Raw genomic sequence first — 57,671 nt, 5'->3', positions numbered from 1 at the left:
AATTGTGGTATGGTTACTTTTATGTTTTCACCTAATTCTACCTGAAAAGGTACATAAATCTCTTTTGACTTTGAATGGAATCGTTGTCTGATTTCTGTAATCGCAAGTTCCAGTAATTCTTTATCGGTTTCGTCTAATTTCTTTTTAATTTCTAATGTATGTGAGCGAATAATAGAACCATAAGAGAGTTGTAAAAAATTAACATAGCCATAGCTTTCATCGCTCATTATCGAGAATACATCTACGTTGCTAATTTTGGGGTTTACAATAGTAGATTTTGCTTGATAATTCTCTAAAACCTCAACTTTCTCCTTTATTTTTTGAGCCTCTTCAAACTGCATGTTTTCAGCATAATCTCGCATTTGTTGTTTAAATTGAGAGAGTGAATCTTTAAAGTTTCCTTTTAGAATTTGTTTTATGGCTTTAATATTTTCGTTGTACTCCGCTTCTGTTTCAAAACCTTCACAAGCACCTTTGCAGTTTCCTAAATGATACTCCAAACAAACCTTATATTTCCCCGCTTTTATCTTTTCTTCGGCTAAATCGTAATTACAGGTACGTAAGGAGTACAATCCTTTTATAAGACTTAGCAAAGTGGAAACCGTTTTCATGCTTGTGTAAGGTCCAAAATAGTCTCCGCCATTTTTAAAAACTCGACGTGTTGAAAATACTCTAGGAAATCGTTCGTTTTTAATGCAAATCCAAGGATATGATTTGTCATCTTTCAGCAACACATTATATCGTGGTTTGTGTTTTTTTATAAGATTATTTTCCAGCAATAAAGCATCCGTCTCTGTTTCAACCACGATATGCTTAATGCTGGCAATTTTTTTTACGAGTACGCGCGTTTTACCATTATCGTGAGTTTTTGTAAAATAAGAACTAACGCGCTTTTTTAAATTTTTTGCTTTCCCAACGTAAATAATCATGCCCTCTTTATCAAAATATTGATATACTCCGGGTTGATTTGGTAAGGTTCGTAATTGTATTTCTAAAGCAGGGATATCCATTAAACCAAAGGTATATTAAATTCTAGATAATGTAAAAATTAGCCTTCGTTTTTTAGTATCTTGCACATAACTAAATGAATTACATCCCTCTTTACAATGAAAAAAATAATCCTTTTTGTTACAATTGCTTTACTCTCAAAATCCACTTTTGCACAAGATAACTCTGATTTTTCTATGAGTTTTGATCATTTAGCTCTTTCTGTGAAGGATGTAGATATATCGGCTGAGTTTTATAAATCTATTTTTAACTTAAATGAAATTACCAACAAAGGCAAAACTGATGGTGTACGTTGGTTCTCGTTAGGTGATGGAAAAGAACTCCATTTAATCTCTATTGTTGAAGGCGATATTAAACTTAATAAAGCCGTTCATTTTGCAGTAACTACTTCTAGTTTTGATGCTTTTATTCAAACGCTCACCTCAAAGAACATAGGTTACACAAGTTGGACCGGAGAAGACAATAAAATTACTTTAAGAGACGATGGAGTGCAACAGGTTTACGTGCAAGACCCTGATGGTTACTGGGTTGAAGTAAATAGTGTAATGCAAAAAAAATAATCGCTTTTCTTTCAACTAATTTACTACCTTGCGCCACTTTTTAAAATAGAAAATGAGTAAACATATTATTGGTAGAGTTGATAAGATTGACTTCCCAAAATTGGGTCTATTTAATATTGATGTAAAAATTGATACAGGCGCATACACCTCTGCTATACATTGTTCTGAAATTATTGTTGAAGACCATAGTTTACGATGTATTTTTAATAGTGATGTGCATCAAAATTTTGGTAAAACAGAAATTGTATTTAACGAATACTCGAGAACCAATGTAAAAAGTAGCAATGGCTACAAAGAAAACCGATACAAAGTAAAATCCGAAGTTGTATTTTTTGGAAAAACATACAAGATTAACTTAACTTTAAGCACCAGAGACGACATGAAGTTTCCTGTACTAATTGGCAGGCAGTTTTTAAAACAAAAATTTATAGTTGATGTAGATTTAGAAAACGTTTCTTATTTATATAAAATACACAATGAATATAGTAATACTATCTAGAAACGCAAATTTATACTCAACGGCACGTCTTATAGAAGAGGGCCAAAAGAAAGGACATAAAGTAGAAGTTATAGATCCTCTTAAATGCGATATCATTATTGAAAAAGAGAAACCAACTATCTATTTTAACGATCGTTATTTAGATTATGTTGATGCTATTATACCTAGAATTGGCGCTTCTGTAACCTTTTTTGGTTGTGCTGTAGTTAGACAATTTGAAATGATGGGGGTTTTTACTACCGTTACTTCGGATGCAATAATACGTTCCAGAGACAAATTACGTAGTTTCCAAAGACTGTCGAAAGCAGGTATAGGTATGCCAAAAACTGTATTTACTAATTATTCTCGAGATATTGAACAAGTACTTTCTCACGTTGGAGGTGCTCCTGTTATTATAAAATTATTAGAAGGTACTCAAGGTTTAGGGGTTGTTTTAGCCGAAACTAAAAATGCTGCAGAATCCGTTTTGGAAGCCTTTAATGGTTTACAGGCTCGAGCCCTTGTACAGGAATATATTTCAGAAGCTAAAGGTGCTGATTTACGTGCTTTGGTGGTAGACGGACAAGTTGTAGGCGCCATGAAACGCCAAGGAAAAGAAGGTGAATTTCGTTCTAATTTACATCGAGGAGGTTCTGCAAGTATCATTAAACTAAATCATGATGAACTCAAAGTTGCCATGAATGCAGCGCGAGCCTTAAAACTACCCGTTTGTGGTGTAGATATGTTGCAATCTGCAAGAGGACCTTTGCTTTTAGAGGTTAACTCTACACCTGGTTTAGAAGGTATTGAAGGTGCTACAGGAAGAAATATTGCAAAAAGCATCATTACTTATATTGAACGTAACAAGAAATAAATGCCAGAAAAAAAACAGGAAATACTAACAATTTTTAATGAGCAGATAAAACCTGGAGAAAGTAAAGAAGTTAATTTTGATGTGGCTAATTTACATACTTCATCGTCTGTAAATGTTCCTATTATTGTTGAACGTTCAAAAAAACCAGGGCCCACTGTTTTGTTCACGGCAGGTATTCATGGTGATGAAGTAAATGGGGTTGAAATTGTTCGTCAGCTTATCGCCAAAGGCATCAATAAACCCAAAATTGGCACTATTATTTGTATGCCTGTTATCAATATTTTTGGATTTATAAACTTAAAACGTGAGTTTCCCGATGGCAGAGATTTAAATCGTGTTTTTCCTGGGAGCCCCTCTGGTTCTTTAGCGGGTAGAGTTGCACATAAATTGGTAACTGAAGTTATTCCTCATGCCGATTTCATTATTGATTTTCATACTGGTGGTGCTGGTAGGTTTAATTCACCACAGCTTCGTTATTCAAAAGATAGTAGGAGTCTTGATGTATTGGCTAAAGTTTTTGGAGCTCCTTTTGTTTTGTATTCCAAAAATCTCTCAAAATCGTTTCGAACCACGTGTTATAAGTTAGGCAAACCTTTGTTACTTTTTGAAGGTGGAAAATCGTTTCACATTGATGATACCGTAACAAATTCTGGTGTTAATGGCTCTAAACGAATTTTAAAACATTTAGGCATGTTGAAAACTACCTTTAAAGCATCAAAGCCTAAAAAAGATTGTATTTTTATAAACGAAAGTAAATGGATTCGTGCTAATTATTCAGGCATGTTTAAGCCGTCAATTGCCGTTGGAAATCTTGTTAAAAGAGGCGATGTTTTAGGTAATATAACCGATCCATATGGGAAGTTTAACTTTTTTGTAAAAGCTCAAAATTCTGGTTATATCATTAACGTGAATGAATCCCCTATTGTATATCAAGGTGATGCCTTATTTCATATTACAGCCAAACTAAAACGATAATCTGTAATGACGAAAGCTGAGTTACGAAAAACATATAAAACACGTCGTAGTCATTTATCTTTATCAGAAATTGAAGATTTAAGTATATCCATAGCAAATCAACTTTTAACACTGCCTATTTGGGACTTTACATTTTATCATATTTTCTTGAGTATTGAAGAGCAAAAAGAAGTGAATACCGATTTTATATTGAATATTTTATCTGGAAAAGACAAAAATATAGTAATCTCTAAAAGTGATTTTAATACTGGAAATATGACGCATTTTCTTTTGACAGATAGCACCAAGATAAAGAAAAACGCGTATAACATTCCAGAACCTGTTGATGGCATAGAAATATCGAATGATAAGATTGAAGTTGTTTTTATTCCACTTTTAGCTTTTGATGAGCAAGGAAATCGAGTTGGTTATGGCAAAGGGTTTTATGATCGGTTTTTAGGGAAATGCAACCCTGAAATTTTAAAAATAGGTTTATCGTTTTATCAAGCTGAAAACGAAATTGTCGATGTTTTTGAAAGCGATATTAAACTAGATTATTGCGTGACGCCAGAGCGAGTTTATAGGTTTTAGTTAATTGGTCTTTTTGGGAAACGCCCTTTTATTAAATACAATTAGCATGATGAATCCAGTGCTAATTGCCATATCGGCAATATTAAAAACTGGTTCGAAAAAATTAAAACGTTTACCTCCATAAAAAGGAAACCACTGTGGTAAGTCAATTTCAAATAAAGGGAAATATAGCATATCAACTACTTTACCATGCAACAGGCTATCATAGCCTCCGGTTTCAGGCATAAAAACAGCCACTTGATTGATACTGTCTTCAAATAGCACACCGTAAAAAACCGAATCGATAATATTGCCTAAAGCACCTGCAAATATTAATGCAATAGCCAATATTAATACTCTTGAACTTTTGTTTTTTGTAGCATTATGTAACCAGTACCCAATACCAAAAATAGCCACTACTCTAAATAGTGTTAATATTACTTTGGCGGTTCTATCAGATATAAACGATACAAAATCGCTGATTTTTGTTCCCCAAGCCATTCCATCGTTCTCAATAAAATATATTTTAAACCAACTAAAAACATCAAGACTTTCATAAAGTGTAAAGTGTGTTTTTATATAAATTTTACTTATTTGGTCGATTAACAAAATAAGCGCTATGATAATTATGGATTTTTTTAATGACATTTTTACAAAATAAAAACGTCTCGCATAAGGAGACGTTTCAAATATATAATTAAAATAAAATTATTGCATGTTTTTTGCTTCAATACTTAAAGTAGCGTGTGGTACTAATTTTAAACGCTCTTTGTTAATTAGTTTTCCTGTAACACGACACACCCCGTAAGTTTTATTTTCAATTCTTATTAATGCATTTTTTAAGTCGCGGATAAACTTTTCTTGACGAATAGCAAGTTGTGAATTAGACTCTTTACTCATTACTTCACTTCCTTCATCAAAGGCCTTAAACGTTGGCGATGTATCATCGGTCCCGTTGTTATGATCATTCATATAGGCACTTTTAATAAGTTCTAAATCGTGCTGTGCCTTTTTTATTTTATCTTGAATTAATGCCTTAAATTCAGCTAAATCCTTATCCGAGTATCTTACGTTTGCATCTAAACTCATAATTTTAATGTTTTTGTATAAATAGCTTTGTGTTTACATCATCAAAAGCAATTTCTATACCATGTTCTAAATTATCTTTTATCTCTAAATTGTTTGTTAATGTTTCTGATTTAATATACGAAATATTTGCCTCAACTGCACTAATTATATGTTGATCTTTTTGAAACGTTACATCAATTCTGTCTGTTACTTCAAAACCAGAATCTTTTCTTAAGTTTTGAATACGATTGATGAGTTCTCTGGCTATCCCTTCTTTTCGTAATTCGTCAGTTATTGTAACATCTAAGGCAACCGTTAAAGCGCCTTCATTTGCCACTAACCACCCTTCAATATCTTGCGAGGTGATTTCTACATCAGAGCGTTCTAAAGTAACGTTTTTTCCATTAATAGCAACGTCTAAACTCCCTTTTTGTTCTATTTTGTTAATATCTTCTGTTGTAAAGTTAATTACTACATTGGCTATCGCTTTCATATCTTTTCCAAAGCGCGGACCTAGTACTTTAAAGTTTGGTTTTATTTGCTTAACCAATATCCCCGAAGCATCATCTAATAGCTCAATTTCCTTAACGTTAACTTCATGCTTTATCAAATTAGAGACCGCTAAAATCTCTTCTTTTTGTTGATTATTGTTAACAGGAATCATTATTTTTTGAAGTGGCTGACGTACTTTTATTTTCTCCTTAGCTCTTAACGACAAAACTAATGAAGAAATTGTTTGAGCACTTTCCATTTTGCGCTCTAAACTTTTATCAATAAGGTTTTCATCAAAAACTGGAAAATCTGCCAAATGCACACTTTCAAATGATTCTTTTTTGGTAACAGCATTCAAATCCAAATACAATCTATCCATAAAGAATGGTGCTATTGGTGCACCTAACTTTGCAACGGTTACCATGCAGGTATAAAGTGTTTGATATGCTGAAATTTTATCTTCTTGATAATCGCCTTTCCAGAAACGTCTTCTACTTAAACGTACATACCAGTTACTTAAATAGTCTTGAGTAAAATCGGAAATAGCACGTGCAGCTTTCGTAGGCTCATAATCTGCATAAAATTCATCTACTTTCTTAATAAGCGTATGCAATTCTGACAGAATCCAACGATCTAATTCAGGACGTTCTGCTACAGGAATATCAGATTCCGTATAACTAAACTTATCTAAATTTGTATATAAACTAAAGAAAGAATAGGTGTTGTAAAGCGTTCCAAAAAACTTACGTTTTACTTCTTCTACACCTTCTAAATCAAACTTTAAATTATCCCAAGGGTTTGCATTAGATATCATATACCAACGCGTAGCATCGGCACCATATATTGATAGCGTTTCAAAAGGGTCTACCGCATTTCCTAAACGCTTAGACATTTTTTGTCCATTTTTATCCAATACTAGTCCATTGGACACCACATTTTTGTAAGCTACAGAATCGAAAACCATGGTAGCTATAGCGTGAAGTGTATAAAACCATCCACGTGTTTGATCAACACCTTCTGCTATAAAATCGGCCGGATAAGACTCGTGCTTATCTATTTTTTCTTTATTCTCAAAAGGGTAGTGCCATTGTGCATAAGGCATCGAGCCAGAATCGAACCAAACATCTATTAAATCGCTTTCGCGGAACATTTTTTGTCCTGAAGGTGAAACTAAAATTATTTCATCAACAATATTTTTATGTAAATCGATTTTAGCATAGTTTTCTTCTGAATTGTTTCCAACTTCAAAATCTTCAAAAATATCTTTAGCCAAAACACCTGCTGAAACTGCTTTATGCATTTCAGCTTTCAATTCTTCAACAGAACCTATACAAATTTCTTCCTTACCATCTTCAGTTCTCCAAATTGGTAATGGAATTCCCCAATAACGCGAACGCGATAAATTCCAATCGTTGGCATTTGCTAACCAGTTACCAAAACGACCCGTACCAGTTGCTTTTGGTTTCCAATTAATGGTTTCGTTTAGTTCGAACATTCTGTCCTTAACATCGGTTACTTTTATAAACCAAGAATCTAATGGATAGTATAAAATTGGTTTATCTGTACGCCAACAATTTGGGTAACTGTGCTTATATTTTTCAACCTTAAAGGCTTTATTTTCTTCTTTTAATTTAATGGCTATTTCAACATCAACCGAACGCTCTGGTGCTTCACCATCGTTGTAATATTCGTTCTTTACATACTTACCAGCATGTTCTCCCATTTCTGGACGGAATTTACCTTGTAAATCTACCAAAGGCACTAAGTTTCCGTTTTCATCTTTCACCAACATTGGTGGCACTTCTGGTGTTGCTTGTTTTGCAACCAAAGCATCATCGGCTCCAAAAGTTGGTGCGGTATGCACAATTCCTGTTCCATCTTCAGTGGTAACAAAATCTCCAGAAATAACTCTGAAAGCATTTTCAGGGTTGTCGTTTGGAAGTGCATAATCTAAAAGTTGTTCATATTTAATATCAAGAAGTTCTTCTCCTTTAAATTTACCTAGAATTGAGTAGTTTGATATTTTACCTTTGCTTATCAATTCATTAGCTGCCCAACTTCCAACATCAATTTGTTCTTTGTTACTTGGTAAGTCAAAATATTTACCAAATAAGCTTTTAGCCAAAACAACATTTATTTCTTTTCCGGTATATTGATTCTTTGTATTGACTAAAAGGTATTCTATATTTTTCCCTACGGTTAATGCTGTATTACTAGGAAGTGTCCAAGGTGTAGTTGTCCACGCTAAAAAATAAACATTATTACCTACATCTACTTTAGCTGAACCCACAAAATCTCTTCCCATTGACCCTTTATCTCCATAAAACGGATTTTTAAAAAGGCTTAAGGATTTATCATCTCTCTTTATTTTAAATTGTGCTATTACAGTAGTATCAGTTACATCTTGATAGGTTCCAGGTTGATTCAATTCATGTGAACTTAATCCCGTTCCTGCCTTTGGGGAATATGGTTGAATCGTATAACCTTTATAAAGTAAGCTCTTATTGTAAATCTGTTTTAATAACCACCAAACAGACTCCATATATTTAGGTTCGTAGGTAATGTATGGGTCGTCCATATCTACCCAATAGCCCATTTTTTGAGTCAGGTCATTCCAAACATCGGTATAACGCATAACGGCTTTTCTGCAAGCAGCGTTATAATCTTCAACCGAAATAGTTTTACCAATATCTTCTTTTGTGATGCCAAGTTCTTTTTCAACACCTAACTCAATAGGCAAACCATGGGTGTCCCAACCCGCTTTTCGCTTAACTTGGTAACCTTTCATGGTTTTGTATCGTGGAAAAATATCTTTAATAGCACGTGCTAAAACATGATGTACTCCAGGAAGTCCATTTGCAGATGGAGGTCCTTCAAAAAAAACAAACGGTTTGCTGTCTTCACGAGTAGATACACTCTTTTCAAAAATGTTATGTTCTTGCCAATAGTTTAAGATATCATCTGCCACTTTTGGTAAGTCAAGTCCTTTATATTCAGGAAATTTCACACTCATTATATCATATTTCTTTTCGATGCGCGAAATTAAGAATTTATCCTGAAATGATTGATTTTTATCATAAAAAAAGCCAAAACATTAATTTTGGCTTTTTTCAAACTAATTCAAATTATTATGAAAACTAATTAATAATAATTTTTTTAGTAAATACTTCTCCTGTTTCTGCTCTAAACCAAGCTACATAAGCACCTGTTGCCACATTAGATATTTTTATACCGTTATTCAAAGTTTCTTGTGATACTTTGTCAAACTCTTGAACGATTTGTCCACGCATATTTACGATAGACAGTTTATCAATAACTGTATTTAATTTCTTTCCGTACAAGGTATTGGTTGTGTTTTGGAAATAAATATAGTTTTCACTAATTATTGCCTCTTCTGTGCTTAACACTTGGGATTTATTCTGAAATACAATTGCAAAGCGTTCATTGAATTTGCCTTGTGATGCCGTAAAACTATAAGCCTTATCTTTAGTTAAATCAAAATACTCATCTGTTAAATTATCTCTTAAATAAATCTTTTGGCTTTTTTCAATGTTCTCTGTTTCCGTAATTCTTATTTCAAACGCATTATCGCCTGATGACTTAAAGTTTAAAGGCACTACCTTATCGTCCGTTATAGAACTATAGGCTTGTATGTTCATGTTCTTGCCCTCTAAGTTCAAATTCAAATCGTTGTTGTTTGAATCTGTACATAAAGCATCATAACCATAATCAAATCCATCACTGGTATGCTCACTAAATCCTAACAGTAATTCGCGACGTGTTGCTGGACCCGAGGTGGAACTAAACTCCAATCGAATCTTCTTCATTGCATCACTTGCAATGTTATTATTTGAGGTATTGCTCTTTGACGATTTACTATCTGCTGTTTTTGAAAATACTGAGCCATTGTTGTAAGTACCATCAGCATCTGATTCTTTTACAAAGACACGCTGACTGTTATTAAACTCGACTTGTCCATCGGCTATTATTTCAGTAATAAAGCCTTGCCCTACTGGTAAGTAACGTGTTGGAACTATCGTACCGTCTTGTGACCCATTGTTTGCACCATAGAAGCCTACAAATTGATACGCTCTGGTTGATCCTGTTTTATTTACTTGGGCATAACCGCCATTGTATTCATTCAGGTTATGTGAGCTTCCGCTCCATTGTTGCCATAACTGTAAGGTACCATCTATAACACCTACATTATCATCAATAAACTTATGAATGTCTAGTGCTGATGGATAGGGGTTTCCTAATAAAAACTCTGTCTTGGAAGCATTGGGTACTGAACCTGCTCCGCCTCTATCTACAACATCTACCAAGATAGTCCCGTTGTTAGGCTTACCTTCAAATATATATTGTTGTTCTGAACCTGCTATCCCCGTTCCTTTTTGGGTATAGCCAATCCCCGGTGTTAATGCCGTTGAGGTATTTATCTGTGCCCAATCCCAATAGGTTAAACCGTTTATAAAAGTATATAACCAATAGGTACTTACCGTTCCGTTACCTGTATAGCCTGAAGTGAATATACAGCTGTTCCCGGTCTCGTCTTTAAGCATGTTTAAAGAGAAACTCGTGTTGTTTGTGTTGTTGGTTGCGGCATTGTTATCGGTTAAACTGGTCGCTCCTAATGCACCCACTGGTGAGGCCCAATAGTTATACCAATACGGACTCGAAGTCCCTTCTTGTCGTCTTAAAACCTTGCCCGTAGCTGAGGTAACTAAATCACTGTTTACCGTCTGTATTAACTGTGAATCGTCCTCTAAATCTAACGTGCCATTTAACTCTAAATACCAAGTGTTTTCTATAGAATTATCTCCACTTACTTCAAAAGTCCTGTCTGCATCTATAATTAGACCCAAATTGGTATGCGAATTTGTGGTACTTATATTATGTGATACTCGTATAATGCTCCAATCTTTGTTGTTAGCGGTGTTCTCAATATCCCATACATCGCCATGCAACCAAGTTCCTTCAGCACACCAACAACCATTAGCACCTGTTAAATAAGGCATAGGAGCCGTTTGTTCTTGAACTGTTGTTATATTATATAGAAATGCAGCATTTCCATTCCCAGAAAAATCTGAAGTGGTTGATGTTAATATATCAGTCATTGGATAATAGGCCTTCAAATTACTCCATGATATTGTGCTACTTGTAGCTGTATCTTCAATATTTTTTTCAACTATGGTTCCTTTTACATTTCCAGAGTTATTTTCAATCTCTTGATACACCATTTTTTGCATTTGATCTTCAGTGAGTGCAGTATTAAATACACGTACTTCATCGATATTCCCGTAAAACAATAAGGTATGATCTAAAGCTCTGGCTCCTATGGTAAACTTATCTGTAGAACTTGCTATTGCATTTGACAATGAAGCCTCATCACTTGAGCCTGAAAGCTCCCCATTGATATAGGTCTTTAACTTTCCTGATGATAACGTATTATCAAAAATCAAGGCTACATGCGTCCATTCGTTCTTATTAATTTTTGTGGCTGGTTTTACCGTGGCATCATTCACTCTCGTCCAAATTTGTCTTGAACTATGTGCCTGAATATGCAAATTCCCAAAATTTAAAACATACGATGAATTTGCAAAGTTTTCATCCAATTTTATCCAAGCCATAATCGTCGCTTGATTATATCCTGTTAAATCTAAATCACTATCCAAATAATCATCAACGCCATCAAAATCTATTGTGGCAGATGTTGGTGGATTTGGGCTAAATAAATCCCTGTAATCTAAATCACCTCCTGAAAGCAAATCACTATCAGAATCTGGTAAAATAGATAAATCCGTAGGATCTTCAATGTCTTCGTTTACATCCCAAGTTGCATCAAATACACCATTGGTTTCAAAGGCATTGTTTAAACCATCACCATCTACATCGGCAGCGGTAAAAGTATTTGCCATACCGTTTTCCTCAATATCTAGTAAGCCATCATTATCAGAATCTGTATCTAAAAAATCTGGAATTTTATCTCTATCGGTATCAACTACCACTAACCCTGTACCATAATTTATATCTATACCATTAGTTGACACTGAACCACTTGGTAGAATATAGCCGATAGTTAATTGTGCTTCTACATTGTCTGGAATCCCGTCATCATCAGAATCAATATCCAAATGATTATATATTCCATCGTTATCGTCATCTTCTCCCGTTACAATGTTTAATGAATTAGAGTTAAAATCTAAAAACTGACATTGAGTAAAAGACATTCCAAATTGTCTGGTTGAAGAACCTGATGACGTTTTTAAAGCTTGCATACGCATTGTAAAAGAGTTACCAATAAACTGGTAATACGCTCGTAATACTTTTAATGTTGAAAAACCTGGTCCTTCTTGTAATCCGGAGGCACTGATTTGAATATCTCCCGCTCCTAAATCAAGCACTTCAAGTGAAGTGGGGTTTTCAGTTCCATAAGCTGCAGCATCATAATATACTACAGATTCTTTTAAACTACCACTACCATCGCAATCCCAGGTAATACCATTTACTCTAAAAATCTCTGTTGATGGTATTGTTGTACCTGCGTTAACAACTGTAAATTTAAAAGTAGCCCCAGGCGTACCAACACCTGAAAGCGTTAATTCGGTTTGTAAATATGTAGGATTATCTATAGTGTCATTATCAATATTAGCAATAGTTGCATTTGTTAATTCTGTTATTTCCATAAGTACATCATAGCCTTGAATAGAATTGGCAAATCTATAAACAGCTCCAACCGTTCCAATTGAACCGGTACTTGCAGCAGCATCATAAGTGCCATTTTCAAAAGCTAATTCGGGAAGTGTACACTCAAATCTATTAGCACCTAAATTCTCTATACCATCTGGGATGCCGTCGGCGTCATCATCATAATCTAAATTATCAATAATACCGTCGCCATCTGTATCTGGTTGCGTGTTACAATTTGCATCACCACCAGAAACATTAAAATACATAGTTTGTCCTGTTGTATTGGCCCCACTACCGTTGTTATTTATAACCTCGACGCCGGCTACGACTACTGATACAGAACTGGAACCAGACCAGCCATCATTTGCAATATCATATAGTTTTATGTAATAATTATTACCATTTGTAACACAACCTAAATCATACTTTGAACCGTAACGATCAGTGACTCCAACCTGGGCGGATACATAACAATGATTATCATCACAAATAGTTGCAATTAAATCATTTGCGGTGTTATAAACCTCAAGTTTATTCTCAAAAGAATCATCTGGCCAAATAACCGTTATACGGACATCAGAATATTGTGAATAAGAAAAATTAAATGCGCTTATGGCAATTAAAAATGCTAAAAGTAGTTTTGTTCTCATAAGTTGATAGATTTGGGTAAATCAAAATTAACTTGTACTTATTTTAAAATCTTAGTGGCTTTTTCCAAAGCCACAATTTGTATTGCTATTATTATTTAATTAATTATAACTTTTTTAGTCAGCACTTCGTTTAGCTCTGTTCGTAAACAAACTACATAAGCTCCTGTTGACACATTTTCAAATGTTATACCATTATCTAAAGTTGACATGGATACATCTTCCATCTCTAAAACCGTTTGCCCACGCATATTTACTAAGGCTAAATTTTTAACCTCGCTATTTAATTTCTTTGCATAAAACGTATTCGTTGTATTTTGGAAATAAATATAGTTTTCACTCGCTATAGCCTCTTCTGTGCTTAACACTTGGGATTGACTTTGGAACACTATCTCAAAACGTTCATTGAACTTACCTTGTGACGACGTAAAACTGTAAGCTTCGTCATTCGTTAAATCAAAATAGGTATCTGTTAAATTATCCTTTAGGTAAATTGCTTGGTCTTCATCGATGTTCTCAGTCTCAGTAATTCTTATTTCAAATGCATTATCACCTGATGATTTAAAGTTTAAAGGCACGACCTTATCGTCTGTTATAGAACTATAAGCCTGTATGTTCATGTTCTTGCCTTCTAAGTTCAAATTCAAATCATTGTTGTTAGAGTCTGTACATAAAGCATCATATCCATAATCAAACCCATCACTGGTTTGGTCGCTAAATCCTAACAGTAATTCGCGACGCGTGGCTGGACCCGAGGTGGAACTAAACTCCAAGCGAATCTTCTTCATTTCATCACTTGCAACGTTATTATTTAAGGTATTGCTCTTTGACGATTTACTATTGGCTGTTTTTGAAAATACTGAGCCATTGTTGTAAGTACCGTCAGCATCTGACTCTTTTACAAAGACACGCTGACTGTTATTAAACTCTACTTGTCCATCGGCTATTATTTCAGTAATAAATCCTTGCCCTACTGGTAAGTAACGCGTTGGAACTATCGTACCATCTTGTGACCCATTGTTTGCGCCATAGAAGCCTACAAATTGATACGCTCTGGTTGATCCTGTTTTATTTACTTGGGCATAACCGCCATTGTATTCATTCAGGTTATGTGAGCTTCCACTCCATTGTTGCCATAACTGTAAGGTACCATCTATAACACCTACATTATCATCAATAAACTTATGAATGTCTAGTGCTGATGGATAGGGGTTTCCTAATAAAAACTCTGTCTTGGAAGCATTCGGTACTGAACCTGCTCCGCCTCTATCTACAACATCTACCAAGATAGTCCCGTTGTTAGGCTTACCTTCAAATATATATTGTTGTTCTGAACCTGCTATCCCCGTTCCTTTTTGGGTATAGCCTATCCCAGGTGATAATCCTGAAGCAGTGTTTATCTGTGCCCAATCCCAATAGGTTAAACCATTGATAAATGTATATAACCAATAGGTACTTACCGTTCCGTTACCTGTATAGCCTGAAGTGAATATACAGCTGTTCCCTGTCTCGTCTTTAAGCATGTTTAAAGAGAAACTCGAATTGTTTGTGTTGTTGGTTGCGGCATTGTTATCGGTTAAACTAGTGGCTCCTAATGCACCTACTGGTGAGGCCCAATAGTTATACCAATACGGACTCGAAGTCCCTTCTTGTCGTCTTAAAACCTTACCTGTAGCTGAGGTAACTAAATCACTGTTTACTGTTTGTATTAACTGCGAATCGTCCTCTAAATCTAATGTACCATTTAACTCTAAATACCAATCGTTCTCAACTAAACTGTCGCCATGTGACGTTAAAGTGCTTCCTGAATCTATAATTAATCCAGCAGCTACTAAATCATGACACGCAGTAACTTCATTAGATATCCTCACTATACTCCAATCTTTGTTGCTAGCAGTATTCTCAATATCCCATACATCGCCATGTAACCAAGTGGATTGTGCCGTCCAAGCTCCATCGTTTGCCGTAACATATGGCATAGGTGCGGTCTGATCTTGTATCGTTGTAATGTAATTGATATAAAGGAAATTATTATTGCCAGAATAATCTAAAGTTTTTCCCATTTTAATATCAGTCATAGGGTAATAACCAATCAAATTAGTCCAAGGAATCGTATTACTTGTAGTAGTATCTACAATATCTTTTGGAATAATTTTTCCGCGAATATTACCAGAATTGTTCTCAATCTCTTGATATACTAATTGCTGAATTTGAGTGTCTGTTAAAACCGTATCAAAAACTCTAACTTCGTCAATGCTCCCTTTAAAATATTCGCTACCTGCTCCAGTAGATTTTCTTCCTACTTCAAAATTATCATTACTATTGGTTGTGTTTTCTATAGCCGCTCCAGTAGATGAAACCGTTGATGAAACCACCATAACCCCATCTATATAAAGTTTCATCAGTCCTGTTGAACTTGTGTAAGAACCTGTAATATGATGCCACTCATCAACATTAATAAAACTTGGAGATACAATAGATTTTTCTGAAATACCTGAACCTTTTATCGTAAAAGCCGGAGTATAACCGTTTTTAAGCCAAAGTCTACATCCTGTATCTTCACCTGCTACAGTCCAATGACTCCCGTTCGGGTCATCGCGCTTAACCCAGCCCATAATGGTTACATCATTTAAACCATTAATAAAAGTTGGCCTAGATAAGTAATCATCAACACCATCAAAATCAATAGAGGCATATGTTGGTGGATTAATATTGTATAGATCTCTATAGTCTAAATCTCCTCCTAATGTAGCATCAAAATCTACATCACCGAAAGAGGCGGTTAAATCTGCTACATCTCCAATAGTTACTTCATCGTTAACATCTAAATGGGTCGTAATGGCATCAAAAATATCATCTAACCCATCATTATCTAAATCTATCAAACTCAAAACACTAGCTTGTCCATTTTCTTGAATGTCAGGTACCCCATCATTATCAGTATCACTATCTAAATAATCTTTTAATTTGTCGCCATCTGTATCTTCTAGATTAAACAAATCGGTTCCACCCATGGCAGATTCGTAAACATCATCCAATCCATTATTATTAGCATCGGTAATACTAGCACTAACACCACTCGGTGGAATGTACCCTATGGTAGGTTGTGCTTCCACGTTATCAGGAATACCGTCATCATCACTATCTATATCTAATGTATCTAATGTCCCATCACCATCAAAATCGCAATCAGAACTTACACCAAAATTGGTTAATCTTGTACTTGTTGTTTCAGTTCCTGTTGCTCCAAATACTAAATCTACATGTGAGAAGATATCAAATTCCATGTATAAATAAAAGTCTGGGTCATCTCCGTGAGTACCTCCATCATCTGGTTCGTCTTCCCAATCAGTAGGTCCGCCAGCAATGGTAGGGTCTAGCCTATAATTAGTATAGCCCGCAGGTCCGCCTCCATTAATAAAGCCCGCTTGCTCCAAATTGGTTGTTGGAGATAATGAGCCTGTTACAGAAGATGTTACTGTTGATGGGTTAAACCCAGCTATTTCGGTAAAGTCGTCACCACTTCTGGTATCAATATCTCTTGATTCTAATATAATACCATATAAAATTGCCGGTATACCAATAGGGTTTGTTGGAGTTGCAGTTCCCGCTTCAACCAAATCGAAAGAATAAGTTACATATTCGTCTGCACTAGCATCAAAACCATCTACTCTTAATTCGTTATTACAATCTACTGTAAATGAACCGTTTATTTCAATAATTGTTACAACAATATCATAATATTGATTTTGAAATAAAAGCGCGTTAGAATAAATTACTTTTTCGCCTTCTTGTACATCATCTAGATCTGTAGCAGTTAAAACGGCAGCATTATTAAATTGAATGGCAGCAGAACACTCATAAATGTCTATAATACCATCATTATCATCGTCTATATCTACAGAATCAGGAATACCATCTCCATCACTATCTTGAGCGTATATATTGTTTGCATATAAAAACGCAATGACAAACAATACTTTTAAAAGTAGAAATTTTTTCATAGGTTAAAGTTTAATAGTTGGGACTATTTAATCTCTAAAAGTACTAGTACAATTTTTAGTAAAATGGATTATTAAATCTTTGAGGGAAGATTATAGTTTGCTAAAAGCAGGTTATAAACCTTGAAAATCAATTATATAACAATATTAAAGCATATTCTTTCTGATTGAACGAATGATATTTGTTTTTCGTTAAAACAATCAAAAAAACCAATTAAATGCATCTTAAAAAACATGAAATGCATAAAAATTGGATGAATTGTGCTTCTGTTCTACATAAAAAACTTCGTATTAAATTGGTTATTACTCGTTTAAATTAAAAGCAATATTAATTTAAAAAATCGATAAAACCTAATAAAAATCAGATAAAATGTTGATTTTAAACGATGAAATACGTTTTTGTGTTATTTTAGGAATTACTATCCACCAAAAAATCAGGTTAATTCAAAAACTAAATCTTCAATTTTAGAAAGTAGTTTAATTTTAATCGCCGTGTTTTGAAGCGAAATTTTGTTGTATTTAGATACAAAAATGGTTGAAAACCCTAATTTTTCAGCTTCTAAAATACGTTGTTCCACGCGCTGAACGGGGCGGATTTCTCCAGACAAGCCAACCTCAGCAGCAAAGCATATATTTTTTTGTAAAGCGGTATCTTCATTTGATGATAATATTGAAGCCACAACTGCCAAATCTATAGCAGGGTCATCAACAGTTATTCCTCCTGTAATATTCAAAAACACATCTTTGGCTCCTAAACGAAAACCTGCTCGTTTTTCTAATACCGCCAACAACATATTAAGTCGTTTTGCATTAAAACCAGTAGCACTGCGCTGCGGTGTTCCATAAACTGCTGTACTTACCAAAGCTTGTACTTCAATCATTAAAGGCCGCATGCCTTCTAGCGTTGCTGCAATCGCATTGCCAGATAATTCTTCATCCTTTTTAGAAATTAAAATTTCTGATGGGTTTGATACTTCACGTAATCCCGAACCCTGCATCTCGTAAATACCTAATTCGTTGGTCGATCCAAATCGATTTTTGTTAGCCCTTAAAATTCTAAAAACATGATTTCGATCGCCTTCAAATTGTAATACGGTATCAACCATATGTTCTAAAATCTTAGGTCCAGCAATGTTTCCGTCTTTAGTAATATGACCTATTAATACAACAGGAGTTGCTGTTTCTTTTGCGAATTTTATAAGCTCTGTTGTACACTCTTTAATCTGTGAAATGCTCCCTGAAGACGACTCGATATAATCGCTGTGTAAAGTTTGAATGGAATCGATTATAACAATATCGGGCTCTAAAGCCTCAATTTGTTTAAAAATATTTTGAGTTTTAGTTTCGGTTAAAATATAGCAATTACTATTATCAGGATTGATGCGTTCCGCACGCATTTTTATTTGTTTTTGGCTTTCTTCACCAGAAACATAAAGTGTTTTATAAGGTAACTTTAATGATATTTGAAGTAATAAGGTGCTTTTACCAATACCTGGTTCGCCTCCTAATAACGTTAAAGACCCTGGTACAATCCCGCCACCTAAAACGCGATTAAACTCGGCATCTAACGTGTCTAATCGGGTTTCTTTTGAAGTGTCAATTTCATTTATTCTTAAGGGTACTGAAACTCGCTTTACTGTTGAATTTGGTGATTTCCAATCGCTTTTTTCAGGTTTTTGAATAAGCTCCTCAACAATGGTATTCCATTCTTTACAAGCGTTACATTGTCCTTGCCATTTGGCATATTGTGTGCCACAGTTTTGGCAAAAAAAAGTGGTTTTTACTTTTGCCATTAATATCCGAAATCTGCTTTTATTAAATCTGCCTTTTCAAGAACATCATCTTTTGTAATTCCTGCTATTTCCTTTAGAGTGTAAGCCGATTGATATGTACGCATTGCTTTTTTAGGTTCGCCAGTTTCTTCATAAAAACGTCCTAAATAATACCCTCCAAGTAGCGTTTCTGGGTATTCTTTTCTCGCAATTTTACCCAATTCCTCATAATATTCGTAGGTTTCATTTTTTTCAATAGCAGCAGAAATTGCCTTAAAATCATTAATTAAAATTTGTTTCTGAATACCAAACAAATCGCTTATAGTTTGATATTTCTCTTCAAGATATACTACGGGCGATGTGTCTAATTCTAAAATAACTTCAAGATATTCTTTTTTAGAAATAGGTTGAAACACTTTAAACATATACTCAATGGCATTTGGTATTGCATGTGTTGGTGCTGAATAATGTGATGGCCCTTCAAAGCCATTAAATTTATAATGTAAATTATCATTATCTATGGCAGATAAATCTTTATTCAGCACATCTATCATTTGTTTTATTGAGGATGCGTCGTTATTAGTATTAGACAGATAATAGAACGTTTTTGATTGTTTTTTGGCTAATACTTCAGGCAAATAATCTATCATATTGGGGGCTAATTCTGGGCTAATAGAAATATACCCCTGAAATAAAGGGTTAGGTTTTAATAGGTAATAATTTATAAAATTAGCCGTTTCACCATGTCCAACGGCTACTCTAAAATTACCTGCTCTATAATTCTGTTCCATATAAGGAACAAGCTCCATACCTATAAACTCAAAAAAGGCTGCACCTGTTTCAATAGGCAATGAGTTTTGTTCAGAATACATACAATCATCAAAGCGTTTATCGAACTGATTAACTCCAACGACAATAGATTCTGGCATGTCTTCCCAATATGAAAAATAATCAACATTTCCCGCAACAGCTTCAAACATATAATCACCATCTAGAACCACAAATAATGGGTATGTTTTATCTTCATTGGATGCATATCCCCTTGGTAATTGAATTTTCAATTCGCGCTCCTCTCCTAATTTTGAAGATTGAAAGGTTTCATACTTAACTTGTGCATGAACAATATTTAAAGTAAAAAACAAGAATAGAAGTAAAATGATTGGTTTTTTCATTTTTAAAATGATTTGAGATTTAATACTGGCAAGGTAATAAATTAACCGAGAGATTAAAAGCAAAGTTTTAGCAAGCTGTAAAGAAGTTTTAAACCTTTATTTTGACTTTCTTCTGTTATAAATAGGTAGATAAAGTAATGAAAGTCCTCCAAAAATAATAACTAACAGGGTTTGTGATGACCACATAATATATCCAAAGCCAATGCTTGGTTCTTTTGCAATTCCAAAAAGTGAAAAAGCGGCATAAATAGCTAAAGGGTAAGAGCCAATTCCTCCATTTGTAGCAGCAATACTAAAACTTGCTGCTATAAATCCAATTAATATAGCTGCAAAAGGAATATTAGTTGTTTGCTCTAGAGAAAATGTAGTTACATAAAACATAAGTAGGTACATCCCCCAAATAAAAAGCGTATGAAAAATAAAAGCCCACTTCTTTTTCATTTTAAAAATACTTAATGCGCCTTCTATTAATCCGTTTACAAAATCTTTAATTTTTATTGCGATTTTAGAACTACTCTTTCTTATATACAATGAAAAAAAGGCAATAACTACAGCCAGTCCAATTAAGGCAACTATAATTTTTAAAGGCTCAAATCTTTCGATTAAAAATCCGTAAATAAAATCGAATTCAAGAAAAAGCGTTACTATAATGATTCCCAACATAACAATCATATCTGCAATACGTTCAGCCACAATAGTTCCAAAACCTTTTTCAAAAGGAACGCCTTCATAATTAGCTAAAATAGAGGCTCTTGCAATTTCGCCTGCTCTTGGTATGGTATAATTAATTAAATAGGTAGCAAATACTGCCATAATACTATTGCCTAATTTAATATTGTAACCCATTGGCTCTAGCTGAAAACGCCAACGATAGGCACGCGATAAATGACTTAACAAGCCCAAAAACACACCCAATAAAACCCAGCTATAATCTGCTTTTTTAAAATAAGAAACTAATTCTTCAACTGATATTTGAGAAAGTGAAAACCAAACCAAAAAAACTCCCAGCAATAATGGGAGTGATATTTTTAATATTCTTTTTATTCGGATTTTCATCAGATTTTAATTTCGTAAACCATCTGTAATTAGAGTTAAACTTAATGGGCGATAGGTTTAGAATCTTTAATGCTCTTTTGAGCAACCAAAGAATTATTTCAACAAGTTTGTGGCTTCGTCTGGAAAAACTAAAGAGGGTTTAAACACTTTAGCTTCTTCAATATCCATAAACGCGTAAGTAATTAAAATAAGCGTGTCGCCCACAGAAACTTTTCTGGCAGCAGCACCATTAAGTGTTATTTCTCCAGTTTTACGAGGCCCTGGAATACAATAGGTTTCTAAACGTTCCCCATTATCATTATTAACAATTTGAACTTTTTCTCCCTGTATAATGTTTGCAGCATCCATTAAGTCTTCATCAATGGTTATACTACCTATATAATTGAGTTCTGCACCAGTGCATTTAACTCTATGAATTTTAGATTTTACTACTTGAATTTGCATGTGGCAAAGATAATTAATTTAAAGCGATATTGTCTATGAGTCTAATATCATCTGCATATACTGCTATAAATGCTCTATATGATTTTTTATTTGATTTTCGTTTCATCGGTTTTAGAGTTTTGGTGTCTGCAATTATGAAATATTCTAACTCTAATAAATCATGATTATTGAACTGTTTTTCAACCCATTCCGAAACTTTACTAGCACTTTTTGTGCCAAAAAGTGTTTTGGCAGTTTTTAAGGTTTTATAAATAAAAGGCGCTGCTTTTTTGTACTCTGGTTTAAGTCGGGTATTACGCGAACTCATGGCTAACCCATTGGATTCTCTGTGTATTTTACAGCCTACAATATTTACTGGAATATTGTGTTTTTCAACTAATTTTTTAATAATTGTAAGCTGCTGAAAATCTTTCTCGCCAAAGTAAGCATTGTTAGGCTTTATAATCTCGAAAAAACGTTTTACAATAGTGCCAACACCATCAAAATGTCCGTGCCTAAATTTCCCTTCCATTTCAAATTCTAAACCATCAAAATCAAAATCTTGAGAAATGGTGTTTCCTTCGTAAATATCATCAACAGTAGGTGCATAAACCAAAATATTACTCTTACTTACGGTTTCTAGTAAAGCGACATCTTTCTTAAGTGTTCTTGGATATTTTATTAAGTCTTCCTGATTATTAAACTGCGTTGGATTTACAAAAATGCTTACAACCACTTTATCATTGTTTTCTAAGGCTTTTTTTACCAATTGTAAATGCCCTTGATGTAATGCACCCATTGTAGGAACTAAGCCTAGGGTTTGGTTTTTTGCTTTTAAAGCATCCAATGCGGCAACAATTTGTTGTTTTTCAGAGTAAACTTCCACTATTTAATAAAAAATTAACGCGTGCAAACTTAAGATTTTACAACCAATTAGCATAAATTTTTGTAGTTTTGCATGTTTTTTATTTTGAATTTTTCAAAAGCACAACCTTTACAGAGTAAGCTTTACAAAATTTCTCTTTAAAAGAAATTAATAACTGCTAATGATGTAAAGTCATTAAAGTCAACAAAAACAAACATATGAAAGATAAGAGGATATTATATGTATCATCTGAAGTAGTGCCTTATTTACCTGAAACTGAAATTTCTTCAATGTCTTTTGAAGCGCCAAGATTGGTGAATCAACAAGGTGGACAAATAAGAATATTTATGCCTCGATATGGTAATATAAACGAAAGACGACACCAATTACACGAAGTTATAAGATTATCTGGAATTAATTTAGTTATTAACGACCTCGATATGCCATTAATAATAAAAGTGGCATCCATCCCAAAAGAGCGTATTCAGGTTTATTTTATTGATAATGATGAGTACTTTAAAAGAAAGGCTACTTTAACCGATGAAGATGGTAATTTGTTTTCTGACAATGATGAACGTGCTATATTTTTTGCAAAAGGAGTTATTGAAACGGTTAAAAAATTAAATTGGTCGCCCGATATTATTCATGTTCATGGTTGGCTAGCCTCTTTACTTCCTGTTTATTTAAAAGAATTCTACAAAGACGAACCGTTATTTAACGAAAGTAAAATTGTAACCTCCATTTATAATCAAAGTTTTAACAATACCTTAAATAAAGATATGGTTAATAAGATTAAATTTGACAATATTAATGAGGATGCTATTAAATCGTTGGAAGAACCATCTTATAATAACTTAATGAAAGTTGCCATTGACTATTCTGATGCGTTAATTATTGGGTCGGAAAATATTCCTGAGGAATTAGTTAAACATTTAAAAGCATCTAAAAAACCTATTTTAGAATATAAAAGTAAAGATGAATTTGGTGAAGCTTATACAACATTTTTTAATAATAGCGTTTTAAGCTAACCCATTACATTCATTCAATCATATATGAAAAAGACGATTAAAGCCTTTAAATTTCCCATTGCCTTTCTACTAATTTTATCATCATTCATTGCTTGCGATAAAGATTTTAACGTTATTGAAAGCGATGTTTTAGGAAAAGAAAATTCAAATTTTACTACTGGTGAAACCTTGCTACCAATTGTAGCTTACAATAAAAAACTAGATTCTTTACAAGTAAATAATTTAGCTTCTAACTTATTAGGCGTTTTTAACGATCCTTCTTATGGCTCTACAACGGCAAGTATTGTTACACAAGTCACTCCAACATCCTTTAATCCAGATTTTGGTGTGGATCCGGTTATTGATTCTATCGTAATAAACATTCCATATTTCAGCTCTCAAGTTGGTACAGATGATAATGGTAATACAACTTACGCTTTAGATTCTTTGTATGGAGATCCAACTGCACCTATTAAACTTACGCTTTATCAGAATAATTATTTTTTAAGAGATTTAGACCCAAATGCAACGGGAAGTAGCTCACAAATCTACTATTCTAATTCTAATAGCACTACAAACTCTGTACTGAACGGAACTAGTACAATCAATTTTGATGATCATATTGTGGTAACTATTCATGAAGATAACAATTTTATCCCAAGTGAAGCCGCTATTGAAATTTGGAATATAACCGATTCAGATACTACAACAACAAGGTCTGTGCCTGCATATCGAGTGGTTTTAGAAGACGACGCTGATAAGTTATTTTGGAAAAACACCATAATAGACAAACAAGATGACCCTGTGTTAAGTAATGCTAATAATTTTAAAAATTATTTCAGAGGTGTTTATCTTAAAGCAGAAGCTTTAGTAGGTAACGGAAATATGATTTTACTAAATTTAGCATCTTCAAATGCCAATATTACCATAAATTACACATCTGGTGAAACAGATTCAAGGACAAGATCTACCTATGTAATGAGTTTTACTGGTAATAGACTAAATACATTTATAAATGATTTTAACCTCGTAACGCTTCAAAATGGCAATAAGCAATTAGGTGATGATAAACTTTATTTAAAAGGTTCAGCTGGCTCAATGTCTGTTGTTGATTTATTCCCTAATGGTTTAGATGATTTTCTTGATACGTTCAGAGTTCCTAATGGTAGTGGCGGATATGAAAAAGATAACGATGGCAACTACATACTAAATCGCTTAATCAATGAAGCTCATTTAGCTATATATGAAGATGAAAACATCTATAACGAACTTGATGAAAATGGAGACGCCTATCATAAATACGACCGTATTTTTGCTTATGATATAAAAAACAATTCTCCAACTATTGACTATTTAATAGACGTAACTGAGAACACTCAAAACCCAATAAGCTCAAAAGTTATAAGCTTAAGCCAAAGAGATACAATTACAGCTAAGTTTAAAATTAGACTTACAGAGCATTTGAATAATATTTTGCTTCGTGATTCAACAAACACTAAAATTGGCTTGGTTACTTCGTTCAATGTAAATTATAATAGCACGGTTCAAATTTTAAATAGTAATGATGAAGTAACTCAAATTCCTGCTGCTAACATAATAAGCCCAAGAGGAACTATTTTACATGGAAGTAATTCAAATGTTCCAGAAGGTAAACAACTAAAGTTTAAAATATTTTTTACCGAACCTAATTAATTGATTTGCTTTGTTTTCTATAAATGAAGCTAGTATTATTGTTGAAATTGAATTTCGTCGTATAAAACAATAGGTTCATATAATAATTATAATTGATTAGTAATTATTTTACATATTTGCCTCTAATTAATCACCCCAAAATCAAATTTAAGAAATTATGTGTGGAATTGTAGGATATATTGGCCCTAGAGAAGCTTACCCAATAATAATTGAAGGTTTAAAAAGACTTGAATATAGAGGATATGACAGTGCTGGTATTGCGCTTTTTGATGGAACAGACCTTAAAGTATCTAAAACCAAAGGTAAGGTAGTCGATTTAGAAAATAGAGCAAGCACAGAAATTACAAAAAATGGTAATGTTGGCATTGGCCATACGCGTTGGGCTACGCATGGTGTACCTAATGACGTTAACTCGCATCCACACCTATCAAATTCAGGCGATTTAGTTATCATCCACAATGGTATTATTGAGAATTACGAATCGCTTAAGCAGGAGTTAATTACAAGAGGTTATACATTTAAATCCGATACAGACACCGAAGTTTTAGTCAATTTAATTGAAGACGTAAAAAAACAAGAAAATGTTAAACTTGGTAAAGCTGTACAAATAGCGCTAAACCAAGTTATTGGCGCATATGCAATTGCTGTTTTTGATAAAAATAAACCAGAAGAAGTTGTAGTAGCTCGTTTAGGAAGTCCATTAGCTATTGGTATTGGCGAAAACGACGACGAATTTTTCATTGCGAGTGATGCTTCTCCTTTTTTAGAATATACTAAAAACGCTGTTTATCTTGAAGATGAAGAAATGGCAGTGATTAGGTTTCACAAAGGTGTTAAAGTAAGAAAAATAAAAGACGACTCTTTAGTTGACACTTACATTCAAGAGCTTCAAATTAATCTTGAGCAAATAGAAAAAGGTGGTTACGACCATTTCATGCTAAAAGAAATTCATGAACAACCTAAAGCTATTACCGATACTTACAGGGGTAGATTGTTACGAAACGAAGCCATTATAAAAATGGCAGGTGTTGAAGATAATATGAAAAAATTCCTCAATGCCAATCGTATTATTGTCGTTGCTTGTGGAACATCATGGCACGCAGGTTTGGTTGCCGAATATATTTTTGAAGACCTGGCTAGAATCCCTGTTGAGGTAGAGTATGCTTCTGAATTTAGATACAGAAACCCTGTAATTAATGAAAATGATGTAGTAATTGCTATATCTCAGTCAGGTGAAACCGCCGATACACTTGCTGCAATTAAATTAGCAAAATCCAAAGGGGCATTTGTTTTTGGAGTTTGTAATGTAGTAGGATCTTCCATTGCAAGAGAAACTCATGCTGGAGCTTATACACACGCTGGTCCAGAAATTGGAGTGGCTTCAACTAAAGCCTTTACAACGCAAATCACCGTTTTAACTTTAATTGCATTACGTTTAGCTCGTGCTAAAGGTACTATCAGTAGTTCTGATTTCCGCACACATCTTTTAGAATTAGAAATGATTCCTAAAAAAGTAGAAAAAGCCTTAGAGTCAGACGCCCATATAAAAATGATTGCTGATATTTATAAGGATACCCGCAACTGTTTATACTTAGGTAGAGGTTATAATTTCCCAGTGGCATTAGAAGGCGCTTTAAAATTAAAAGAGATTTCTTATATACATGCCGAAGGTTATCCGGCAGCTGAAATGAAACATGGACCTATTGCTTTAATTGACGAGAATATGCCAATTATTGTAATTGCCACTAAGAAAGGGCATTACGAAAAAGTAGTAAGTAATATCCAAGAAATAAAATCCAGAAAAGGAAAAATTATTGGAATTGTTACTGAAGGAGATACTCAAGTTAAAGAGTTGGCAGACCATGTTATTGAAGTGCCAGAAACCTTAGAGTTATTGTCACCTTTATTAACTACCATTCCGCTTCAACTATTATCGTATCACATTGCAGTTTTGCTAGATAAAAATGTTGATCAACCGCGAAACTTAGCAAAATCGGTTACGGTTGAGTAATCTTGCGAAAATTTTAATGTAAATATTATTGTTGATTTTGTCAAAAAATAACAATATCTCAGTTTTTTCATTTAATTTTATCAATTAAACAAACTTTTAGGCATAATTTTTTTAAATTATACTATGCGTGCATAATTTTTTTATAAATTTATGCCCAAGTAATATTTTATATACATATATTGCTAAACTAAAATTAAACTAACTTAGATTAAATGAAAACAATTCTCCCCTTTTTATTATTGTTTTTTTGTGGAATAACATATTCCCAAACAACAATAACTGGTTCTGTTGTTGATGATAATAGCCAACCCATACCAGGAGCAAACATTATTATTTTAGGAACCTCAACTGGAACAGTAACAGATTTTGATGGTAATTTTACACTTACCTATAATCAAGACCCTCCGTTTTCGGTACAAGCAAGTAGTGTAGGATTTGAAACTGTTACTATGGAAGTAACAACAAATAATCAAACATTAAATTTTGTATTAAAGGAAGGTACCTCTTTAGATGAAGTGGTTATTTCTGCTTCAAGAACACCTGAGCGTATTTTTGAATCGCCCGTAACCGTAGAACGATTAGGACTAAAAGAAATTAAAAACACGGCTTCTGCCGATTTTTATGATAGTTTAGAAAACCTTAAAGGTGTTGATGTAAACACTAACAGTTTAACTTTTAAATCCGTTAATACACGTGGTTTTGCAACCTTTGCTAATAACCGTTTTATGCAACTTGTTGACGGTATGGATAATTCAACTCCTGCGTTAAACTTCCCAATAGGAAACTTAGTTGGTATGACTGAAACCGATGTTTTAAGCGTAGAGTTACTACCAGGAGCATCTTCAGCATTATACGGAGCTAATGCCTTTAACGGTATATTATTTATGCGAAGCAAAAACCCATTTGATTATCCAGGAATTAGTACCTCAATAAAAAAGGGGATAACATCGCAAGAAGCTGCTGGAGATAATGATTACGTGGATATTGGTTTCCGTGCTGCCCACAAATTCAGTGAAAAGTTTGCTGCTAAAGTAAATTTTGGATATTTAAAAGGAACGGATTGGGCTGCTAATAGCGAAGTAGATAAAAATTCTGATGGTGGTACAAGAGAATCAAATTTAAATTACAATGGTGTCAACGTATATGGTGATGATTTTAGTGCTAATATAAAAGACGTTGCCGTAATACTCGAAGGCAGAGGGATTTTACCTGCTGGAGCAAATGCTTTAGTGCCTTCTGAAAGGGTAAGTAGAATTGGATACAATGAAAGAGATTTAACCACTTATAAAGCTGAAAGTGTTAAAGCGGATTGGGGCTTATATTATCGCCCTTGGGAAAACGACTTAGAGTTTTCTTATGTTGGTAAAGTTGGAACAGGAACTACAATCTATCAAGGGTTAAACCGATATAATATTGATGGTTTTTTTCAGCAACAACATAAATTGGAAATAAGAAATGATAATTTCTTTGTTAGAGGTTATGTAGTTTCGGATAAAGCTGGTGATTCTTATGATATGGTTGTTACTGGAATTCAAATCTTAAATGATTGGAAAGACCATAATACATATTTTGGAGAATACGCTGGAACCTATGTCCAGGCATCTCTTGGAGGCGCTACTAATGAACAAGCACATGCGGCCGCAAGAGCGCAAGCTGAGTCAGGGCGTTTTGAACCAGGAACTCCAGAATATCAAACCGCTTTTAATAGAAGTATTAACGACCCTAACTTAATAACAGGTTCAAAATTTCAAGATGCCTCAAAGTATTATCATTCAGATGCTAACTATAACTTTAGTCATTTAATTGATTTCGCCGATATTCAAGTTGGAGGTTCATACAGACAATACAGCTTAAATTCATCAGGAACTATCTATACGGACACTCCGGAAAATGGACCTATTAATTATTCTGAATTTGGTGTTTACACTCAAATTCAGAAAAACTTTGAGCTTAATGATGCTTTAGAATTAAAACTTACTGGTTCCGTTAGATATGATAAATCAGAATTCTTTGATGGTTTTTATTCTCCAAGAATATCAGCTGGTTTAACAGTTAACAGAAATCATAATATAAGAGCTTCTGTGCAAACAGGATTTAGAAACCCAACAACTCAAGATTTATTTATTGGTCTAGATTCAGGACAAGGGTTCTTAGTAGGTTCTTCTCCAGATAACTTAGCAAGATGGTCAAGAGATTTAGATGTTAGTGGAGCAGGTCAACTATTAGGTCAACCAGCTACTATTACGCAAACTGGTGCTGCGCCTTACACAAATTCTTATACTGCCAGTTCATTATTAGCTTTTGGAGCTACTGGTGATCCTACGGTTTTAGTAGTTGCGAACCCAGATTTAATAAAACCTGAACAGGTAACTTCTGCAGAGGTTGGATATAGAGGGAAACTGAATAAATTAACTATTGACTTTAGTGTTTACTACAATAGCTATAAAGATTTTATTTCGCAACAACGCGTTGCTTCGCCTTTATATGGAACAGCTGGTGATGGTGGTTTATCAGTTGCGGCAATTGCAAACGGAGATTGGCAAGGATATAGTGCTTATACAAATGCTGAGGCTGAAGTAAATTCGTATGGAGCTTCCATTGGTTTATCAACGAAAGTATTAGGTAATTTTGATTTAAGCGGAAGTTATACCTACGCTAAATTAGATTTTGATCAAAACAAATACCCAAACTTTCAAACAAATTTTAATACGCCAGAACATAAGTTTAAGGCGGCTTTTGGAAATACCGAGTTATTTAAAAATTTTGGATTTAATATAGCCTACAGATTTAGCGATGATTACTACTGGGAAAATACTTTTGCAACAGGAGTAGTTCCTGAGTATCATGTAGTAGATGCTCAAGTGAGCTTAACAGTTCCAAGTTTTAAATCAACTTTTAAAGCAGGTGCTACCAACCTTTTAGGCGATGAATATTTTCAAGCCATTGGTACTGGTTTTATAGGATCGATGTACTACCTATCGTGGACAATTAATAACTTATAATTATTATGAAAAAGACAATTATGAATACAAAATATATATGGCTGATACTAATCCTGTTAGGGTTTGCAGCTTGTAATGAACCAGAAGATGTTCTTGCAGATTATAATGCACTGCCAGAAATAGTAGAAGAACTTCCTGAATTAAGTGCAGGAAGTGTAAACTTTTCAAACTATGTAGCTTTAGGAGCTTCTTTTACGGCTGGATTTACTGATAATGCTTTATTTATTGCTGCTCAGGAAAATTCCTTTCCTAATATTTTGTCAAAAGCATTTGCAAAAATTGGAGGTGGTGCTTTTACACAGCCCTTAATGAATGACAATTTTGGCGGTTTAGCTGTTGGTGGTTCTAGAATTTTGGCTCCTAGATTCGTTTTTGGTGGTGCTGGACCTGTACCTTTAGAGAGTGTAATAGGGCCTGTAACTGTATCTACAGATTTATTATCTAACCCAACAGGGCCATTCAAAAATTTAGGAGTACCTGGTGCAAAAAGTTTTCATTTACTAGCTAATGGTTATGGAAATCTGGCTAATTTTCCTGCTGCTGCTAACCCTTATGCAGTACGCTTAACGGGTTCAACACCAAATGCATCAATGCTTGAATTAGCCATGGCTCAAAGTCCTACATTTTTCACTTTATCTGAAATTGGAGGCAATGATGTTTTAGGTTATGCAACTTCTGGAGGAGATGGCTCAAATACTATAACAGCTACTCCTACATTTGATTTTGCTTTTACAACTTTAGTTACTACCCTAACTTCAGGAGGTGCTAAGGGTGTTGTAACCAATGTACCATATATTACCGATTTACCTCATTTTACTACGGTTCCGCATAACCCTATCCCATTAGATGCCGCTACTGCCGGATTCTTAAATAGTGCCAGTGCATACGGAGCATACAATGCCGGAATAGTACAAGCCTTTGCCTTTTTAGTTGCTAATACTCCTATGACGCAAGAAATGGCTGACGCAGAAATAGCAAAAAGAACTATTACGTTTGCTGCAATCCCTAATAATGCAGTGGTGATTATGGATGAAAGTTTAACAGATTTAACGGCGCTAAATCCCGCTTTAATAAGTATGAGGCAAGCCACTTCTGCTGATTTATTTGTTTTAACATCATCTTCATTTATAGGAACCGAAGCTGTTCCTGGAAACCCTCAAACAGTAAATGGTGTTGCTATCCCTCTTGCGGATAAGTGGGTATTAACACCTGAAGAGCAAGCAGAAATTAAAACGGCGACGGACGCGTACAATGCAACCATTTCAAGTGTTGCTGGTGCTAACCCTAACGTAGTTTTAGTAGATTTAAATGCTATTTTACAAGACGCGACAGTTAATGGTGTTGTGTTTGATGATTATACACTGCAAACAAGTCTTGTTACAGGTGGCCTTGTAAGTTTAGATGGTATTCATTTAACAGCTAGAGGATATGCATATATGGCAAATAAATTTTTAGAAGCCATTGATACTGCTTTCGGAACAAACTTCGAAGTATCGGGTAATATGGCGAAAGCTGGAGATTATCCAACAAACTATTCACCTTTATTACAATAAAATTCGAATAAAATAAAACACAAAAACACCTTCAAGTTGAAGGTGTTTTTTTATTCCAAAAAACCTGCAAAAACAACTTTCTTTTTAAATTAAAAAAATTATCTTTGCACCCGAAAACTGAAAGTGTTTTCATCAAATTAAAACGCATAATATTAAACAGATAAGTAATGGCTAAAGTTACAGGTAAAGTTGCACAAATAGTAGGTCCAGTTATCGATGTTGAATTCGAAGCAGGTTCTGAACTTCCAAAAATTTATGATTCATTAGAAATTAAAAGACCTGATGGTTCTATACTAGTACTAGAAGTACAATCTCATGTTGGAGAGGATACGGTTCGTACTATTGCTATGGATTCTTCTGATGGTTTAAGCAGAGGTACTGAAGTTGTTGCAACTGGTGCGCCTATACAAATGCCGATTGGTGATGCTGTATATGGTCGTTTGTTTAATGTAATTGGTGATGCTATTGACGGTCTTGGAGATTTACCTAAAGCTGGAAATGCTGGGTTACCAATTCACCGCCAATCACCAAAATTTGAAGATTTATCAACGTCAACTGAAGTTTTATTTACAGGTATTAAAGTAATTGACTTAATCGAACCTTATGCAAAAGGTGGTAAAATTGGTTTATTTGGTGGTGCCGGTGTAGGTAAAACAGTATTAATTCAAGAGTTGATTAACAATATTGCTAAAGGTCACGGTGGTTTATCAGTATTTGCAGGTGTGGGAGAAAGAACTCGTGAAGGAAATGACCTTTTAAGAGAGATGTTAGAGTCTGGAATTATCCGTTATGGTGATGATTTCATGCATTCTATGGAAGAAGGCGGATGGGATTTATCGAAAGTTGATAAAAACAAAATGAAAGAATCTAAAGCAACTTTCGTATTCGGGCAAATGAATGAGCCTCCTGGAGCTCGTGCTCGTGTAGCACTTTCAGGATTAACTATCGCTGAGTATTTCCGTGATGGTGCTGGCGACGGACAAGGAAAGGATGTACTTTTCTTCGTAGATAACATTTTCCGTTTTACACAAGCTGGTTCAGAGGTATCTGCATTACTTGGTCGTATGCCTTCTGCGGTAGGTTACCAACCAACATTAGCAACAGAAATGGGTGCAATGCAAGAACGTATTACTTCAACTAAAAAAGGTTCTATTACATCTGTACAAGCGGTTTATGTACCTGCGGATGATTTAACTGACCCTGCTCCTGCTACAACCTTTGCTCACTTAGATGCTACAACAGTACTTTCAAGAAAAATTGCTGAGTTAGGTATTTATCCAGCGGTAGACCCGTTAGATTCAACTTCAAGAATTTTAACTGCTGATATTTTAGGAAAAGAGCATTATGACTGTGCTCAACGCGTAAAAGAGTTATTACAACGTTATAAAGAATTACAAGATATTATTGCTATTCTTGGTATGGAAGAATTATCTGAAGAGGATAAAATGGCTGTAGGTAGAGCAAGACGTGTACAACGTTTCTTATCTCAACCATTCCACGTAGCTGAGCAATTTACTGGTATTCCTGGTGTTTTAGTTGATATTAAAGAAACTATTAAAGGATTTAACATGATTATGGATGGTGAATTAGATCACTTACCAGAAGCAGCATTTAACCTTAAAGGAACCATTGAAGAAGCTATTGAAGCTGGAGAAAAAATGTTGGCGGAAGCTTAATTTAATTGACAATTCAAATTATAAACTATGTATTTAGAAATTGTATCACCAGAATCAACTTTATTTAGCGGAGAAGTAACTAGCGTTGCTGTTCCAGGTGTAAATGGTGAGTTTGAAATGTTAAATAATCACGCACCTATTGTGTCTTTATTAAAAGAAGGCGTGGTGAAAATTTCAGGTAATATTGAATTAAATGAAGACGTTCAAGATAAATTTACTAAAGGAGACAAAAACACTACTTTATTAAAAATCAACTCTGGAACTATAGAAATGAAAGATAATAAAGTTATTGTTTTAGCTGATTAGTATTTCACTTCTTAAAATATATTAAAAACGCGTAGCTATTGGCTTCGCGTTTTTTTATGCTATTTTTTTATCGATTCTAACTCAATCTTTAATTCTTGAAACATATTCATAATACTGCTTAGTTTCAACTCATCGGCATCATATTCGTGGGTATTGATGCAGCAGGTAAACTCCCAAAGCTCTATAATATCCTCCACTTTAACATCAAATGGTTGATATACTTTATTATCAGAATGTAATTCTAAACTATTTTTTTCTTCTATTTTATTGTAAACACGCTTGTAAACTAAACCATCACTTTTTGTTAAAACAACATAGGTTCTACCATTTTTTACATCATTTACATTATCAATAAACTTCGCCACAATAAAAGAGCCATCTTTAACAGGAAGCATAGAATCACCACTTATAGGAAATGCTCTATGTGTACCTGTTGGTAAAAAAGGGAGTTTTATTTTTTGAAGCTGTTCAATATACTCAGGATCTGCATACCCTTGTAAATAACCTGCCGATGCTTTTGCCGGTATAATTTCTATCAAATCTTCATTGGCCTCATTAACTGTAATAGGAAACAATACACGCTTGTTTCCTACCTCTATAAATGAGGTGTCTTTCGCGCCGCGTAAATCATTTTTCACCAAAATATCTATAGGAATATCAAAGTAATTGGAAAGCTCTATCAAACGATCTATTGGTGGCTCTGAACGCCCCTCTTCATACGACCCAACCATCGAACGAGTCCATTTTAATTCTTCAGCGAAACGCTCTTGAGAAAACTTCTTAAGGCTTCGTAAATGCTTTATGTTATATTGAATATACTTCATTTAAAAATAAACTTTAACAGTATTTTGCTACAAATATAAGCAACAAAAACTACAAATAGTAGCTAATTTTGTTAATCCTATGTATTTAAATTGTCACACATACTATAGTTTGCGTTATGGCACCATTGCCCCAAAGCAGCTACTTGCCATAGCATCTGCCAATGGCGCTAATACATTGGCATTAACCGATATTAATAACACATCGGCCAGTTTAGATTTTGTACGACTTTCTAAAAAATATGAAATTAAGCCTGTGCTTGGTGTCGATTTTAGAAATGGTGCGCAACAACAATTTGTTTTATTAGCAAAAAACAACAATGGTTTTCAAAACATTAATAGCTATCTGTCTACATTTTTACACGATAGTCATTTAAAAATCCCTGAAAAAGCACCTCAACTAGATGACACTTTTGTTATTTATCCGTATAAAAATCAAAATGATTACACACTTAAAGACAACGAGTTTTTAGGTATTAAACCCAAAGACCTTAACGCTCTTAAGTTTTCAAAATGGAATAAATTGCAACATAAACTGGTGGTTTTAAAAACCGTTTCTTTTCAAAATAAAAAAGGTTTTAATACCCACCGATTATTACGAGCCATTGATAACAACACCTTGCTAAGTAAGCTTTCTAAAACCGAAGAAGGCGACCCCAACGATATGATGTTACCATATAATGAGTTGTGTGAAACCTATGAAGAATTTCCACAGCTTATTAAAAACACGCAATCTGTTTTAGAGGATTGCCAAATTGAATTCGATTTTTCGCAAGAAGTTCCTAACAACCAAAAATCGTATACTGAAAGCGAAGATTCAGATTATGCGCTGCTTAAAAAATTAACTTATGAAGGTTTACCGTATCGTTATAAAACCCCTAATGATGTTATTTACAACCGTATTAAAAAAGAGCTAGAAATTATTAACGAAAAAGGCTTTGTATCGTACTTTCTTATTAATTGGTGCATTTTAAAATATGCCCGAAGCAAAGGCTATTTCTACGTTGGTCGTGGTAGTGGTGCCAATAGCATTGTGGCTTATTTGCTTCGCATTACCGATGTAGACCCTATAGAACTGGATTTGTATTTTGAACGATTTATTAATTTGTTTCGCCAAAATCCGCCTGATTTTGATATTGATTTTTCATGGACAGACCGCGATGATATTACCAAATTCATTTTCAAAACTTTTAAAAACACTGCACTTTTAACGGTTTATAACACCTTTAAGTTTAAGGCTTCGGTAAGAGAGTTAGGAAAAGTTTTTGGATTGCCTAAATCTGAAATGGACATACTTACTCGAGGCAAATATCAAATCCATCAGCTCGATAAATTATCACAATTGGTTATTAAATACAGCGAATACATTCAAGGGTTTCCAAACTATTTAGGTATTCATGCTAGTGGTATTATTATCTCAGAAAAACCCATTCATTATTATACTGCCACTTTTTTGCCCCCAAAAAACTTTCCCACCACACATTTTGATATGGTTGTTGCTGAGGATATCGGATTGTATAAATTCGATATCTTAAGCCAACGTGGGTTAGGAAAAATTAAAGATGCTGTTGATATTATAGCCTATAATCATCCTAAAAAAAAGCCTGTTGATATTCACGATATTAAACGCTTTAAAGAAGACGAAAATATTAAACACCTGCTGCGAAATGCCAAAGCTATTGGTTGCTTTTATGTAGAGTCTCCCGCCATGCGTATGCTACTTAAAAAATTACGCGTTGATACATATTTGGGCTTGGTGGCAGCCAGTTCTATTATTCGTCCTGGTGTTGCAAAATCTGGAATGATGCGCGAGTATATTTTACGCTACCGTTATCCTGAACGCATTAAAGAAGCGCACCCTATTTTATTAAAAATTATGCCAGAAACGTATGGTGTTATGGTGTATCAAGAGGATGTTATTAAAGTTGCGCATATTTTTGGTGGATTAACTTTAGGTGAAGCTGATAAACTGCGCAGAGGGATGTCGGGTAAATTTAGATCGCGTGAAGAATTTTTACAAGTAAAGCAACTTTTTTTTGATAATTGCAAACAAAAAGGAGAGCCCGAAACAATAACCGAAGATGTGTGGCGCCAAATTGAAAGCTTTGCTGGTTATGCCTTTGCAAAAGGCCACTCCGCCTCTTATGCTGTAGAAAGCTACCAAAGTCTGTTTTTAAAAGCCTATTATCCTTTGGAATATATGGTCGCTACCATTAATAATTTTGGTGGCTTTTATAGAACCGAACTCTATGTACACGAAGCCAGAATGCATGGAGGTATTATTGAAGCACCATGTATAAACCACAGCTTCAATATGGCTATTATTAAAAAGAAAACTATTTATTTAGGCTTTATGTTCTTACATGCTTTAGAAGCAAAAACCATTGCTAAAATTATTGAAGAACGCATTAGTAACGGACTTTTTAAAAGTCTAGATGATTTTATTGAACGTGTCCCTATTTCCATAGAACAAATTTCAATACTTATAAAAATTAATGCGTTTAGGTTTACAGGAATTAATAAACGGGAATTGCTTTGGGAAGGACATCTTAAAATTAGCAAAACAGTTATTCAAGAACATGTAATAACCTTGTTTAAAACCGAGCGTATAAACTACAAAACACCCCGATTATCAAGCACCGACTTAGAAAATGCTTTTGATGAAATGGAGCTATTAGGTTTTCCATTATGTAATCCGTTTCATTTACTGCAAACTCCAACATCAAACCCCATGCGAGCAGAACATTTAATCCATTTACAAAATAAAACCATTACTATTGAAGGCTATTTGGTAGCCACAAAAAACACCAGAACCTCTAACGGGAAAAGTATGCACTTTGGTACATTCTTAGACTACGACGGTAATTTTATTGATACCGTTCACTTTCCGCCTGTGGCAGCAAAATATCCGTTTCGTGGAAAAGGTATTTACAGCATTACAGGGAAAATAATGGTAGAGTTTGATTGTGTGACTATTGAAGTTTCGGCTATGGAGCGTTCTGCAATAGTTGAAGATCCGCGTTATGCTGTAAACTCTTTAAATAGCACTTTTCAGAATAAAAAAAGCTTTGCAGACCATAGATCAAATCAACTATCTCCCATGTCTCCAAAAATAATGAGGCATACTCCAGAAACTTTGTAATACGTTTAAGTTATGAGTTACGAACGTTCTATTGTTCATATGGATTTAGACACCTTTTTTGTGTCCTGCGAGCGTTTGCTCGATAGTCGCCTTAACGGAAAACCCGTGCTTATTGGCGGCACTTCTGATAGAGGTGTTGTTGCATCATGTAGTTATGAAGCAAGAACATTTGGCATACATTCTGCAATGCCTATGCGTTTAGCAAAACAACTGTGTCCCGAAGCGATAATACTTAGAGGAAACTCTGGTGTTTATACCAAGTTCTCACAAAACGTAACCGATGTTATCAAAGAAACCGTGCCTTTATATGAAAAAACATCGGTCGATGAATTTTACATAGATCTTACTGGTATGGATAAATTTTTTGGTTGCCATAAACTGGCTTCGGAATTACGCCAACGTATTATAAAAGAAACTGGATTACCCATCTCGTTTGGGTTGTCTATTAACAAAACCGTTTCAAAAATTGCCACAGGCGAAGCCAAACCTAATAATGAAATACGTATTCTTTCGGGTACCGAAAAACCTTTTTTAGCACCACTTTCAGTAAAAAAAATACCTATGGTTGGCAATGTTACCTATAAAGCCTTATGCGATTTGGGTGTAAAACGTATTCAAACTGTACAAGAAATGCCCATGGAACTCATGCATCGGGTACTTGGACAAAATGGTTTAAGCATTTGGAAAAAGGCAAACGGGATAGATAATAGTCCTGTGGTTCAATACCATGAACGCAAATCTATTTCAACAGAGCGTACGTTTAATAAAGACACCACCGATGTTGCCAAATTAAAAGGCATTATTATAGCTATGGCCGAAAATTTAGCCTACCAATTGCGTCGAGGTAATAAATTAACCGCTTGTGTTACCTTTAAAATTAGGTATTCTGATTTTCAAACGTATACACAACAGCAGCGCATTCCGTATAGTGCTATGGATCATACCATTATTCCTGTGGTATTAGATTTATACAGAAAATTGTACAACAGGCGTTTATTGGTAAGACTTATTGGTGTGAAATTTAGCCATTTGGTTGAGGGCGGACATCAAATTAATTTATTTGAAGACAATGAAAAACAACTGCATTTAAGTGAAGCTATAGATAAAATGCGCGAACGTTATGGAGATAGAGCAGTAATAAATGCGGCAGGAATGGAAGCCAAAAGCATTAGTAGATGGAACCCTTTTACAGGCGAACCGCCACCACTTTTGGCAAATAGGAGGCGGTAAATTTCAATTTTAAAGCTTCAAAATAATCACTTCCCAGTGTCGATTATTAGATGTATAATTTTTTAAAGCTTCAAAACCAATCCCCTTATGTGCATTTGAAGACCGAATATTTTTGGTATCAACTTCTGTAATAATAGCATCAAAATCACCTCTTAGTTGGTTTGCCATATAATTATACAACCCTCTAAAAACACCTTGACCTCTAAAATTTTTATCTACACATACTTGCCCCATAGCTATATAGTGTCTACTAAGATTTTTTTCTTCCAGTGCCTTATCAATCTCATTAAACATAGGCACTAACAAAGGAATGTCATTTTTAAAATTTTGTAGCATAGATAAGGCATACCCAACAACTTTACCTTCATGTTTGGCAACACAATGTGCACATGCATCATTCATTTTTTTGAGTATATCAAAACTGTGTTTTAAGGTAACAAACCCTTCCTGATGTTTTTCTTGACTCGATAAAACTTCTTTTAAATTTTGCTCTTGAAGTTTTAAAATTTGGCGCAACTCTTCATCAGTTGTAGTTCTGCAGTATGCAACGTCCTTTTTTACCATAATTTAAATAAACAGGATAATATCTTGAGGTTAAAAAGCAGTCATAATGTCTAGAAAATTTTGGTGTTTTTTATAATGGTATTCCCAACACGTTTATACTTAACCACATTCCCATTTGCGCAAAAGGTATATGACGCTTTTGATTTTTGCTCTGAAACAGATAGTAACAAAACATCATCAACTGTACAATTGTTATCTTTCGCCACCTTGTTCTTTACATGATTAATAGTAGCCCGTCCTTTTTTTAATTGCTGCTGTATTTTTTGGTCTAAAGCAGGTTCTTCAAAGTCATCCGCTACATTACATGTTGCATTTATGCTAGCGACTGAAGTATTTGTTGTAGCCTTTTCAGCATCAATATACTCCCAAGTAAAGTCTGTCTTCAGCAAAACACGTCTACCATCTTCAGTTTTTACGATGTAATTGTTTTGCGAAAAACCAAAATTGAAGATGATAAAAAATAAAATAAAAATAGTAGCTTTCATAAAAGTAGGGTTTCGATACCATAAAAATACACTTTTGCACAATACTAATCTTCAACATATTCTAAAATATCCGCAGGTTGGCAATCTAAAGCTTTACAAATAGCCTCCAGGGTAGAGAAACGAATGGCTTTTGCTTTTCCCGATTTCAATATAGATAAGTTTGCAGGGGTTATATCGATAATTTCGGCCAGTTCATTACTACGCATTTTACGTTTTGCCAACACAACATCTAAATTTATAATTATTGACATATTTATATGGTTAATTCGTTTTCTTTTTCAGTGTCCTTAGCGCGTTTAAAAATTTCAGCAAGAATAAAAAATGCTAAACCTACTGGAATTAAAAAGGTAAACTCCGCTTTGAGCTCGTTAAAAAAGTTAAAAGTAGATTTACCAATTGCCGCCAAAAGAAATCTTAAAATCAAAACATTAACAGTATACCAAATAAAGATATTTCCAATCTTTTTAAAATATTTAATATTCTTATCGCTGAAATAGTTTCCATTTTCAATTTCTTTAAGAATAGATAAAAAATAAGAAAACCCATAAATAAGATAGCCCCTCCAAAAAAACAACCCAGCACTAATGGCGTAATAACTCCATTGAATCGCGTTTTTTGACGTAAACCAAGACTCTTTCTTATTTGCCGTTTTTGCCCAATTTTGAAATTCTTTAAATTGATTAAAATCAAATTCTCTCATATCATTGAGCAACACCGAAACTGAGGCTAATAATATGCCCCAAGTGATAATGATTAATATGTTGGTATTGTCTTTCATTTGTATAAATTTTATCGTTTTTAATAAATCAGATGTAATTCGCCATTAAACATCTCTTTAGCATCAAGAATTACTCATACCCCTTTCATTTTTAAATAGTTAGGTCATTCTCTGATTGGATTTCGATACCACGTTTAAAAACAAACGCAATAATAAATATTATTCCAGCCATAAATAAATACTCTTGTATAGGCCAATGCAATCGAGTAACAGCATCTTTACTTATTAGCCAAGTGTTATAAATATTTGCAACGAAGGCTACAACACCTATACTAAAGGCAACATGGCTAATTTTACATATGAGGTTAGCAACGTTTAAGCTAAACGGTTTATTAAAGTTAATTTTAAAAAATATTCTAACCACTAAATAAAAGAGATATGCCTTTATCATTGATATTAAAATAATTAGTATTACAAAAACACTATAGTGGCTCTTAGAAAAATTATATAGTTCTATGAAGTCCAACCCTTGATATAAATCTGTTGAAACCACGTTGTTCACAACTAAGCTAACTAAAAACACTATTAACATTGCTCCAGATTTAATACATAAACCAATAAAAATGATCCAAGATAAAACCTTCATTGTTTTTAAAACTTGATTTGTTTTCATAAATTAATTATTGTTTAACGATAACAAATATAATAAAATTATTGAATAACAATAATTTTTTATTAAAAAAAGATATTTTAAAAAGCTAATTGCTATTTGTATCTTTACCCAATGTTCCCTAAAAAGCCATTACAAAAACTTGAAAATCGCAAGGCAAGCAATGCCTTACGAGAACTTAAAACGCATACGTATTTAATCGACTTTTCATCGAATGATTATTTAGGGTTTTCAAAATCTGAACTCATTTTTAATGAAGCCCATAAGTTTTTAGTTGGTCATAATATCACCGAAAATGGAGCAACTGGCTCGCGTTTACTTTCTGGTAATCATCCATTATTTAACATCGTGGAAAGTATGATTTCAAGCTTTCATAAAAGTGAGTCTGCTTTAATATTTAATTCGGGGTACGACGCTAATGTTGGCTTTTTTTCATGCGTACCACAACGTGGAGATATTATTCTATATGATGAATATATTCATGCCTCAATTCGTGATGGGATTTCTTTAAGCAATGCAAAAGCCTGTAAGTTTAAGCACAACGATTTAGAAAGCCTCAACGAAATGCTAAATCGTTTGCCTTATGATAACGTGTATATTATAACAGAGTCCGTGTTCTCTATGGATGGCGATTCTCCCGATTTAACAGCAATTGCAGAAATAAGTAAAAAAAACAATGCCTTTTTAGTAATTGATGAGGCACATGCTATAGGTGTTTTTGGAGAACGTGGTGCGGGGTTAGTTCAAGATTTAAATTTAGAACATATTGTTTTTGCGCGTATCGTAACCTTTGGTAAAGCCTTAGGTTGCCATGGTGCTGCTATTCTTGGAAGTGAAGAATTAAAGCATTATTTAGTTAATTTTGCACGTAGCTTTATATATACCACAGCGTTGCCACCTCATAGTTTAGCAACAATACATACTGCTTATCATCAATTAATTGAAAATTCCAATAAAAACAAGCTACACGAAAACATTTCATTTTTTAAAAGTGAAATGGTTAAAAATAAACTTGACCACACATTTATTGAAAGTAATTCGGCGATTCAAAGCTGTATAATTTCAGGAAACGAAAAGGTAAAAACAATATCAAAAAATCTTCAAGACCACGGCTTTGATGTAAAACCCATTTTATCGCCTACAGTTCCCGTTGGTCAAGAACGTTTGCGCTTTTGTTTGCATGGTTACAATTCGGAACAAGAAATATCAAAAGTTTTAGAGTTACTTACTACCTTTGTTTCTTGATATGGATCAGAAAATTTACTTTATAACAGGCATCTCAACGGACGTAGGAAAAACTGTGGCTTCCGCCATAATAACCGAAGCATTAGAAGCCGACTATTGGAAACCAGTTCAAGCTGGAGATTTGGAAAACTGTGATACCAAAAAAGTTGAACGATTCATCTCAAATAGCAACTCCAAGTTTCACCCAAATAGTTATGCATTGCATACACCCATGAGTCCACATGCGGCTGCGAACATTGACGGTATTAAAATAGATTTAAAAAAAATTAAAGTTCCAAGCACTAAAAATCATTTGGTTATTGAAGGTGCTGGCGGCCTATTAGTTCCTTTAAATGATACGCAAACTGTTCTAGATTTAATAAAACCTAATTATAGAGTTATTGTAGTGTCAAGGCATTATTTGGGAAGTATTAATCACTCTCTTTTAACAATAAACACTTTAAAAGAAAAGGGGTTTGATGTATCGGTTATTTTTAGTGGTAATGAGCATAAATCGACTGAAGATATCATCAAAAAAATGACCAATGTTACAGTTATAGGACGTATTGATGAAGAACCTTATTTTGACAGAAATGTAATAAAGGAATATGCTGAAATGTTTAGAAACAAATTATGAGTTTACAAGAACGCGATAAAAAACATCTTTGGCATCCGCTTACGCAACACAAACTGCACCCGGAAACTACTGCTATAACCAAAGCCAAAGGATGTATTTTATATGATGATTACGGAAACGAATATATCGATGCCATTGCATCCTGGTACACTTGCATGTACGGGCATTGTAATGCATATATTACCAGTCAGGTTTCTGCGCAAATGAAACAGCTAGACCAAGTGGTTTTTAGTGGATTCACCCACGAACCTGCTATTAAACTAAGCGAATCACTCATTAAAATTCTGCCAAAAAATCAAAATAAAATTTTCTTTAGTGATAATGGTTCAACCAGCGTAGAAATTGGTATTAAAATGGCGTTGCAATATCATTTTAATAATGGTGAAAAACGAAATACCTTAATTGCTTTTGAAGATGGATTTCATGGTGACACCTTTGGAGCTATGAGTGTATCAGGATTATCAGTTTATAACGGTCCCTTTGAGGAATTCTTTTTAGAAGTAAAACGCATCCCTGTTCCGAATAGCAAAAATTTAGACGCTATTTTAAATGCTTTAAAGGATATTGTATCCACAAGTAAGGTTGCGGGGTTTGTTTACGAGCCATTAGTGCAAGGTGCTGCTGCTATGAAAATGCACGACGCCCAAGATTTAAACGCTGTTTTAATGTTTTGTAAAGAACACCAAATTATTACGGTAGCTGATGAAGTTATGACTGGTTTTGGTAAAACGGGAAAACATTTTGCATCCCTTTATATGGATACCCAACCAGACATTATCTGCTTGAGTAAAGCATTAACAGGAGGTTTATTGCCTATGGCATTAACGACTTGTTCCCAAAAAATATATGATGCTTTTTATAGTGATGATATAAGCAAGGGACTTTTTCACGGACACACTTATTCAGCAAACCCACTTGCCTGTACAGCTGCTTTGGCGAGTATAGAGTTATTACAATCTGAAAATATTCAAAATAGTATTCAAGAAATTATAAGCTCACATCAAAAGTTCGGAAATTATATTAAAAAACACCCCAAAGTAAAATCTATTAGGCAAACAGGAATCATTTTTGCTTTAGATTTAAATATAGAAATGGAGCGTTATGGAAATTTGCGCGACAAACTATTTAAATTTTTTATGGATAATGGTGTGTTCTTAAGGCCTTTAGGAAATACTATTTACATTCAAGCACCTTATGTAATTACAAAAAAACAATTAGAGAAAGTTTATTCAGTTATTGAAGATGCTTTAGAAATAGTATAACTTTGCATTCAAAACCAACTTTTGCAAAAACCAATCTCCATAACCGCTGTTGTTTCTATTTCCCCTTTAGGCACTACTTTAGAAAAAGCTTGGGAAAGCTATCAAAACAATACGCATTGTATTACTGAAAAATCATTTCAAAATGGAAATGTTTTAGTAGCTGAGATTCCTGCAAAAGCTAAGCATGACATTGAAGTATTAAGACAATCCGAAAGCAAATATAAATCTCTAGATGATACTGTTTTATATGCTATTTATGCATCTAGGCAGGCTGTTAAGCAAGCCCTTTGGAATGGCTCTGACAATTTCGGCATAAATATAGGGTCTTCAAGAGGTGCAACGCATCTTTTTGAAAAATATCATAAAGACTTTGTTATAAGTCAAAAAGCTAAAACATTAACATCGCCAACAACTACCTTGGGTAACATATCATCATGGGTAGCACACGATTTACAAACCCAAGGCCCTGAAATAAGTCATTCTATAACCTGTTCTACAGCTTTACATGCCCTATTAAATGGGATTGCCTGGATAAATGCTGGTATGTGCAAAAGGTTTTTGGTTGGTGGTAGCGAAGCACCGTTAACACCTTTTACCATTGCGCAAATGAAGGCTTTAAAAATATATGCTGATTACAACCAAAGCTACCCTTGTCGTGCATTAGACCTCAACAAAAAACATAACACTATGGTTTTAGGCGAAGGTGCTTCTATGATTTGCTTAGAAGCTGGCGAACCGAAAAATGCATTAGCCACTATAGTTGGCATTGGTTACGCCACCGAAATTTTAGAACATAACATTTCCATCTCAAAAGATGCTAAATGTTTTCAAAAGTCTATGCAAATGGCATTAGGCGATACAAATCCTAACGATGTTGATATTATTGTTATGCATGCTCCAGGAACTATAAAAGGCGACTTATCTGAACATAAAGCCATTAAAACTCTTTTTAAAAATATGCCTGCACTAACAACCAATAAATGGAAAATTGGGCATACGTTTGGAGCATCGGGTGCACTAAGTATTGAATTGGCCGTTTTGATGCTGCAACACCAAAAATTTATTGGGGTTCCTTACATAGAAAACCAAAAAACACCAGATAGTATTAAAAACATTATGGTTAATGCCGTAGGTTTTGGAGGTAATGCCGTTTCTATATTATTACGTAAAAAGTAAAAGTATATCTTTATAATTAGTATTTTTGATTTTAACAAACTACCAGATACATGAGCGAGACAAAACACAATTGGACTAAAGAAGAGATTCTAAATATATACAACAAGCCTTTAATGGAGCTGCTTTACGAAGCAGCCACGGTACATCGTAAACATCACGACCCAAACACCGTGCAGGTAAGCACATTGTTGTCTATTAAAACCGGTGGTTGTCCAGAAGATTGTGGGTATTGTCCGCAAGCAGCCCGTTATCACACCAATATTGAAGGCAATGATTTAATGAGTGTGCAACAAGTAAAAGCCCAAGCCTTACGAGCCAAATCGAGTGGAAGTTCGCGCGTTTGTATGGGTGCTGCATGGAGAAATGTAAAAGATGGTGAAGAGTTTGACCAAGTTTTAGAAATGGTACGTACCATTAATAAACTTGATATGGAAGTATGTTGTACCTTAGGTATGATAACAGAAAATCAAGCAAAACGTTTAGCCGAAGCTGGTTTGTATGCTTACAACCATAATTTAGATTCATCAGAAGAATATTATAAAGAAGTGATTTCGACACGTGGTTTTGAGGACCGCTTAGAAACGATTGATAACGTACGTAAAACAAATGTTACCGTTTGTAGTGGTGGTATTATAGGTATGGGAGAAAAAATAGAAGACCGTGCAGGTATGCTTGTAGCTCTTGCTACTTTAAATCCACAGCCAGAATCGGTACCCATTAATGCCTTGGTTGCTGTTGAAGGAACGCCATTAGAGGACCAAGAACCTGTTTCTATTTGGGAAATGATACGTATGGTTGCCACAACCCGTATCGTCATGCCAGAAACCCAAGTGCGCTTAAGTGCTGGTAGAACAGAAATGACGCGTGAAGGACAAGCGATGTGCTTTTTTGCTGGTGCAAATTCTATTTTTGCGGGTGATAAATTATTGACTACTCCAAACCCCGATGTAAATGAAGACATGAAAATGTTTGAGTTGCTTGGGTTAAATCCGCAAAAACCTTTTATAAAAAAGATGCAACCTAAAACGGTTGAAGCAAGCGAATCTCAATTGCATCCTTTAGGTGAAAAACCTAAATGGACAAGGCCCGAGCATACTATTGAACGTAACGAAGCGGCTAAACAAAAAGCTAAAGCAGTTAAGTAAATTATAATGATAGTTGTTGCCTTTATATTTATTATTCTTGGCATTTTAATTAAGCATGGTAAACTCTACTTCTTAATAGCTGGTTATAATACCATGCCTAAAGAAGAAAAAGAAAAGTACGATATTGAAGGTGTTGCAACGGTTTTTAGGAATACTATGTTTGCAATGGCATTTGTTATAATTATAGGCTTTATTTTATCAAAATGGCTAAACCTACCAAACATAGAAACTTACGCTTTTTTTGTTGCAATAATTTGTGGTGTACCTTATTTAATTATTATTTCGAACTCCAATAAGTATAAAATTAATAGGTAACATTTTTCGCGTTAGGGATTACTCATGGATTTATTTTTAAATCAAGGAAATCGTGAATGCTACGCATTTGAAGTGAAAAGCCCAAAGTGAGTTACGACGAGGACTTGAAACACATAGCCCGACCCAAAGGGTAACGCCCAAATACTATTTTACATTTGGTAACGTTTTATTAACTTTGGCCATTAAAATTTTATAGCCTTGTTGTTAAACTTACAAGACATACCTCGCGTTAAAACAATAACTAAAGAGGACTTTTTAAAGCACTATTTTAAGCCGCAAAAACCTGTGGTTATTGAGCGCTTTATTGAAGATTGGCCTGCGTATAGCAAATGGAATTTAGACTATATGAAAACCATTGGCGGAGATATTACTATTCCGCTTTATGACGATCGTCCAGTGGATTATAAAGATGGTTTTAACGAGCCACATGCTAAAATGAAGTTGGCTGATTATATAGATTTGTTGAAGCGCGAACCAACAAGGTATCGCATTTTTTTATGGAATGCGATTAAAGAATTACCCGAGCTACAAAAGGATTTTATGTTTCCTGATTTTGGATTGCGCCTTTTGAAAGGGATTCCGATGCTGTTTTTTGGTGGTCGGGATTCGTATACTTTTATGCACTACGATATTGATTTGGCTAATATTTTTCATTTTCATTTTGAAGGTAAAAAGCAAGTTATTTTGTTTGACCAAAACCAAAACAAATACTTATACAAAATTCCGCATTCGTTAATTACCCGAGAAGATATAGATTTTAACAATCCTGATTTTGAAAAATGGCCCATGCTTAAAAAAGCTAAAGGTTACCAAACCGAGCTCAACCATGGTGAGGTTTTGTATATGCCCGAAGGCTATTGGCATTATATGCGGTATATTACGCCAGGGTTTTCAATGAGTTTACGGGCTATTGCCAGAAATCCTAAAAACTTTAGTAAAGCTATTTACAACATTTTAATTATGCGCAATTTTGACAATGTAATGCGTAAAATGAAGGGACAAAAATGGATTGATTGGAAAAACGAGCAAGCCATTGTAAGAACCCACAAAGCACCTTAAATAAATACCTTATTTATACAATTTTATTATATATTTGCCCGCTTTAAATTTTAAATAAAACCATGAAACAATTCATCTTATTAGTATCTATCCTAAGTGTATCGCTTATAAACGCACAAGCTTTTATTGGAAGCGGAGACAACAAATTTCAAGTAGGTGCAAATTTTCAGGATAATGGCAACGGACTCAATATAAGTTATGATTTTGGTGTTGGAGATAATATGTCGTTTGGAATATCTTCTACCTATGTATTGGGTGTTGATGATGCTATTAATGCTGAATTTGATGACCGATTTGATGTAAAAGGCAGATTTAATGCCAACTTAGGCAATGTAATTAGCGGTGATCATAAATTTGATATATATCCAGGATTAAACTTTAGCCTTAAGAATTTAGGTGGCCATTTGGGTGCGCGTTACTTTTTTACAGATGGTTTTGGAATTTACACCGAACTTAATGTGCCTTTGGCTAAATACAATACAGAGGCTTTAACGCCTGCTGAAAAGTTGCACAACCAGTTTACATTAAGTCTTGGTGCTTCTTTTAATTTATAAAATCCATTGTCAATTCGAGTGAATTTTACGATTGAAAATGAGTAAAATTAGTATCGAGAATATGTTTTTGTTTACACAAGCTTGTTCTCGATACAATCCCGATAAAAAATCGGGACCACTCAAACTGACATCTAGATTCGTTAAATAACCTTTATTTGTAGCAGATTTAAATCGCTTATTTAACTAATTCATTAGCTTTTTCGTAGACTAAGTGCGTTTCAAAGCCTTTATACGACAGATAATCGATTAATTTCTTTCTTTTTTTATAAACGTTGGTTTCTTTAATTAAACGAGCCTTTTTTTCGGCTAACTCATTGAAAACCTCGATATACTCCTCATTTTCTATTTCAGTAAGTGCTTGATTTATATTAACTTTGCTTATGTCCTTTTTCTTAAGTTCATAAGTTAAACGGCGTCGGCCCCAAGCCTTTATTCTAAACTTACCTCGCACAAATGTTTTGGCAAAACGTTCTTCGTTAAGAAAGTTATGTTTTAAAAGATGAACTATAATCACATCGATAGCTTCGGGTATCATGTGCATAGATTCTAGTTTTTTTCTAACTTCTTGATGACAACGTTCTTGATACGCACAATAATGCTCTAGTTTTTTAGTAGCCTCTTGTAGTGTATATGTTTTTTTTGATTGCATATTTATGTCTCAAAAATAACAATTGAAACAGTAATAATTAGTAAAAAAAATTATAAAAAACCAAATCGACTGTACTATACAAAGTACATGTTTGAATACTTAACAGCTATGAAAAAAATCCCTCTCACCAAATCCCTCGCTTTTTTTGTTGCCTTTATTGGACTGATTCATTTTAATTTTGGACAAGAAATAGCTTCATTTAGTTCACTTCAAAATATAGGCTGTAGCGGAACCGTTTCTAGTGATGCAAATATAACAACAACTGGAATTTGTAGAAGTTCAGGTATAAACTTAAATGCCGGAGGAACATATAATTCTAGGGATTGGACAACCGCTGGTGTTATTGATGCAAATGATTATTTAGAATGGACTTTAACCCCGAATTCAGGATATCAAATTAGTTTGTCAACAATGAATATTACATATGATCGAAGTGGGCAAGGTCCGACAATGGTTGATATTCAGGTTGACACTGGATCTGGATTTACATCGATATTTACAGATGCGGCAGTTTCAGCAGGAAGTGAAAATAATAATGGAATAGACCTGTCTTCTATTATAAATGTTTCGGGAACTATAACATTTCGATTATATGCTTTTAATGCAGGAAGTGCGGCTGGAACTTTTGATATAGAGCAAAATACGGCTGTCAATAAAGGAATTGTTATTAATGGAGTTGTTACAGCGCTCCCTGGATGTGTTGGTTTAACATCTACTTGGAATGGAGCAGCTTGGTTACCAGCTGCGCCTACAACTAGTGATGCTGCTGTAATTAATGGAAATTATAATACTGGCGCAAACGGTAATTTTAGCGCCTGTAGTTTAACTGTAAATGCTGGTTTTACCTTAAACGTAAATGACGGTACTTTTATTTATATAGAAAATGATGCTGTAGTTGATGGAAATCTTATTGTTCAAACAGCTGGTAATTTTGTGCAAAATGATGACTTAGGGACTTTTACCGTAAATGCTGGTGGTTTAGCAAGGGTTAACAAAACAACTGCGCCAAAAGCACAATGGTACCATTATACGTATTGGAGTTCGCCGGTTGTTGGCGAAACCATCGCTGATGCATTCCCATTTACAGATGGTGATAGGCGTTTTTATTTTATTGCAGCTAATTATTTAGATACTGGTGGCAATGATATTGATGATAATGGTGATGATTGGGCTATAGCTACAGGAAGTGCCGTTATGCAACCTGGTGTTGGGTATGCAGCTACCGCTGGTAGATTTCATTTCCCTGGCGCAACAGATATTGCTTCGTTTGAAGGCCCTTTCAATACTGGCGATGTTTCAACGGGTATCTCATATAACGCTGCTAATATTGCTGGAAGCTGGAACTTTATTGGAAATCCGTACCCAGGCGCCATAGATTTTGATACATTTTATGCTGCAAATTCTGGAGTCGTTAATGGAGCCGCTTATTTTTGGTCACAGGCCACACCACCTGATACATCAAATCCTGGTCATCAACAAGAAAATTTTAGTCAAAATGATTATGCAACTTACACTGTTGGTAGTGGTGGTATTGCTGGAGCAAGTGGTGTTACGCCAACGCAATATGTTCCATCAGGTCAAGGATTTTTCATTACGAGTGTAGCTAATGGTAATGTAACATTTACCAACGCGATGCGTATGGCAGATGGCACCAGTAACTCTCAGTTTTTTAAGAATGCTATCACTAAAGGAAAAACGACTTCTAACGCCAATAGATTATGGGTTAATTTAACCTCAGACAATGGCGTGTTTAATCAAATTCTAGTGGCTTATGTTAATGGCGCGACTAATGACGAAGATGATTCGTCTTATGACGCTAAACGCCTCCTAAATGCTGATTTCCCTGCTGCTTTATATTCTATTATTGAAAGTTCTAACAAAAAGTTCGCTATTCAAGGAAAAAACCCTAATAGTTTAAATGAAGATGAAATTGTAAAGCTTGGGTTTGCAACAAATATTACGGTGCCTACTCTTTATAAATTATCAATTGCTCAAATGCACGGTGACTTTTTAAATAACAATCCTGTGTATTTAAAAGATAACCTATTAAATACAACGCATGATTTATCGGCTTCTGATTATTCATTTACTTCTGAAGTTGGTGAATTTAATGACCGATTTGAAATTGGTTATAGTGCTGCAGCTTTATCTACGGATGAATTTACTGTAAATTCAAATTCTTTAAGAATTATAGAGTTAGATAACAACCGCGTACAGTTTAGTACCTCGGATAATCTGAGCATTCAAAATGTGTTTATTTACGATCTTTTAGGAAGACAATTGTATGATTTTAAAGGACGAAACAGCACTGAAGTCTATACACTTTCTAATTTGAGTAGTACCATTTACATTGCTAAAGTAGCCTTATCAAATGGGAGTGTGATTACTAAAAAAGCAGTGAAAAAATAAACTGATTTAAGTTTATACATCAAAGCCGTAGTCTATAAGATTGCGGCTTTTTTTTATGCAATCCCAAACTTTTTATATGATTATTTATAAGCTCTATCCTTACTTTATAAATAGATTTCAACAAGATTTATCCTCTCTTATCAATTTAGACTTGTGTCAAATTATAAACCAAGAGTCATAATCCAGCAAACACCACTTTTTTCCTTTTGTGTAATTCAACAAAAAAATAGTCCATTTAGCAAATTTTTTAGAAGGAGATAAAATATCAACGTATGTTTGTTAAGTAATTGATATTCAGTATGTTGAATTGTAAAAAATGACGACAAACTGTAAATCACTACAAAAAACATGGATAAACAGAATACCATGTAAAAAACATCGATAAACGATTAATTAATTTAAAAAACAATAAAATGAAAAAAATTACACAAAAGATTAAAGTATTTATGAAGGCCTTAAAAGAGCTTGCTATTGCTGCATCATATGCAACGAATAGATAAAAAAGAATCTTGAATTGAATGATTTAACTCAAGGAAGAACTTTATAAACTATATTTCAAAGACAGTATAAAGTTTCTTCCTGCGGCAGCAATTCCTGATGAATATGTTTTATATCGTTGGTCTGTAATATTCTCTAAACTTGCCGTAATTGTTGTAGACTTATTAATTTGATACTGAGTTCTAAAATTAAGTGTATACCATGATGGACTGTAGGGGTTTCCGTTTACATCAAGCGCATAAATGTAATCTTTCTCGATTTCGGATGGTGCTAACTGATAGAAAGACAACTCGCCATTGTAATTTGCAAATACATCCAATTTAACATCACCCGAATCCCAAACCAAATGTGTGTTTCCAAAACTTGGAGCAGCATGTCGTACAGGTACTTCAATATTATCTTCCACCTCTGTACCACCAACAATATTGTATTGCGAGGTAAGTTTCAACTTATCAGTAAAATTTATTCTCGCACCAAGTTCAAAACCGTAAATCCATGCTTTTGAAGCGTTTTGTATCGCTTGTACATTACTCAATTCGCCATCATAAATAATTTCTGATTCACCATTTAAAGTAAAATCGCGTCTTACCAACGCATTATCTAAATAGGTGTAATAGGTATTTAAATCAAAAATCACTTTATCATCAAAATTTAGTTTTAAGCCTAATTCGCCGCCATATGCATACTCGGGTCTTAAAAATTCATTGGGAACAACCACTGACCCAGGTTCTGAATCGAAAACTTTACCAATATCATCAATATTTGGTGCTCTAAAAGCTGAAGAGGCGTTTAGTTTCCATTGAACCGTATTGTTTGGCGACCAACTAATTCCAGCAGTTCCTGTAAAGGCACTAGATTTGTTTTTGGAAACCTCAAAAGGTAAATTTAAATATTGATTGTTTTCGGTAAAATCGGCATTCGATATAATGTGATTAAAACGTACTCCCGACTGAAATACAAACTTAGTATTCGGTTTGTATTTTATGCTGGTATACGCCGCAATAGATTGCCAACTGGCACCGTTAGGATAGCGAGAAACTGTTGATGTAACGGTATTTGATTGTATATTTTCTTCTGTTCCGCTAGATTTTACTTTATTATAAATGTATTCAACGCCATAGAAAAAATCGGTTTTAACACTTAAGGTTTTATCTAAATCTAAACTAAATGAATAAGCATCAACCGCTTCCTCACGAATATTTCTTATAGAAGATTGATAGTCTCTATCCATTCTACTTTCCTGAAAATTTTGGTAGGAAACCGTTGCTTTAATTTTATCATAAAGGTTTGAGCCACTACTCAGTTTTGTAACTTGTAGGTTAGACATAAACCATTTTTGTGGCCCGTAATTCCATTCTGCCGACCTTAAAGTATTTCCTCGGTATCGTATTAAACGGTCGTAACGGGAAAAGTTGGATGTGGCGGTATAAAATAAGCCTAAATCAAAACTCAAATCTTCGTAAGGCTCAAAATGTGCTTTTTGCATAAGGTTTAATTGATTGTAGCCTGTTACCTTTTGCACCAAAGGATTACTGTTTTGAATTACAACATCACCTGTATTCGTAGCCAATACAAACTCTGGTCGTAAATATTCATCTGGCCCGTGACTTCCCATGCGTAAATCGCCAAAATCTGTATAACTTGCACTGGTAACAAATGCCCATTTTTTATAGCCCAAATTAAAATCGAAATGTCCTGTTTTTTCATCACTTGCGGTTGCATACCTTACAATAGCATTTGATTTAAACAACAAGGAATCTGTGTACGATAATTTAGGTTTTTGGGTATAAAAGCTCATAACACCACCAATGGCATCACTCCCATAAATTACAGAGCCTGAACCTAATGTTACCTCGGTATTTTGAATTGAAAACGGATCGATTGAAATAACATTTTGTAAGTTACCGCCCCTAAAAATGGCATTATTCATTCTTACACCATCAACCGTAATTAATAAACGATTTGTTGAAAATCCTCTAATCATAGGGCTTCCACCACCCAATTGACTTTTTTGAATATAAACTTGTCCTGAGTTTTCTAATAAATCTGCACTCGTTTGTGGGTTTGTAAATTCAATCCCTTTTGAATTGATATTGACTATTTTTTGAGGGATATCTTTTTTGTTTTGTTCGAACTTCGATGCTGAAATAACAATTTCGTTTAAATCTTGAGTATTAGAAAGTAAATACACCCTGTTTGAATTTCCTATTTCGGCTTTTGTAAGCGCTTTTAAAAGGTGAGATAAGTGTTTAAAATATATGGTTTCGCTGTCTGAAAAAATATCTAATTCGGCCTCACCTCTAAAATTTGTAACTACACTTTTTGATTTGTCAGCATTATAAATAGCAACCCCGTAAATGGGTTCTTTGTTTGAAGCACTTAAAACTTTAATATTTTGAGCATTTAAATAAACACTAGCAATAAAAAAAAAGAAAATACTAAAAGAAAGTTTCATGTTTAATTAAAAACTTGATTAAATATTTGTAGGGATTTGGGTATTTTAAAAGTCCCCAAATGTAATTGAAAATAAAGTAACATCATATTTAAAAATGATTGTCTTTGTTTCGAATTAATCTTCACGCTATTTAATGCATCAAATGTTGTGCCTAATAAGGTTTTTAGTAGGATTAAATTTTCTCCAGAGATTGAATATTTGCTGCTTTGTTTTGCTTCAAACTTACCTTCGCTTAAACTAAAAAATTCGTGTTCCATTTCTGTTTCATCGGGGTAAAACCCTAAATACTTTGTTAGTTTTAACAGAAATAATAAATGAAAATTAGAATATTGGTCCTGAGAATCTAACCATAATAATGAATGTTCTAAATAACTGTATAGGGCTTCGTTTTTCTCTTCTTCTTTTAGCGTATTTGATAATACTTCCGATAAAAACATAACGATGGAACTTTTTAAAACATGTGAGTGTAAACTCGCATAAATACCATTTAGTTTAGCTTCTTTTATGGTTTGTAATGACTTATTACTGTTATAAATTAGTTCTAATTGTAATTGAGATAGTAATTGAAAATACGCCGTTTTAGAGTTTCCCTTTTTACTTTTTAAGATGCCTCTTAATAAAAAACTTAAAACCCCTAATTGCTCTGTGTAACATTTAACAATAAGATCGTTGTCTTTGTATTTTAATTTTGAAAGAACAATTGCATTTGTAGAAACGAGCATTATCTAACCACCATTAATTTTAAAACTTTGGTTTCAAAAGTGTCTAAATCTGACAGCATAACGAGATAAACTCCAGAGGCTACAACATTATTTGCCAGATTTCTTCCATTCCAATAGGCAGTACCTCCATCAATTTCCAAATTATAACCCCTATATCTTTGATTAGTTCTAGATTGGGCTTCGGCAACCAAATTGCCTTCAATATCGGTAATTTTAATATTAACGTTTTCTGAAATGTCTTTAATTTTCACTTTGTCGTCTACAATATTAAAATTTGGTCGTACTGGGTTGGGGTAAGCATAAGCCTTTGATAAGTCTTCAAAAGGGCTAGAACCTCCTGAACGAAAAGACACCAATCCTTTGCTAGTTGCTATATAAACAACGCCATTTGAATCATCAATTGAAACATCTGTTATAGTGTTAGATGGTAATGGCGAATTATCTTTTGTAAAATGAAAAATGGTATTCTGCCCATCCGAAGAAAAATAAAATACTCCAGAATCATTCGTTGCCACCCATTTATTATTAGAACCATCAACCTCAATATCTGTAATAAATTGCTGAAACAATAACTCTTTTGCAATACCATCTTCTTCAATAATTATTTCATCTACAGTTATATTATCATCGGTAAAAAAACTTGAAGTATTATATAATACTCTTAGGCCTCTAAAAGTTCCAATCCATAGTTGATTGCGGTTGTCTAATGCCACCGCTGTTGCTAATTCTGTGGACATGTTTTCATCCTCTCTGTAAACCGCCTTAATAAGAGGGTTTCCTCCATTTTCATTATAACCAATTATCCCGAACTTATAAGAAGCTATCCATTTTGTGTTATCATTTCCAATAACTAAATCTGCAAATCCAAGATTTCCACCACCAAACCCATCAGGAATAATGTCAGTGAAACTGAAAGAATTCCATTGATTTGTGTCTGGGTTATATGATTTTAAAGGATTATCTATTCTGCTTGTTACTGTCCATAATAAGCCATTACTATCAAATTCTGAAGCTCCAACTCTTAAGTCTTTATAGTTGGGATCAGTTGGTAAAATTAGAGATTCTAATCCGCTATTTGATTCGTTATATAAAACAGTAGGTACATCATCATTAACTTCTATTAAACCGCTAAAAAATGAGCTAATAAACGCTTGATTATTTTTAAATGGGTTTACGGCAATTTCGTTTAAACATTTTGCGTCGAATACTTCACTATATTTATTATTAATCCATGTATCATTTCTTAAATGACTAAAACCACGGTTGTTTAATGGGTATGGATTATAAAAAAAATTATATTCTCCAAAAGTTACCCAAATACCATTAGGTTCCGCTTCCACAGAAAATGGTATGTTTAGTAGTGGTCCTTCTGGATGAATTTCTTCAAAAACAGTTGGGTTTGATAATGGAGTTTTCAAAATCCCAAAATCAACCGTTCCAACGTAAATATAATCTGCGTCTACAGTTGCTGAAGTATATTTTGTATTGTACAATGGGTCCATATTGACTTGAGAAACAACAGTGAAATTTGAATCATATACAAAAACATTATTCTGAGTTGTAACAACTAAATTTCCATTGTCAGCTCTTAAATCTAAAGGTAAATCAGAATAAAAAAATCTTTCGGTAAATGCATCATTAATAATTTGATATATTCTTCTATTAGAGTTTATAGCATAGAGTTTATCTATCTGAGTTTCAATGGCAACCCAATTTCCCGAATTAATTAAAGTCCAATTTTGAAAGTCTATTAAATTTGGATTTGATATTTGGGCTTTTCTTATGCCGTTTCCATCCATACAAGAAGCATAGATATTATCATTAAAAATTGTGGTTTGGGTCACCGGTATTTGAGAACCTCCATTACCAATAAAGTAGGTGTCTCCAAATTCTAGTCGTTCTAAATCAAAAACAGAGATACCAAAATTGGTTGAAATGTATAAAACACTTTGATAAGGGTTAAAATGATTAATACGCTTATCCGTTGGTGGGATAGTAGGTTTGTCAATAATATCAACAATTGTTAAAATGTTTTCATCATTATCAAAAGCTATTTCGA

The 57,671-nt window shown here is 34.0% G+C and carries 44 protein-coding genes (2 of these 44 cut by a window edge); 23 read left to right on the top strand and 21 right to left on the bottom strand.

Features of this window, described 5'->3' with window-relative positions; all coding sequences use genetic code 11:
- Window positions 1–1,010, bottom strand: the 5' portion of a protein-coding gene (gene uvrC / locus L3X39_RS03880; RefSeq protein ID WP_237230431.1) for an excinuclease ABC subunit UvrC. It extends 784 nt beyond the left edge of the window; only the first 1,010 of its 1,794 coding nucleotides appear in the window; its start codon is at window positions 1,008–1,010; its stop codon lies beyond the left edge, outside the window.
- Window positions 1,011–1,106: 96 nt separating this feature from the next.
- On the opposite strand from uvrC, the gene L3X39_RS03875 reads away from it, so the two are divergent.
- From L3X39_RS03875 to L3X39_RS03855, 5 genes are read left to right on the top strand one after another with little or no spacing between them, the layout of a single operon-like run.
- A complete protein-coding gene (locus L3X39_RS03875; RefSeq protein ID WP_237230430.1) occupies window positions 1,107–1,568 on the top strand; it encodes a VOC family protein in 462 nt (153 codons plus the stop codon).
- A gap of 52 nt (window positions 1,569–1,620) precedes the next feature.
- Complete coding sequence (locus L3X39_RS03870) at window positions 1,621–2,067, top strand: ATP-dependent zinc protease family protein (RefSeq protein ID WP_237230429.1); 447 nt, start codon at window positions 1,621–1,623, stop codon at window positions 2,065–2,067.
- Window positions 2,045–2,920, top strand: coding sequence for a 30S ribosomal protein S6--L-glutamate ligase (rimK, locus tag L3X39_RS03865; protein ID WP_237230428.1), 876 nt, complete (start codon window positions 2,045–2,047; stop codon window positions 2,918–2,920). Before L3X39_RS03870 ends, rimK begins: the two co-directional genes overlap by 23 nt.
- The gene (locus L3X39_RS03860; RefSeq protein WP_237230427.1) at window positions 2,921–3,895 is read left to right on the top strand and encodes a succinylglutamate desuccinylase/aspartoacylase family protein; all 975 of its coding nucleotides are present in this window, start codon (window positions 2,921–2,923) and stop codon (window positions 3,893–3,895) included.
- Between the two features lie 6 nt (window positions 3,896–3,901).
- Window positions 3,902–4,465 carry a 5-formyltetrahydrofolate cyclo-ligase gene (locus L3X39_RS03855; protein WP_237230426.1) on the top strand — a complete coding sequence of 188 codons (564 nt, stop codon included), beginning with the start codon at window positions 3,902–3,904 and terminating at the stop codon, window positions 4,463–4,465.
- Here L3X39_RS03855 and L3X39_RS03850 read toward each other — a convergent pair whose 3' ends face one another.
- The 10 genes from L3X39_RS03850 to panC form a co-directional block, all read right to left on the bottom strand.
- Window positions 4,466–5,092 carry a lipoprotein signal peptidase gene (locus L3X39_RS03850; RefSeq protein ID WP_237230425.1) on the bottom strand — a complete coding sequence of 209 codons (627 nt, stop codon included), beginning with the start codon at window positions 5,090–5,092 and terminating at the stop codon, window positions 4,466–4,468.
- Window positions 5,093–5,152: 60 nt separating this feature from the next.
- A complete protein-coding gene (locus L3X39_RS03845) occupies window positions 5,153–5,533 on the bottom strand; it encodes a TraR/DksA family transcriptional regulator (RefSeq protein ID WP_237230424.1) in 381 nt (126 codons plus the stop codon).
- Between the two features lie 4 nt (window positions 5,534–5,537).
- Window positions 5,538–9,017, bottom strand: coding sequence for an isoleucine--tRNA ligase (gene ileS / locus L3X39_RS03840; protein ID WP_237230423.1), 3,480 nt, complete (start codon window positions 9,015–9,017; stop codon window positions 5,538–5,540).
- A 124-nt stretch (window positions 9,018–9,141) separates the two neighbouring features.
- Complete coding sequence (locus L3X39_RS03835) at window positions 9,142–13,344, bottom strand: DUF8693 domain-containing protein (RefSeq protein WP_237230422.1); 4,203 nt, start codon at window positions 13,342–13,344, stop codon at window positions 9,142–9,144.
- 95 nt (window positions 13,345–13,439) lie between these two features.
- Window positions 13,440–17,345, bottom strand: a complete 3,906-nt coding sequence (locus L3X39_RS03830; RefSeq protein ID WP_237230421.1) for a DUF8693 domain-containing protein — start codon at window positions 17,343–17,345, stop codon at window positions 13,440–13,442.
- Between the two features lie 431 nt (window positions 17,346–17,776).
- On the bottom strand, window positions 17,777–19,135 hold the full coding sequence (radA, locus tag L3X39_RS03825) for a DNA repair protein RadA (protein WP_237230420.1): 1,359 nt from the start codon (window positions 19,133–19,135) through the stop codon (window positions 17,777–17,779).
- A complete protein-coding gene (locus L3X39_RS03820; RefSeq protein ID WP_237230419.1) occupies window positions 19,135–20,286 on the bottom strand; it encodes an alpha/beta hydrolase in 1,152 nt (383 codons plus the stop codon). The genes radA and L3X39_RS03820 overlap by 1 nt, the downstream gene beginning before the upstream one ends.
- 96 nt (window positions 20,287–20,382) lie before the next feature.
- Entirely contained in the window at window positions 20,383–21,342 is a 960-nt protein-coding gene (locus L3X39_RS03815) for a lysylphosphatidylglycerol synthase transmembrane domain-containing protein (RefSeq protein WP_237230418.1), read from the bottom strand.
- A gap of 93 nt (window positions 21,343–21,435) precedes the next feature.
- Window positions 21,436–21,786, bottom strand: coding sequence for an aspartate 1-decarboxylase (gene panD, locus L3X39_RS03810; RefSeq protein WP_237230417.1), 351 nt, complete (start codon window positions 21,784–21,786; stop codon window positions 21,436–21,438).
- Window positions 21,787–21,799: 13 nt separating this feature from the next.
- Window positions 21,800–22,651, bottom strand: coding sequence for a pantoate--beta-alanine ligase (gene panC / locus L3X39_RS03805; protein ID WP_237230416.1), 852 nt, complete (start codon window positions 22,649–22,651; stop codon window positions 21,800–21,802).
- A 197-nt stretch (window positions 22,652–22,848) separates the two neighbouring features.
- On the opposite strand from panC, the gene L3X39_RS03800 reads away from it, so the two are divergent.
- The 7 genes from L3X39_RS03800 to L3X39_RS03770 all read left to right on the top strand — a co-directional run bounded on the left by L3X39_RS03800 (window position 22,849) and on the right by L3X39_RS03770 (window position 33,877).
- Window positions 22,849–23,658 (top strand): glycogen/starch synthase, encoded by an 810-nt coding sequence (locus L3X39_RS03800; protein WP_237230415.1) that lies wholly within the window; start codon window positions 22,849–22,851, stop codon window positions 23,656–23,658.
- Window positions 23,659–23,682: 24 nt separating this feature from the next.
- A complete protein-coding gene (gene bamH / locus L3X39_RS03795) occupies window positions 23,683–25,329 on the top strand; it encodes a BamH family beta-barrel-assembly machinery protein (RefSeq protein ID WP_237230414.1) in 1,647 nt (548 codons plus the stop codon).
- 157 nt (window positions 25,330–25,486) lie between these two features.
- Window positions 25,487–27,340 (top strand): glutamine--fructose-6-phosphate transaminase (isomerizing), encoded by a 1,854-nt coding sequence (gene glmS, locus L3X39_RS03790; RefSeq protein WP_237230413.1) that lies wholly within the window; start codon window positions 25,487–25,489, stop codon window positions 27,338–27,340.
- A gap of 212 nt (window positions 27,341–27,552) precedes the next feature.
- Complete coding sequence (locus L3X39_RS03785) at window positions 27,553–30,342, top strand: TonB-dependent receptor (protein ID WP_237230412.1); 2,790 nt, start codon at window positions 27,553–27,555, stop codon at window positions 30,340–30,342.
- Window positions 30,343–30,347: 5 nt separating this feature from the next.
- Window positions 30,348–31,895 carry an SGNH/GDSL hydrolase family protein gene (locus L3X39_RS03780; RefSeq protein WP_237230411.1) on the top strand — a complete coding sequence of 516 codons (1,548 nt, stop codon included), beginning with the start codon at window positions 30,348–30,350 and terminating at the stop codon, window positions 31,893–31,895.
- Between the two features lie 167 nt (window positions 31,896–32,062).
- Window positions 32,063–33,571, top strand: a complete 1,509-nt coding sequence (gene atpD / locus L3X39_RS03775; protein ID WP_237230410.1) for a F0F1 ATP synthase subunit beta — start codon at window positions 32,063–32,065, stop codon at window positions 33,569–33,571.
- 27 nt (window positions 33,572–33,598) lie between these two features.
- Window positions 33,599–33,877: a F0F1 ATP synthase subunit delta/epsilon gene (locus tag L3X39_RS03770; RefSeq protein WP_237230409.1), complete on the top strand. Its 279-nt coding sequence runs from the start codon at window positions 33,599–33,601 to the stop codon at window positions 33,875–33,877.
- A 59-nt stretch (window positions 33,878–33,936) separates the two neighbouring features.
- On the opposite strand, the gene L3X39_RS03765 is transcribed toward L3X39_RS03770, so the two are convergent.
- A complete protein-coding gene (locus L3X39_RS03765) occupies window positions 33,937–34,701 on the bottom strand; it encodes an XRE family transcriptional regulator (protein ID WP_237230408.1) in 765 nt (254 codons plus the stop codon).
- A gap of 79 nt (window positions 34,702–34,780) precedes the next feature.
- Here L3X39_RS03765 and L3X39_RS03760 point away from each other — a divergent pair, with 79 nt between their 5' ends.
- Entirely contained in the window at window positions 34,781–37,840 is a 3,060-nt protein-coding gene (locus L3X39_RS03760) for a DNA polymerase III subunit alpha (protein WP_237230407.1), read from the top strand.
- 12 nt (window positions 37,841–37,852) lie between these two features.
- Window positions 37,853–39,070: a DNA polymerase IV gene (dinB, locus tag L3X39_RS03755; RefSeq protein ID WP_237230406.1), complete on the top strand. Its 1,218-nt coding sequence runs from the start codon at window positions 37,853–37,855 to the stop codon at window positions 39,068–39,070.
- A gap of 9 nt (window positions 39,071–39,079) precedes the next feature.
- Here the strand turns inward: dinB and L3X39_RS03750 are convergent, their stop codons facing one another.
- The 5 genes from L3X39_RS03750 to L3X39_RS03730 form a co-directional block, all read right to left on the bottom strand.
- Window positions 39,080–39,634, bottom strand: coding sequence for a GNAT family N-acetyltransferase (locus tag L3X39_RS03750; RefSeq protein ID WP_237230405.1), 555 nt, complete (start codon window positions 39,632–39,634; stop codon window positions 39,080–39,082).
- 50 nt (window positions 39,635–39,684) lie between these two features.
- On the bottom strand, window positions 39,685–40,119 hold the full coding sequence (locus L3X39_RS03745; RefSeq protein WP_237230404.1) for a DUF3157 family protein: 435 nt from the start codon (window positions 40,117–40,119) through the stop codon (window positions 39,685–39,687).
- A gap of 44 nt (window positions 40,120–40,163) precedes the next feature.
- The gene (locus L3X39_RS03740; protein ID WP_237230403.1) at window positions 40,164–40,370 is read right to left on the bottom strand and encodes a helix-turn-helix domain-containing protein; all 207 of its coding nucleotides are present in this window, start codon (window positions 40,368–40,370) and stop codon (window positions 40,164–40,166) included.
- A gap of 2 nt (window positions 40,371–40,372) precedes the next feature.
- Window positions 40,373–40,897: a DUF2975 domain-containing protein gene (locus L3X39_RS03735; RefSeq protein WP_237230402.1), complete on the bottom strand. Its 525-nt coding sequence runs from the start codon at window positions 40,895–40,897 to the stop codon at window positions 40,373–40,375.
- Window positions 40,898–40,988: 91 nt separating this feature from the next.
- Complete coding sequence (locus L3X39_RS03730; RefSeq protein ID WP_237230401.1) at window positions 40,989–41,510, bottom strand: DUF2975 domain-containing protein; 522 nt, start codon at window positions 41,508–41,510, stop codon at window positions 40,989–40,991.
- 111 nt (window positions 41,511–41,621) lie between these two features.
- Here L3X39_RS03730 and L3X39_RS03725 point away from each other — a divergent pair, with 111 nt between their 5' ends.
- The 8 genes from L3X39_RS03725 (at window position 41,622) to L3X39_RS03690 (ending at window position 48,879) form a co-directional block, all read left to right on the top strand.
- Window positions 41,622–42,752, top strand: a complete 1,131-nt coding sequence (locus tag L3X39_RS03725; RefSeq protein WP_237230400.1) for an aminotransferase class I/II-fold pyridoxal phosphate-dependent enzyme — start codon at window positions 41,622–41,624, stop codon at window positions 42,750–42,752.
- A 1-nt stretch (window position 42,753) separates the two neighbouring features.
- A complete protein-coding gene (gene bioD / locus L3X39_RS03720; protein WP_237230399.1) occupies window positions 42,754–43,368 on the top strand; it encodes a dethiobiotin synthase in 615 nt (204 codons plus the stop codon).
- Window positions 43,365–44,630 (top strand): adenosylmethionine--8-amino-7-oxononanoate transaminase, encoded by a 1,266-nt coding sequence (gene bioA, locus L3X39_RS03715; RefSeq protein WP_237230398.1) that lies wholly within the window; start codon window positions 43,365–43,367, stop codon window positions 44,628–44,630. Before bioD ends, bioA begins: the two co-directional genes overlap by 4 nt.
- 21 nt (window positions 44,631–44,651) lie before the next feature.
- Window positions 44,652–45,806 carry a beta-ketoacyl synthase N-terminal-like domain-containing protein gene (locus L3X39_RS03710; RefSeq protein ID WP_237230397.1) on the top strand — a complete coding sequence of 385 codons (1,155 nt, stop codon included), beginning with the start codon at window positions 44,652–44,654 and terminating at the stop codon, window positions 45,804–45,806.
- Between the two features lie 50 nt (window positions 45,807–45,856).
- Entirely contained in the window at window positions 45,857–46,951 is a 1,095-nt protein-coding gene (gene bioB, locus L3X39_RS03705) for a biotin synthase BioB (RefSeq protein ID WP_237230396.1), read from the top strand.
- 6 nt (window positions 46,952–46,957) lie between these two features.
- Window positions 46,958–47,266 (top strand): DUF3784 domain-containing protein, encoded by a 309-nt coding sequence (locus tag L3X39_RS03700; protein ID WP_237230395.1) that lies wholly within the window; start codon window positions 46,958–46,960, stop codon window positions 47,264–47,266.
- Window positions 47,267–47,464: 198 nt separating this feature from the next.
- Window positions 47,465–48,325 (top strand): cupin-like domain-containing protein, encoded by an 861-nt coding sequence (locus L3X39_RS03695; RefSeq protein WP_237230394.1) that lies wholly within the window; start codon window positions 47,465–47,467, stop codon window positions 48,323–48,325.
- A 62-nt stretch (window positions 48,326–48,387) separates the two neighbouring features.
- On the top strand, window positions 48,388–48,879 hold the full coding sequence (locus L3X39_RS03690) for a DUF6646 family protein (protein ID WP_237230393.1): 492 nt from the start codon (window positions 48,388–48,390) through the stop codon (window positions 48,877–48,879).
- Between the two features lie 175 nt (window positions 48,880–49,054).
- Here the strand turns inward: L3X39_RS03690 and L3X39_RS03685 are convergent, their stop codons facing one another.
- Window positions 49,055–49,528 (bottom strand): regulatory protein RecX, encoded by a 474-nt coding sequence (locus L3X39_RS03685; RefSeq protein WP_237230392.1) that lies wholly within the window; start codon window positions 49,526–49,528, stop codon window positions 49,055–49,057.
- Between the two features lie 108 nt (window positions 49,529–49,636).
- On the opposite strand from L3X39_RS03685, the gene L3X39_RS03680 reads away from it, so the two are divergent.
- Window positions 49,637–51,937, top strand: coding sequence for a RemA C-terminal-like gliding motility protein (locus L3X39_RS03680; RefSeq protein ID WP_237230391.1), 2,301 nt, complete (start codon window positions 49,637–49,639; stop codon window positions 51,935–51,937).
- A 541-nt stretch (window positions 51,938–52,478) separates the two neighbouring features.
- On the opposite strand, the gene L3X39_RS03675 is transcribed toward L3X39_RS03680, so the two are convergent.
- The 3 genes in view from L3X39_RS03675 to porZ are tightly spaced (at most 2 nt apart) and all read right to left on the bottom strand, a layout consistent with a single transcriptional unit that may run on beyond the window.
- A complete protein-coding gene (locus L3X39_RS03675; protein ID WP_237230390.1) occupies window positions 52,479–54,890 on the bottom strand; it encodes a TonB-dependent receptor plug domain-containing protein in 2,412 nt (803 codons plus the stop codon).
- Window positions 54,891–54,892: 2 nt separating this feature from the next.
- Window positions 54,893–55,612, bottom strand: a complete 720-nt coding sequence (gene recO / locus L3X39_RS03670) for a DNA repair protein RecO (protein WP_237230389.1) — start codon at window positions 55,610–55,612, stop codon at window positions 54,893–54,895.
- On the bottom strand, window positions 55,612–57,671 hold the 3' portion of the coding sequence (porZ, locus tag L3X39_RS03665) for a type IX secretion system anionic LPS delivery protein PorZ (protein WP_237230388.1). 292 nt of this gene lie beyond the right edge of the window; 2,060 of the gene's 2,352 nt are visible here — the last part of the coding sequence; the start codon falls outside the window, past its right edge; its stop codon occupies window positions 55,612–55,614. The genes recO and porZ overlap by 1 nt, the downstream gene beginning before the upstream one ends.

It is taken from the genome of Flaviramulus multivorans (assembly GCF_021728415.1).
GTDB lineage: Bacteria > Bacteroidota > Bacteroidia > Flavobacteriales > Flavobacteriaceae > Sabulilitoribacter > Sabulilitoribacter multivorans.
Note: the sequence above shows the minus strand (reverse complement) of the source record. Positions and strands in the feature narration are given on the sequence as shown.

Bases quoted from the DNA above. Each gene is read 5' to 3' on its own strand.
- L3X39_RS03750 (WP_237230405.1), bottom strand. From the start codon at position 39,634: ATGGTAAAAAAGGACGTTGCATACTGCAGAACTACAACTGATGAAGAG.
- bioB (WP_237230396.1), top strand. From the start codon at position 45,857: ATGAGCGAGACAAAACACAATTGGACTAAAGAAGAGATTCTAAATATA.
- dinB (WP_237230406.1), top strand. From the start codon at position 37,853: ATGAGTTACGAACGTTCTATTGTTCATATGGATTTAGACACCTTTTTT.
- L3X39_RS03845 (WP_237230424.1), bottom strand. From the start codon at position 5,533: ATGAGTTTAGATGCAAACGTAAGATACTCGGATAAGGATTTAGCTGAA.
- rimK (WP_237230428.1), top strand. From the start codon at position 2,045: ATGAATATAGTAATACTATCTAGAAACGCAAATTTATACTCAACGGCA.
- L3X39_RS03785 (WP_237230412.1), top strand. From the start codon at position 27,553: ATGAAAACAATTCTCCCCTTTTTATTATTGTTTTTTTGTGGAATAACA.
- bamH (WP_237230414.1), top strand. From the start codon at position 23,683: ATGAAAAAGACGATTAAAGCCTTTAAATTTCCCATTGCCTTTCTACTA.
- L3X39_RS03875 (WP_237230430.1), top strand. From the start codon at position 1,107: ATGAAAAAAATAATCCTTTTTGTTACAATTGCTTTACTCTCAAAATCC.
- bioA (WP_237230398.1), top strand. From the start codon at position 43,365: ATGAGTTTACAAGAACGCGATAAAAAACATCTTTGGCATCCGCTTACG.
- bioD (WP_237230399.1), top strand. From the start codon at position 42,754: ATGGATCAGAAAATTTACTTTATAACAGGCATCTCAACGGACGTAGGA.
- L3X39_RS03770 (WP_237230409.1), top strand. From the start codon at position 33,599: ATGTATTTAGAAATTGTATCACCAGAATCAACTTTATTTAGCGGAGAA.
- L3X39_RS03855 (WP_237230426.1), top strand. From the start codon at position 3,902: ATGACGAAAGCTGAGTTACGAAAAACATATAAAACACGTCGTAGTCAT.
- L3X39_RS03870 (WP_237230429.1), top strand. From the start codon at position 1,621: ATGAGTAAACATATTATTGGTAGAGTTGATAAGATTGACTTCCCAAAA.
- atpD (WP_237230410.1), top strand. From the start codon at position 32,063: ATGGCTAAAGTTACAGGTAAAGTTGCACAAATAGTAGGTCCAGTTATC.
- L3X39_RS03740 (WP_237230403.1), bottom strand. From the start codon at position 40,370: ATGTCAATAATTATAAATTTAGATGTTGTGTTGGCAAAACGTAAAATG.
- L3X39_RS03735 (WP_237230402.1), bottom strand. From the start codon at position 40,897: ATGAAAGACAATACCAACATATTAATCATTATCACTTGGGGCATATTA.
- L3X39_RS03760 (WP_237230407.1), top strand. From the start codon at position 34,781: ATGTATTTAAATTGTCACACATACTATAGTTTGCGTTATGGCACCATT.
- L3X39_RS03680 (WP_237230391.1), top strand. From the start codon at position 49,637: ATGAAAAAAATCCCTCTCACCAAATCCCTCGCTTTTTTTGTTGCCTTT.
- L3X39_RS03675 (WP_237230390.1), bottom strand. From the start codon at position 54,890: ATGAAACTTTCTTTTAGTATTTTCTTTTTTTTTATTGCTAGTGTTTAT.
- recO (WP_237230389.1), bottom strand. From the start codon at position 55,612: ATGCTCGTTTCTACAAATGCAATTGTTCTTTCAAAATTAAAATACAAA.
- L3X39_RS03815 (WP_237230418.1), bottom strand. From the start codon at position 21,342: ATGAAAATCCGAATAAAAAGAATATTAAAAATATCACTCCCATTATTG.
- L3X39_RS03700 (WP_237230395.1), top strand. From the start codon at position 46,958: ATGATAGTTGTTGCCTTTATATTTATTATTCTTGGCATTTTAATTAAG.
- L3X39_RS03860 (WP_237230427.1), top strand. From the start codon at position 2,921: ATGCCAGAAAAAAAACAGGAAATACTAACAATTTTTAATGAGCAGATA.
- L3X39_RS03745 (WP_237230404.1), bottom strand. From the start codon at position 40,119: ATGAAAGCTACTATTTTTATTTTATTTTTTATCATCTTCAATTTTGGT.
- L3X39_RS03685 (WP_237230392.1), bottom strand. From the start codon at position 49,528: ATGCAATCAAAAAAAACATATACACTACAAGAGGCTACTAAAAAACTA.
- L3X39_RS03820 (WP_237230419.1), bottom strand. From the start codon at position 20,286: ATGAAAAAACCAATCATTTTACTTCTATTCTTGTTTTTTACTTTAAAT.
- L3X39_RS03800 (WP_237230415.1), top strand. From the start codon at position 22,849: ATGAAAGATAAGAGGATATTATATGTATCATCTGAAGTAGTGCCTTAT.
- radA (WP_237230420.1), bottom strand. From the start codon at position 19,135: ATGGCAAAAGTAAAAACCACTTTTTTTTGCCAAAACTGTGGCACACAA.
- L3X39_RS03780 (WP_237230411.1), top strand. From the start codon at position 30,348: ATGAAAAAGACAATTATGAATACAAAATATATATGGCTGATACTAATC.
- glmS (WP_237230413.1), top strand. From the start codon at position 25,487: ATGTGTGGAATTGTAGGATATATTGGCCCTAGAGAAGCTTACCCAATA.
- L3X39_RS03830 (WP_237230421.1), bottom strand. From the start codon at position 17,345: ATGAAAAAATTTCTACTTTTAAAAGTATTGTTTGTCATTGCGTTTTTA.
- L3X39_RS03725 (WP_237230400.1), top strand. From the start codon at position 41,622: ATGTTCCCTAAAAAGCCATTACAAAAACTTGAAAATCGCAAGGCAAGC.
- L3X39_RS03690 (WP_237230393.1), top strand. From the start codon at position 48,388: ATGAAACAATTCATCTTATTAGTATCTATCCTAAGTGTATCGCTTATA.
- ileS (WP_237230423.1), bottom strand. From the start codon at position 9,017: ATGAGTGTGAAATTTCCTGAATATAAAGGACTTGACTTACCAAAAGTG.
- L3X39_RS03730 (WP_237230401.1), bottom strand. From the start codon at position 41,510: ATGAAAACAAATCAAGTTTTAAAAACAATGAAGGTTTTATCTTGGATC.
- L3X39_RS03765 (WP_237230408.1), bottom strand. From the start codon at position 34,701: ATGAAGTATATTCAATATAACATAAAGCATTTACGAAGCCTTAAGAAG.
- panD (WP_237230417.1), bottom strand. From the start codon at position 21,786: ATGCAAATTCAAGTAGTAAAATCTAAAATTCATAGAGTTAAATGCACT.
- L3X39_RS03850 (WP_237230425.1), bottom strand. From the start codon at position 5,092: ATGTCATTAAAAAAATCCATAATTATCATAGCGCTTATTTTGTTAATC.
- L3X39_RS03835 (WP_237230422.1), bottom strand. From the start codon at position 13,344: ATGAGAACAAAACTACTTTTAGCATTTTTAATTGCCATAAGCGCATTT.